The sequence below is a fragment of the Paracoccus sediminilitoris genome (genome assembly GCF_003259195.1).
GTDB classification, from domain to species: domain Bacteria; phylum Pseudomonadota; class Alphaproteobacteria; order Rhodobacterales; family Rhodobacteraceae; genus Paracoccus; species Paracoccus sediminilitoris.
Window position 1 is genome coordinate 1 of sequence record NZ_QJPK01000015.1, and the last position, 57,290, is coordinate 57,290.

Consider the following 57,290-nt stretch of genomic DNA (forward strand, 5'->3'; position numbering starts at 1 on the left):
CCGTCAATTCGCAGTTGCCGCCCTTTTCGGCGGCCAGATCGACGATGACGCTGCCGGGCTTCATCGCCGCAACCATGTCGGCCGTCCACAGTACCGGGGCATCGCGGCCCGGGATCAGCGCCGTGGTGATGACGATGTCCATCTGGGGCGCCAGTTCGCGGAACTTGGCCAGCTGCTTTTCACGGAATTCAGGGCTGGAGGGGGCCGCATAGCCGCCCGTCGCGGCACCGTCTTCGGTCGGCTGGTCGAACTCCAGAAAGACGAACTCGGCGCCCATCGATTCGATCTGTTCCGACACTTCGGGGCGCACGTCGAAGGCATGGACCTGCGCGCCAAGGCTGGTCGCCGTACCGATGGCGGCAAGACCCGCCACGCCAGCACCCACGACCAGAACCTTTGCAGGGGGAACCTTGCCCGCCGCCGTCACCTGCCCGGTAAAGAAACGCCCGAAATTGTTCGCGGCCTCGATCACGGCGCGATAGCCCGCGATATTGGCCATGGATGACAGCGCATCCATCTTCTGGGCGCGACTGATGCGGGGAACCATGTCCATCGCGATCGCCGTGACGCCCTTCTCCTTGGCCCTGGCCAGCAGTTCGGAGTTCTGCGCGGGATAGAAGAACGAGATGACCGTCTGCCCCTCGCGCATCTGGTTCAGCTCGGCCTCGGTGGGTTGGCGGACCTTGGTCACCACGTCGACGGCGCCGATCAGTTCGGATGCCGATTGGCAAATGGTCACGTCGGCCTTGCCATAATCATCGTCGGAAAAGCCCGCGCCCGTTCCGGCACCCGTCTGGACAAAGACCTCGTGGCCCAGCTTGGCCAGATGCCCGGCCGAAGCCGGGGTGATCGCCACCCTCGCTTCTCCGGGATGGTTTTCTTTCAGTGCGCCAATCTTCATGGCTTGCTCAGCCCCCCGCCTTGTTGGTTTCGCAGTCGCAGAATTAATAGCATCACGAAATTATATTTCACAAGTCCGTGCCCCTGCGAAGATAGTTGTACTTGAAATGCCCGTCGCAGGGCGAAAACCGATCAATTGCCCGTTTCGTCACGTTAGACATGAAAAAGCCCGGACGGTAAACGTCCGGGCCTGTCATCAGACCTGCGAAGGTCTCAGTTCGCGGGTGCGGTTGTGGTGTCGGCCTCGACATCCGCTTCCGGCGTGACGGCAGGCTCTTCCTCGACGGTGATCGCATCGTCAAGCGCGTCGGCTGCATCCTGAGCGGCCTCGGCAGCTTCGTTTGCAGCGTTGGCAGCAGTCTCACCTGCGCTATCCACCGCGTTGTCGACGGCGTTGCCGGTTGCTTCGGCAGATGCCTCGGCGGCGTCGGCTGCGCTCTCGGCGGCGGATTCAGCAGCTGCAGCAGCATCCTCGGTAGCCGTCTCGGCGGCAGCGCCTGCATCTTCAGCAGCGTCGTCTGCTGCTGCGGCGGCGTCGTCGGCAGCAGCTTCGGCATCGGCTGCGGCCTGATCGGCCTCGGCTTCCGCCTCGGTCTCCACGGCGGCGGCATCAGACTCGGGCTCTGCCACGGGCTCGGTCACAACGGCGGGTGCCTCGGGCTCGGTCGGGTCGGCGTTTTCAGTCGTGGTGACAGTTGTGGTGTCGCCCTCGACGGTCACCGTGTCATCGGTCATGAAGCGCTGCAGAACGAAATAGGCCAGTGCCAATGCCAGAAGCACACCGATGATCAGCGGCAGCGCCGAAGACTTGCGCTCGACCGGCTCGACATAGGTTTCCTTGTGATCCGGGGTGCCGGGTTTCGGGCGGTTCGGATCGTTGGGATCATAGCTCATGGTGGCCTCCAAATTAATGCTGTCAAATGACAGGTTTAGGTCGCAGTTATGTGCGGCGGCATCCTGCGCAAGTCAATCTTGCAATCCCAGCACCCGGCTTGCGACCCGGCTTTCAGGCGATTAACACCGGCTCAGGGCAAGGGTTCCGCCCATGCTACATTTTTCAGAAAGGTCGCCCCAGATGTCCTTGACCAAAAGCCAGCCGGTTCAGCTGTTGTCCGACTATGCCCCCTACCCGTTCGTCCTGTCGCAAACGCGGCTTGATTTCACGTTGGCGGCGCAGGGAACGCGGGTGATCGCGCAGCTTGACCTGGCCCCGCGCGACGCAGATGCGGTGCAGGATCTGGTCCTGGATGGTGGCAAGGATGTGACACTTTTGTCACTGACGATCGACGGGGCGGCCATCGACGCCACCCATGTCACCCATGACGACGAACGGCTGATGATCGCGGCTGCCGCCCTGCCCCGCCAGCCCTTCACCTTGGCGTCCGAGGTGTCGATCGACCCCGCCAGCAACACGGCCTTCGAAGGCCTTTACCAGTCGGGCGGCATCTTCTGCACCCAATGCGAGGCCGAGGGCTTTCGCCACATCACCTTCTATCCCGACCGCCCCGATGTCATGACGACCTTCCATGTGACGGTGCGCGGCGACCTGCCGGTGCTGCTGTCGAACGGCAATCCGGTCAGCACCGAAGATGGCGTGGCCGTCTGGCACGATCCCTGGCCCAAGCCCGCCTATCTGTTCGCGCTGGTCGCGGGCGATCTGAAAGCCGTCAGCGACAGCTTTACCACCATGTCGGGCCGCAAGGTCGATCTGAATGTCTGGGTCCGTCCCGGCGATCAGGACCGCGCGGGCTTTGCCATGGAATCGCTCATCAAGTCGATGAAATGGGACGAGGACGTCTATGGCCGTGAATACGACCTTGATGTCTTCAACATCGTGGCCGTCGATGATTTCAACATGGGCGCCATGGAAAACAAGGGGTTGAACATCTTCAACTCGAAACTGGTGCTGGCCAGCCCGGAAACCGCGACCGACACCGATTACGAACGGATCGAGGCGGTCATCGCACATGAATATTTTCACAACTGGACCGGCAACCGCATCACCTGCCGCGACTGGTTCCAGCTGTGCCTCAAGGAAGGGCTGACCGTCTTCCGCGATCAGAGCTTCACCAGCGACCTGCGCAGCGCGGCCGTCAAGCGGATCGAGGATGTCCGTGCCCTGCGCGCCCGCCAGTTCCGCGAAGATCAGGGCCCGCTGGCGCATCCCCCGCGCCCCGACCGCTATGAGGAAATCAACAATTTCTACACGGCGACCGTCTATGAAAAGGGCGCCGAGGTGATCGGCATGCTGAAGCGCCTTGTCGGTGACGCCGATTACGCCAAGGCACTGGACCTGTATTTCGACCGCCATGACGGCGACGCCGCGACGATCGAGGACTGGCTGAAGGTCTTCGAGGACGCCACAGGGCGCGACCTGACCCAGTTCAAGCGCTGGTACACCGATGCGGGCACCCCCACCGTCACCCTGTCCGAGGAATGGCAGGACGGCACCATGACCCTGACCCTGTCGCAATCGACCCCTCCGACACCCGGTCAGGATCAAAAGCCCCCCCGCGTCATCCCGGTCGCCGTAGGCCTTCTGGGCCCGAACGGGCAGGAAGTGCAGACCACCCGCGTCCTGGAACTGACCAGAGAGCGTGACAGCTTTACCTTCGAAGGGCTTTCGGCCCGCCCGGTCGTGTCGGCCCTGCGCGGGTTTTCGGCACCGGTGATCCTGCAGCGGCAGATGGACGACGCCACGCGCGCCTTTCTGTTCGCCCATGACACCGATCCCTTCGCCCGGTGGGAAGCCGGTCGCGAACTGGCGCTGTCGGCGCTGATTGCCTTGGCGCGGGGACAACAGGCCGGTGCGGATTACGTCCAGGCCATCGGCGCACTGGCCGGCGATCACGCCGCCGATCCGGCCTTCCGCGCCTTGTGCCTGAACCTGCCCGGAGAGGATGAGATCGCGACCCGACTGACCGCCCTTGGGGACGTGCCCGATCCCGACGCCATCCATGCGGCGCGCGGTGATCTGGCGCGCAGGGTGGCCGAAACCCATCGCGACCTGCTGGCCCAAATCTATGACGCGATGCAGGTTACTGGCCCCTATTCGCCCGATGCGATTTCGGCGGCGAAACGGTCGCTGCGTATCGCGGCGCTTGGCCTTCTGGGGCGCATCGAAGGGTCCGACCGTGCGCAGGCGCTGTTCGACACCGCCACCAACATGACCGAGCGGATGGCCGCGCTGGCCGTGCTGCTGCGCCTTGGCCAAGGCGAGGCGGCGTTGCATACCTTACACCGGGAATTCGCCGATAACCGTCTGGTGATGGACAAATGGTTCAGCATCCAGCCCATGGCTGCCCCGCCTGCCGATGCGGTGCACATCGCGCGGGACCTGGCCCAACGCGATGATTTCGACTGGAAGAACCCCAACCGTTTCCGCGCGCTTCTGGGCGGTCTGGCGGCCAATCATGCGGGGTTCCACGCGGCTGACGGATCGGGCTATGATTTCACGGCGGATTGGCTGATCCGCATGGATGCGGCCAATCCGCAGATCGCCGCGCGCATGTCGACCGCGTTCGAGACCTGGCCGCGCTATGACGAAAACCGCAAGGCACTTGCGCTGGCCACCTTGGAACGTATTGCAGCCGTTACGGGTTTGAGCCGTAATACGCGCGAAATGGTCTCGCGGATGATCGGGGCGGGCCGCTGAGGCGGCGCGCCCGCGAGGGGGGGGAAGGATGGCAAGGACCATGACTGCAAACGATGACGCCCGCGCCGAAATGCATGCGCGGATCGACCCCCTGATCGCCGAACGCGCGCCATGGCTCTATTCGGGCAAGCTGCACCATCGGCTGATCCGTCTTGGGATGATGGGTCTTCTGCATTATCCCAAGACCGTCACACTTGGCGTGGAATTCCGCGACCTGCCCGCAGCCGAGATCATGCGCCGCATGTCGGACCTGATCGTCCACGATCTTCAGGTCGAGGGGTTGGAGAATCTTCCCGCAACCGGTCCCGCCCTGATCGTGGCCAATCACCCGACAGGCATTGCTGACGGGATATTCCTGCATGCGATGATATCGCAGTTGCGCGATGACCTGTTCATCTATGCCAACCATGATATGATCCGGGTTTTGCCACAGACAGTCGAAATGATCGCCCCTGTGGAATGGCGCGTTGAAAAGCGCAGCCACGCCAAGACTCGCGCTACGATGGATTACACCCGCGACGCCCTTGGTGCGGGGCGCATGGGCCTGATCTTCCCTTCGGGGCGTCTGGCCAAGCGTCAGGGTCTGACCCTGCATGAGCGTCCCTGGATGGCCAGCGCGGCGATGATCGCGCGCAAGTTCGACGTGCCAATCATCCCGCTACGGATCAGGGCGCGCAACTCGGCCCTGTTCTATCTGCTGGATGCCATCCATCCGACGCTACGCGACGTGACCTTGTTCAACGAGGTCCTGAACAAGACCCGCCACCCCTATCGCGTCACGGTGGGCCGCCCGGTGGATCCCGCCGATCTGCCACGCAACAGCGAAGAGGCGATCGCACTGTTGCGAGACAAGGTCCTCAGCCTGCCCGCACCCGCTCCGGGATGCGCCAAGCTGACCCGGGAACGCGGCATCACGCGGTTCCGGCGCGCCGTCAGCCCCGTCAGGGGCTGACAAAAGCGGCTCAGACCGCCATGTCGTCGCGGTGAATTAACGCCGCGCGACCCGAATATCCAAGGATATCCGCAATCTTGGCCGATTGATGACCCGCAATCTGCGCGGCTTCGATGGCAGTGTATCGTGTCAGGCCGATCGCCAGACGTTCACCCGCCGGACCGTCGATCTGCACCGGATCACCACGGCCGAAATCGCCCATCACACGCGTCACCCCTGCGGGCAGCAGCGACTTTCCGCGCGACAGGGCCTGCGCCGCGCCGTCATCGATGATCAGCGTGCCACGGGGTTTCATGGCCGCGATCCAGCGTTTGCGTGCCAGTTGGGGATCGGCCTCGGGCAGGAACCAACTGCTGCGCGCACCATCCGCCACCGCCGACAACGGATGCAGGACCGAGCCCTCCGCAATGGCCATGGCGCAACCGCCCGCCACGGCGGTTCGCGCGGCCATCAGCTTGGTCTTCATGCCACCCTTGGACAGGCCCGACACCGGATCGCCGCCCATCGCCTCGATCGCCGGGGTGATCGCCTCGATCACCGGCAGGTGGCGCGCGGTCGAATCCGTCTTGGGGTTCGCGGTGTAGAGCCCGTCGACGTCCGATAACAGCAAAAGCTGGTCCGCCCCGCAGGTGACCGCGATCTGTGCCGCAAGGCGGTCGTTGTCGCCAAAGCGGATCTCATCGGTGGCGACGGTGTCGTTTTCGTTGACGATCGGCACCACCCCAAGCGACAGAAGCGTCTGCATGGTGGCGCGGCTGTTCAGATAGCGGCGGCGGTCGGCGCTGTCCTCAAGGGTCAGCAGGACTTGCGCGGTCGTCACCCCATGCGGCGCCAGCGCCTGTTCATAGGCGCGCGCCAGCCGGATCTGTCCGACCGCCGCGGCCGCCTGCGCCTGTTCCAGCGCCAACGGTCCGTCGGGCAGACCCAGCACCCGGCGACCAAGCGCGATGGACCCCGACGAGACCAGCACCACATCGCATCCCATGCCGCGCCATTTCGCGACATCGTCGCACAGCGCACCCAGCCATTCGTCCCGCAACCCGTCCGGGCCGACCAGCAGGGCCGACCCGATCTTGACGACCAGCCGCCGGGCCGCCTGCAGTCGCGGCGCCGTCACGGCTTCGCTCAGGGCTGCCACGGCGTATCTTCCGCGTCCCGATCCGCCTTCGGCGCACGCGAGGGCGCAATTTCGGTCCAAAGTGCCCGCAGCACCTCGGTCACGCCTTCGCGCGACACGCCAGACATCAGCATGACCGGCATGCCCAGCTCGGCCTCGACCGCGGCCCGGCGTTCGGCCAGCAGATCCTCGTCGATGGCGTCGATCTTGTTCAGGACCGTGACGCGCGGCTTTTCCATCAGCACCGACGAATAGGCGGCCAGTTCGTTCAGGATGGTGCGGGCATCGCCTGCCGGATCCTCCGACGTGCCGTCGATCAGATGCAGCAGGACCGAACAGCGTTCGATATGTCCCAGGAACCGGTCACCGATGCCGCGACCTTCATGCGCGCCTTCGATCAGGCCCGGAATGTCGGCCATGACGAATTCGCGCCCGTCAATGCCCACGACGCCCAGGTTCGGGTGCAGCGTGGTGAAGGGATAATCGGCGATCTTGGGCCGCGCGTTCGACACGGCCGCCAGGAAGGTCGACTTGCCGGCATTGGGCAGACCCACCAGCCCGCCATCCGCAATCAGTTTCAGTCGCAGCCAGATGGTGCGTTCCACCCCCGGCAGACCCGGATTGGCGGTGCGCGGCGACCGGTTGGTCGAGGTCTTGAAATGCAGGTTGCCCCAGCCCCCGTTGCCGCCCTTGGCCAGAACGACCCGCTGACCGGGTTCGGTCATGTCGGCGATGACGGTTTCCTCGTCCTCGTCCAGGATCTCGGTGCCGACGGGGACGCGCAGGATGACATCGTCGCCCGAACGGCCGGTCATCTGGCTGCCCATGCCGTGCTGGCCGGACTTGGCAAAGAAGTGCTGCTGATAGCGGAAATCTATCAGGGTGTTCAGGCCTTCGACGGTTTCGACGATCACGTCGCCGCCACGGCCGCCATCACCCCCATCGGGTCCGCCATATTCGACAAATTTTTCGCGCCGGAACGACGCGCAGCCCGCACCGCCGCCGCCCGAACGGATATAGACTTTCGCAAGGTCAAGAAATTTCATGGACACGGCTCCTTTTGCGGACTGCCGATACGCTTTTGTGGGCATTCGCGCAAGGGCGGCGGGCTGGCAATGCGGATGATGCACCTTATGTAACGGTCAAAGGAGACCGCCATGATCCGTTTCGACAACAGCTATGCCCGCATGCCCGACGGCTTTTTTGCGCGGGTCCGCCCCACGCCCGTCAGCGCGCCCGCATTGCTGGCGCTGAACGACGCGCTGGCCGAACGGCTGGGATTGACGCCCGCGCTACTGCGCAGCGCCGAGGGCGTGTCGGTCCTGGCGGGCAACGCCATCCCGCGCGGTGCCGAACCCATCGCCCAGGCCTATGCCGGCCATCAGTTCGGCGGCTTTGTGCCCCAGCTGGGCGACGGGCGTGCCGTTCTGCTGGGCGAGGTGATGGCCCCCGACGGAGCCCGCTTCGACCTGCAGCTGAAGGGCAGTGGCCCGACGCCATTTTCGCGCCGGGGCGACGGCCGGGCCTGGATGGGACCGGTGCTGCGGGAATATCTGGTCAGCGAATTCATGGCCGCGATGGGTGTCCCCACGACCCGCGCGCTGGCTGCGGTCGGCACCGGCGACATGGTCTGGCGTGAAGAGGGCGGCCTGCCTGGAGCCGTGCTGACCCGCGTCGCCGCCAGCCATATCCGCGTCGGCACCTTCCAGTATTTCGCCGTGCGCGACCGCCGCGATGCCTTGGCGGCGCTGACCGATCACGTGATCGAACGCCATTATCCCGATGCCACCGGCCCGCTGGACCTGCTGAACAAGGTGGTGGCCCGGCAGGCGCAGACCATTGCCGACTGGATGTCGCTTGGCTTCATCCACGGCGTAATGAACACCGACAATATGGCGATTTCGGGCGAGACGATCGACTACGGGCCCTGCGCCTTCATGGATGTCTATCACCCTGACACGGTCTTTTCCTCGATCGACCGGAACGGGCGCTATGCCTGGGCGCAACAGCCGCAGGTCGCCGTCTGGAACCTGGCACAGTTCGCCACCTGCCTGATCCCGCTAATGGGCGATGAAGAACAAGCCGTCGAGGATGCCACCAAGGCTGTCCACAGCTTTGGCCCGCTTTATCAGACCGCATGGCAGCAGCGCTTTGGCGACAAGCTGGGCATCGAAGGGGCGCCGAACCAGCAGCTGATCGAACGCCTGCTGACGCTGATGGCCCAGCAACGGGCCGATTTCACCCGCGTCTTCACCGGCCTTGCCGCGGGAACCGCGCGCGACGAATTCACCGACCGCGCGGCTTTCGACGCATGGGCGCGTGACTGGCAGGCCCTGTCGCCCGACATGGCGACGATGCGCCGTGTCAACCCGGTCCGCATTCCGCGCAACCACCGGATCGAAGAGGCGATCGCCGCGGCCGTGGCGGGCGACATGGCCCCTTTCGACCGGCTGTTCGACGCCGTCACCCATCCCCGCGACCCGCGTCCGGAATGGGACGACCTGTCCCGCGTCCCGTTGCAATCCGAGGTGGTTCAGGCGACGTTCTGCGGAACCTGACGGACATCGCGCGACATGCTGAAACTGGCCAGCTACAACCTGCATAAATGTCGGGGTCTGACGGGACCGCACGCGCCGGAACGCAATCTGGCCGTCATCCGCGCGCTGGACCCCGACATCATCGCCCTGCAAGAAGTCGATTTCCGCCTTGGCCCCCGGATCGAGGCCTTGCCCCGCAAGCTGATCCTGTCGGAGACCGGGCTGGTACCCGCCGATATCTTCGGCACCTCGGAAAGCAGCCTTGGCTGGCACGGCCAGACGATCCTGATGCGCCCCCACCTGGCTGCACAGGCGACCCTGCGCCGCCTGCCCCTGCCGGGGTTGGAGCCGCGCGGCGCCGTCGCCCTGCGCCTGCCGCATCTGACCATCATCGGGATCCACCTTGGGCTGGCGCGGTCGTCGCGCCGGGCGCAGCTGGCCCGCTTGACGGCACAGGCCGCCCGCATCGGGTCCGATCACGTGGTGATGATGGGGGATTTCAACGAATGGCGCGATGATCGCGGGCTGGAATCGCTGGCGGGGTTCCGCGTCGTCGCGCCTGGTCCGTCCTATCCCGCGCCCATGCCGCAACTGCGGTTCGACCGGATCGCCATGTCGCGCGACCTGACCCTGCTGGAGGCGGGGGTCTTTCACGGGGCGGGTGCGCGCGATGCATCCGACCATCTGCCGATCTGGGCGCGGATCGCGCTTCCGTGAAAATTGCGACTTTCCGATAAGGCCCCGCGCTTGTATGTAAGCGCTAACGCAGATCAACGGAGGGTCCTCATGACTGCCATTATCGACATCTATGCCCGTGAAATCCTTGACAGCCGTGGCAACCCCACGGTCGAGGTCGACGTGACGCTGGAAGACGGCACGATGGGCCGCGCCGCCGTCCCCTCGGGCGCATCGACCGGCGCGCATGAGGCCGTCGAGAAGCGCGATGGCGACAAGTCGCGTTACATGGGCAAGGGCGTTCTGGAGGCCGTCGCCGCCGTCAACGGCGAGATCGCCGAAGCCCTGATCGGCGAAGACGCGACCGAACAGCGTGCCATCGATGCCATGATGATCGAACTGGACGGCACCCCCAACAAGGGCCGCCTTGGCGCGAACGCGATCCTGGGCGTGTCCATGGCCGTGGCCAAGGCCGCCGCCGAGGCGACGTCGCAGCCGCTGTTTCGCTATATCGGCGGCACCTCCGCCCATGTCCTGCCCGTTCCGATGATGAACATCATCAACGGTGGCGAACATGCCGACAACCCGATCGACATCCAGGAATTCATGATCATGCCGGTCAGCGCGGAAAACATCCGCGAAGCCGTCCGCATGGGTTCGGAAATCTTCCACACGCTGAAAAAGGAACTGTCCGCGGCGGGCCTGTCCACGGGCATCGGCGACGAGGGCGGCTTTGCGCCGAACCTGTCATCCACCCGCGACGCGCTGGACTTCATCCTGAAGGCCATCGAGAAGGCCGGCTACAAGCCCGGCGACGACATCATGCTGGCGCTGGACTGTGCCTCGACCGAATATTTCAGGGACGGCAAGTACGAGATGAAGGGCGAGGGCAAGTCCCTGACACCCGCCGAGAACGTCGACTATCTGGCCGCGCTGTGTGACGACTATCCGATCCTGTCGATCGAGGATGGCTGTGCCGAGGATGACTGGGACGGCTGGAAACTGCTGACCGACCGCCTTGGCGACAAGGTCCAACTGGTCGGCGACGATCTGTTCGTGACCAACCCCACCCGCCTTGCCGATGGCATCGAAAAGGGCTGTGCCAACAGCCTGCTGGTCAAGGTCAACCAGATTGGCACCCTGTCGGAAACGCTGGACGCCGTCCGCATGGCCGACCGCGCAGGCTTCACCAGCGTCATGTCGCACCGTTCGGGCGAAACCGAGGATGCGACAATCGCCGACCTGGCCGTCGCCACCAATTGCGGTCAGATCAAGACCGGTTCGCTGGCCCGTTCGGACCGGTTGGCCAAATACAACCAGCTGATCCGCATCGAGGAAATGCTGGGTGCCACGGCGGTCTATGCTGGCCGCAGCATCCTGCGCTGATCCTCTCAGTCGGGGCCGTTCGTCGGCCCCGACCTTGCCAGATCCGCCAGCGTGCCAAGCGCCGCTGCTAGGATCTGCGGCTCCATCCGACAATTCAACGCAATGCGGACCCCCTGCGGCATCCGCGCGGTCACCGTGCCATCCGTCATGAAATCCGTGGCGGGACGCACAATGATGCCTGCGGCGGCAGCCCGGATCACGAAGTCCTCGGACCGCCAAGGGGTGGGCAGCTCCAGCCAGATCATCGGCACGCCGGGCCTGCTGGCGATCTTCAGACCGCTCAGCGTCTCCTGCGCCATGTGGCGGCGTTCCTCGACCCGCTTGTGGACATCGGCGGCGATGCGGCGCGCGTCACCGGACCCGATCAGGCGCGTCACCAGCCCCGTGATCGGCAAGGACAGGCCCATATGGCTGTGCTGAGCCCCGATGCGCCCGGCCTGCCCCATGCCCGGCGGGCACAGAAGGATGCCAAAACGCAACCCCGCCGCGATGATCTTGGACAGACTGGTCACGTACCAGACGCGTTCGGGCGCCAGCGCGCGCAGGCTTTGCGGGGCGTCAGGATCAGGGCCGGTGGAATAGCACTCATCCTCGATCACCTGCAGGTCGTGCCGCCTTGCGATCCGCATCAGATCTGCCCGCCGTTCAGGCCCCATTCCCGCCATTGTCGGGTTCTGCGCCGAAGGCGTCAGGCAGACCAGCCGCGCGCCGCTTTCACGCGCGACGCGGTCCAGATCATCGGGCAGCATCCCCTGTTCGTCCATCATCACAGGCAGCGTCTCGGCCCGCATCAGACGCGCGGCATGGGTGATGCCGGGATAGGTCAGCGCCTCGGTCATCACCTTGGCGGGCTGATCGGCCAGGCACAGGGCCATGACCAGCATGATGGCGTTCTGCCCGCCATGGGTCAGGACCAGATCCTGGGCCGAAACCTCGCCCAAGGGGCGCACCGACATCCAGCGCAGTAGGGATTCGCGACAGTGCAGATCACGGCTAAGCGGCGTGTAATCCAGAATATCGGCCCCCAGCTCGGCGCCGATATCGGCCAGATGGCGGCCAATGATGCGGGCCTGGTCGCAATCGGGCAGCTGGGGGATGCGCAGATCCGCCGGACCGTCCGCGTTCAGGGGCCGGTCCAGGCTTTCATAAAGTAGCGGTTCCGGCACCGGCCTGCGCGGCTTGGGGGCGGCGATGAAGCTGCCGCGTCCGACATGGCTCTCGATGACGCCTTCGGTCGCGGCCAGCTGATAGGCGCGCGCGACGGTGCCCGTGGTCACCTTCAGCCGCCATGCCAGATCGCGCATCGGCGGCAGGCGGGTGCCGGGCGCCAGTTCCCCCGAACGGGCCGCCTGACGCAGCGCATTGGCCAGCGCCCGGAACTTGGGACCCTTATGCAGGGTCAGGTCCGGTTGCCAATCTTCGATCCGCATCTGGGCCCCCTTCATCTGCACGAAGCTCAAGGTAATACGCGAAAAAGGCGGGCACAATCATCGCTTTGGCCCATATCGCCCCCTTGCGCACCCCAACCCGCATTTTTTAGTTCCGAATAGGGGTCTGCATACTCGACACATGGGGAACTGCGGCTAAACTGCCTTCCATGCAGGGCGGGTTTACGATGGACCGAAGAGTCCACCCGACCCGAGCGGAGGAGAAAGCATGAAAGATTCCAAGACGTTGGACCGCCGGTCCTTTCTGACCCGTGCCTCGGTCGGTGGTGCCGCCGCGGCCGCGGGCGGGGTGCTGGCAGCACCCGCCATCGCCCAAGACAGCCAGAAGGTAACGTGGCGCCTGGCCTCGTCCTTCCCCAAATCGCTGGACACGATCTTCGGCGGCGCCGAGGAACTGTCCCAACGCCTGTCCGAGGCGACGGATGGCCGCTTCACCATCCAGGTCTTTTCGGCCGGTGAAATCGTGCCGGGGCTGGACGCGATCAATGCCACGACCGAGGGCACCGTCGAATGTTCGCATTCGGTCGGCTATTACAACTGGGGCAAGGACCCGGCATTCGCCTGCGGCGCCGACCTGCCCTTCACCTTCTCGGCTCGATCCAAGGCGGCTTACAACTATCACGGCGGCGGCATCGACAACTACAACGAATTCCTGCAGCAGTATAATCTGGTGGCCTATCCCGGCGGCAATACCGGCACCCAGATGGGCGGCTGGTACCGCAAGGAGGTCAACACCCTTGACGACATGAAGGGCCTCAAGCTGCGCATCGCGGGCCTTGCTGGTCGCGTGATGGAACGTCTGGGCGTGGTGCCCCAGCAGATCGCCGGTGGCGACATCTATCCCTCGCTGGAGCGCGGCACGATCGACGCGGCCGAATGGGTCGGCCCCTATGACGATGCCAAGCTGGGCTTCCAGAAGGTCGCGCCCTATTACTACTATCCCGGTTTCTGGGAAGGCGGTCCGACGGTCAGCTTCTTCGTCAACCAGTCGGCATGGGAGGCGCTGTCGGAATCAGACAAGGCGCTGTTCCGCACCTGCTGTCAGGCGGTCGATCAGAACATGCTTGCCAAATACGACATGAAGAACCCGACCGCCCTGAAGGAACTGGTCGGATCGGGCGCGCAGCTGCGTTCCTTCAGCGAAGAAATCCTGACCGCCGCCTTCAATGCGTCGCAGGAGGTTTATGCCGAACTCAGCGCGGAAAACGCGGCCTTCAAGAAGATGTACGAGGCGATGCTGGCCTATCGCGACGACTGGTACCTGTATCAGCAGACCGCAGAATACACCTTCGACACCTTCATGATGATCCAGCAGCGCAGCGGCGGCCTGGCCACCGAAGGCTGATCGCCGGACGTCACGACCATGAAAAAGGGCCGGATAATCCGGCCCTTTTTTGCATCCTAGTTTCCGCCAAGCCCCGGCGGGGGACCGCCAAAGCCAAGTCCCATCCCGCCCGACGGCGCGGCCTCTGACTCGGGTTCGGGCTCGGTCTCGGCCGGGGTTTCGGCACCGGGCTGGGGCGGATCGGCCGCCGGCTGGCCGCCGAAGGGCGATCCGCCCAACCCGCCAAGCGAACCGAAGCCAGATCCGCCCTGATTGCCGCCGCCCATGCCCCCCATCGGGATCTGGACCTTGATCGTCGACGTATCCACCACCGGACCCTTGTAGTGCATGACCATGCCCGGGAAGATGATCACCGCCGCGATCATCAGGATCTGCAGCCCCACGAAGGGCACCGCGCCGCGATAGATGTCGAGCGTGCTGACCTCGGTCATGGTCTTTCCGGTCACGTGATCCTTGTAGGGTTTTCGCGGCGCCACCGATCGCAGGTAGAACAACGCGAAGCCCACGGGCGGCGTCAGGAACGATGTCTGCATGGTCACCGCCAGAATGACCCCGAACCAGACCAGGTCAATCTCCAGCGCGTTGGCCGCGGGGATCAGCAGCGGCACGATCACGAAGGCCAGTTCGAAGAAATCCAAGAAGAAGGCTAGGAAGAAGATGATGATGCAGACAGCGGCCAGAAAGCCGTATTCCCCGCCCGGCAGCGCCGTCAGCAGGTCCTTGACCCAGATATGCCCGTTGATCGAGTAATAGGTCAGCGAAAAGACCGTCGCCCCGATCAGGATGAACATGACGAAGGCAGACAGCCGCACCGTCGCCAGCAGGGCCTGATTCACCACGTTGAAATCCAGGCGGCGCTTGAAGGCCGCCAGGATCAGCGCGCCGGTGGCCCCCATGGCGCCACCCTCGGTCGGGGTGGCGATGCCAAGGAAAATCGTGCCCAGCACCAGAAAGACCAGCGCTAGCGGCGGGATCATCACGATGATCACCTGGCGCGTCATGGGCGACATGATCCCGGTGCGCAGCTTTTCATCCGCCAAGGCCAGCACCAGCATGATCAGCACCGTCAGCGCCGCAGCCCAGATCTGGCTGTCATCGCCCAGATAATCGCCCATCAGCCGCACCGACAGGACATAGATCGCGACCGAGGCCAGAATCGCCCCCAGCAGCGACCAGCCGCCGCTGCCCAGGCTGCGCGCCTCGGGCGGCAGGGCCGGCATCAAAGACGGGCGCAGGATCGACATCACCATGACATAGACCAGATAGACCCCGGTCAGTGCCAGGGCGGGGATCATCGCCGCCTTGTACATGTCACCCACCGAACGGCCCAGCTGGTCGGCCAGCACGATCAGCACCAGCGAGGGCGGGATGATCTGCGCCAGAGTGCCCGACGCCGTGATGACGCCGCTGGCCAGACGCTTGTCATAGCCATAGCGCATCATGATCGGCAGAGAGATCAGCCCCATGGAGATGACCGACGCCGCCACGACGCCGGTCGTCGCCGCCAGCAGCGCGCCGACCAGGATGACCGCATAGGCAAGACCGCCCCGGATCGGGCCGAACAGCTGGCCGATCGTGTCCAGCAGTTCCTCGGCCATGCGGGACCGTTCCAGCACGATGCCCATGAAGGTGAAGAAGGGAATGGCCAGCAGCGTGTCGTTGCGCATGACGCCAAAGACCCGGTCGCCAAGCGCCCCCAGCAGGTTCCAGCCCAGGTTGATCTGGTCCGACAGCGGGGTCAGGAAGACGCCGAAGAAGAAGAACAGCAGGCCGTTCGCGGCCAGCGCGAAAGCGATGGGGTATCCGAACAGCAGAAAGCCCACCATCGAGAAGAACATGATGGGGGCAAGGTTATGGGCGATTATGTCAATTGCCGGAGCGGCAAAGGCCCCAAAGTTGCTAATGAACAGCGATAGGTTATCTGAGATTGTTTCGATCACTGGCGGTTCCTCGGGTCGGCAGAGGCGGCGTCGGCCTGATCCTTTTCAAGACCGACTGTCATGATGGCGGCCTCTTTCAGGACCGAGTCGTGGCTGCTGGCATGGGGGCTGGGATCGGGGATGATGCCGCGCATGACGGCGATCTTCTTGATCAACTCGGAGATGCCCTGGATGAACAGCAGCACGAAGCCCGCGACCAGAATCGCCTTGGCGGGCCAGATCAGCAGCCCGCCCGCATTCATCGAAATCTCGTTCGTGCGCCAGCTGATCAGAAAGGACGGATAAAGCAGCCAGATCATGATCGCCGTGAAGGGCAGCAGGAACAGGATCGTGCCGATCAGGTCGATCCAGTGCTGCACCCGGCGCGACCAGCGGCCATAGATCACGTCGATGCGGATATGTTCGTTTTCCAGCAGCGTATAGGCCGAGGCCAGCATGAATGCGCCCCCGAACAGATACCATTGCAGTTCCAGCCAGGCATTGGACGAAACGCTGAAGACCTTGCGCACGATCGCGTTGATCGCGCTGACCAGAATGGCCAGCAGGATCAGCCACGCGACGCTGCGCCCGATCGCGGTGGTGGCGCGGTCGATGCCGCGCGACAGGGCCAGTAGGCCGCCCATGGATTCCCCTCCCTCATGGATCATGCCTTGTTGGGCCGGCATGAGTTCCCATCTGCAGGGATATGCGGCATGGGGGCGGTGCGGGTCAAGCGCGACGGCGGATCACGCCGTCATGGCAAGCGTCGCCAGCACCGCAATTTCGGTGACAAGAACGACTGCGCCCAGCACATCCCCGGTCTGCCCACCGACAAGACGCAAGGCGCGCCTGGCCCCCATCCAAGCGACCACAGGCACGATCAGCATGGCCGCCAAGACCCCGGTGATGCCGGTCGCCAGCATGACGACAAGGGCGGCCAACCCTGCGGCGACGGCGCAGGCCGCGCGTCCCGGACGCCCCGCACCCTGGCCCAGACCGTCACTGCGCGCGGGCGGCATGGTCTGCATCAACAGGACGGGCGCCAGTCGTCCGGCGGTGGCCGCCGCAATCAGCGCCATCGGCCCCAGTTCCGACAGCGCCGCCACGCGGATCAGCATCGCGCAGACCAACGCCGCCGCGCCAAAGCTGCCGATGGTCGAATCGCGCATGATCCGCAGCCGGTCGGCCCTGTCGTGTCCCCCACCCGCATCGGCGAAATCGGCCAGCGCGTCTTCGTGCAGCGCGCCGGTCAGCCAGACGGACAGCGTCACGGCCAGCGCCGCGGGCAGCAGCCCGTGGCCCAGCCACAGGGGGATGCCCGCGATGGCCCCGACGATCGCCCCCGCGACCGGAAAGGCCCAGGCCGCGCCCGCCAGCGGCAGCACCTTGGGCGGCAGAAAGCGCCCCAAAGGCATCCGCGTCAGGAAGACCAGTGCCAGGATCAGGTGTTGCAGCCTAGCCAATGCCGGCCTCGGCAAAGGTGGCCATGCCGTTATGACACGCCAGCGCTGCGCGCAGCACCAGCAGGGCGACCCCGGCCCCCGACCCCTCCCCAAGACGCATGTCCAGCGACAGGATGGGTTGCTTGCCAAGGGCGGCGATCAGCTGCCTGTGGCCCGGCTCGGCGCTGACATGGCCGATCATGCAGTGATCCAGCGCCTGCGGATCGTCGCGGGTCAGCACGGCGGCAGCGGCACAGCAGATGAAGCCGTCCAGCATCACCGGAATGCGCAATTCGCGCGCCTTCAGAATGGCACCGCAGATGGCGGCCTGTTCGCGACCCCCGAAAGCGGCCAGCGTTTCCACGGCGGTCCGCGGCGCATGCAGGGCAAGCCCCTCGGCCACGGCGGCGATCTTGGCCTGCAGCATCGCGCCCTGCGCGCCGGTGCCGGGACCGACCCAATCTTCGGCACGCCCGCCCAGCACCGATGCGGCCAGCGCCGCAGCGACGGTCGAATTGCCGATGCCCATTTCGCCCAGCATCACAACATCGGCGGTGCGGTCGACGGCATCCGCACCTGCGGCCATTGCTTGCCGGACCTCGGCACCGGTCATGGCGGGACCTGCGGTGAAATCGGCGGTCGGGCGGTCAAGGTCCAGGGTGACGACCTGCAATTCGGCCCCCGCGACCCTACAGATCTGGTTGATGGCCGCACCGTCATTGCGAAAATTCCGGACCATCGCCTCGGTCACGGCGGGGGGAAAGGGCGTGATGCCGCGCGCGACGACGCCATGATTGCCCGCAAAGACGATCGCCTGTGCATGATCCATGACGGGCCGCGACGTGCCGCGCCAGCCTGCCATGAAAATCGCCAGTTCCTCCAGCCGCCCAAGCGAGCCTTGCGGCTTGGTCAGATTATCCTGCCAGACTTGGGCGGCGTCGGCGGCTTCCTGGTCAAAGTTGGTCATGCATTCCCTCGGGCATGGGTTTCAGTCGCAGGGGCTGGCCGCAGACGGCCATCCAGACCTGGTCGGCCAAATCGCCAATGGTCTGGTTCATCCAGCCGTGTTCATCGCGGAACCGGCGCGCAAGGGCGTTGTCGGGCACAATGCCTTGCCCCAGTTCATTGGTTACAAGAACGACAGGACAGGATTGCTGACGTAACGTCACCGCCAATGCGCTGATATCCGCCTGTCCCATCATGTTCGACATCCATAGCGTCAGGCAATCGACCAGCCGGACGCCTTGGCCATCGGTCGCGCGCAACGCGCCGCAAAGGTCATAGGGCTCTTCGACGGTTTTCCAGTTTCCACCGCGACCTGCCTGATGTCGCTGGATTCTTTCGCGCATTTCCCCGTCACGCGCTTCGGCCGTGGCGATATAGATGCGCGGCAGGGCGTGGCGCGCCACAAGCCGTTCGGCCAAAGCCGACTTGCCCGACCGGGCGCCGCCCGTCACCAGCGTGATATGTCCGTGATGCGTCATGCCGGCATCTGTTCCACATGGCGGGACGGTTGAAAAGCGGCAAAGCCCGCTTGCTCATCGCGCAAGTTTGCGTAACGTCGCGCCATTCGGGCGCAGAAGACGCCCACATGCAACAAGGAGGAGCTGGCCATGACCAGACTTTTCACCACCACCGCGCTTCTGGCAGCGCTGGCCCTGCCCGCCTATGCCGTCCAGCCCGCCGAGGGCGAGACGCTGGCCGACAGCCAGACCTATACCTATTGGCTGCTGGACGCGATCAAGTCGCTGGACCCGGCCAAGAACACCGATGTCGAAGGCTCGGACGTGCTGCGTTCGCTGTTCGAAGGGCTGATGAACGAAAACGCCAAGGGCGAGATGATCCCCGGCGTCGCCGAAAGCCACGAGGTCAGCGACGACCAGCTGACCTATACCTTCAAGCTGCGCGACGCCAAGTGGTCGAACGGCGAACCCGTCACGGCGCAGGATTTCGTCTTTGCTTGGCAGCGCGTCGTCAATCCTGAAACCGCGTCGGAATACGCGTGGTACATGGAGTTGATGAACGTCAAGAACGCGACCGAGATCGTCGCGGGCGAAGCCAAGCCCGAAGAACTGGGCATCAAGGCCATCGACGACAAGACGCTGGAAGTCACGCTGACCACGCCGACCCCCTATTTCGTCAGCACCCTGTCGCATGCCACGACCTATCCCGTGCCGCAGGCCGTGGTCGAGGAATTCGGCGACCAATGGACCCAGCCCGACCACTTGGTCGGCAACGGCGCCTTCACGCTGGCCAGCCACAACTTGGGCGTCGAGATCGTGATGGAGAAGAACCCGGAATATTGGGATGCGGAAAACGTCCTGATGGAAACGGTCCGCGGCGTCACCGTGAACGACAACAACGTCGCCCTGACCCGTTACCAGGCCGGCGAGTTGGACCGCGTCCAGATCCCGGCAGGCCAGTATCCGCGCCTGTCCGAGGAATTCCCCAACCAGGCGGTTTCGGTGCCTTACGGCTGTTCCTATGCCTATGTGATGAACCTGTCCGACAAGGGCCCCGAGGCGCTGAAGGACGTGCGCGTCCGCCAGGCAATGGCGCTTGGCCTGAACCGCGAGGTGATTGTCGATCAGGTCCTGCAGGGCGGCCAGAAGCCCGCCTATACCTGGACCCATTGGGCCATCAACGGCTTTACCCCGCCCGAAGGCGGCATGGCCGACATGTCCATGGAAGACCGGATGGCCAAGGCCAAGGAACTGCTGACCGAGGCCGGATACGGTCCCGACAACCCGGTCAAGGTGTCGCTGCAGTACAACACCGATGACAGCCACCGCCTGCTGGCTATCGCCGCCCAGCAGTTCTGGCGCCCCCTGGGCATCGAGGTCGAGCTGAACAACGTCGAATGGAAGGTCCATACCGACCGCCTGCAGTCGCAGGATTTCGACGTCGCCCGCTATGCCTGGTGCGCCGATTACAACGAAGCCTCGACCTTCCTCGACTGGTTCCGCACCGACGGCTACAACAGCGGCAAATGGTCGAACGAGGAATATGACCAGTTGCTGGTCGATGCCCGCACCGCCGAGGATACCACGCCGCTTTACCAGCGCGCCGAGGAGATCCTGGCCGAGGAAATGCCCGCGGTCTTCGTCTATCACTATGCCAAGGTCGACATGATCAATCCGGCCATCAAAGGCCTTCCGCGTGAAAACCTGTTGAACACGTGGTATGCCAAGGACCTGTATCGCGTCGCCGAATAAGGCAACCGACCTTTCATGATCGGGCCGGGACGGGTTTTGACCCGTCCCGGCCCTCGGCTTTCAATCATCCCGCAGGGAGCCCAACGCGATGATCGCATTCATCCTGCGACGGCTGGCGGTGGCGATACCCACGCTGCTGCTGCTGATCGTCTTTTCTTTCATCCTGATGCACATGGCACCGGGCGGTCCCTTCACCGCCGAACGCGCCCTGCCACCCCAGGTGATCGCCAACCTCGAGGCGCAATACGGGCTGAACGACCCGCTGTGGCTGCAGATCTGGAATTATCTCTACAACATCGTGGTGCATTTCGACTTCGGTCCCAGCTTCGTCTATCCCGACCGGACGGTGAACCAGCTGATCGCCGCGGGCTTTCCCGTGACGCTGACCTATGGCGTGCTGTCCTTTGTGTCGGCCATCGTGCTGGGCGTGTCCTTGGGCGTGATCGCCGCCATCTGGCACAATTCCTGGATCGATTACATCGCGGTGGGGATTTCGATCGGCGCGCAGGTGCTGCCGAACTTCGTGATGGCACCGCTGTTGGTGCTGGTCCTGACGCTGTGGTACGGCCTGCTGCCCGGCGGCGGCTGGAGCTTCAGCGACCCCAGTTTCTGGATCATGCCGGTGATTGCGCTCGCGACCAGCTATATGGCATCGATCGCGCGGATCACCCGGTCATCCATGCTGGAGGTGCTGGGCAGCAACCATATCCGCACGGCCCGCGCCAAGGGGATGCCGGAATACCGGGTCATCATCCGCCACGCGCTGAAGCCTGCGATGCTGCCGGTGATCAGCTATCTGGGGCCGGTCTTCGTGTCGATGATCACCGGGTCGGTGGTGATCGACATGTATTTCTCGACCGGCGGGATCGGCAAGGCCTTCGTGGATTCGGCGCTGAACCGGGACTATGCGGTGATGATGGGCGTGACCATTCTGGTGGGGGCGCTGACCATCCTGTTCAACCTTATCGTCGACGTGCTCTATGCATGGATCGACCCCAAGATCAGGTACTGAGCCATGGTCATTGACGAACAAAAGATGAAATCCCTGTCCGAGCGGCTGGTGCAGGACGAGGTTCGCGGTCGCAGCCCCTGGGCGGATGCCCGCAAGCGGTTCCTGAACAACAAGGGCGCGATGCTGGGACTGATCATCCTGATCCTGGTCTCGGTCTTCGCGATGGTCGGCGGCCAATTCGCCGTCTGGTCGAACGAGGAGCTGGACTTCAGCGTCATGGGACAGGTTGCCCAGATGGGCCAGCCCTCGCTGGAAAACGGCCATTACTTCGGCACCGACAACCTGGGCCGCGACCTGTTCGCGCGGGTCGTCCAAGGCACGCAGATCAGCCTGATGGTCGGTGTCGTGGGCGCGGGCATCGCCGTCATCGTCGGCACGCTTTACGGCGCGACGGCCGGATATGTCGGCGGGCGCACCGACCAGATCATGATGCGGACCGTCGATATCCTGATGTCGATCCCCTATATGTTCGTGCTGATCCTGCTGCTGGTGATGTTCGGGCGGTCGATGTCGATGCTGTTCCTGGGCATCGGGCTGATCAGCTGGCTGGACATGTCGCGCATCGTACGCGGCCAGACCCTGTCGCTGAAGAACCGCGAATTCATCGAGGCCGCCCGTGCCACCGGCGTTCCCGCCTGGAAGATCATCATCCGCCACATCGTCCCGAACCTTTTGGGCGTGGTCGCGGTCTATGCGACGCTGCTGGTGCCGCTGATGATCCTGACCGAAAGCTTCATCAGCTTCCTTGGCCTTGGGGTTCAGGAACCGCTGACCAGCTGGGGCGCGTTGATTTCCGAAGGGGCGGGAACGATGAACTATGGCACCTTGTGGCAGCTGGCCTTCCCGCTGTTCTTCTTTGTCATCACGCTGTTCGGCTTCTTCTTCGTGGGCGACGGCCTGCGTGACGCCCTCGACCCGAAGGAGCGCTGAACATGAGCCTTCTAGACATCCGGAACCTTTCGGTTCGCTTCCAGACCAACGATGCCGAGGTCTGTGCCGTCAACAATGTCAACCTGTCGGTCGAGGCCGGACAGACCCTTGGTATCGTCGGTGAATCGGGCAGCGGCAAATCGCAGCTGTCCTTCGCCATGATGGGCCTTTTGGCGCGCAATGGTCGCGCGACGGGGTCGGTCATGTTCGACGGCCAGGAAATTCTGAACGCCCGGCCCAAGGTCCTGAACAGCATCCGGGCCGAGAAGATGGCGATGATCTTTCAGGACCCAATGACCTCGCTGAACCCCTATATGCGGGTGGCCGACCAGATGGCCGAGGTGCTGACCCTGCACAAGGGCATCGGCAAGCGTGAGGCCGTGGCGCAGGCCGTCGAGATGCTGGACGCCGTCAAGATCCCCGACGCCAAGGGTCGCGTGCGGCTCTATCCGCATGAATTCAGCGGCGGCATGCGCCAGCGCGTGATGATTGCCATGGCGCTTCTGTGCAAGCCCAAGCTGCTGATCGCGGATGAACCGACCACCGCGCTGGACGTGACCGTGCAGGCGCAGATTATGCAGCTGCTGAAGGAATTGCAGCGCGATTTCGGCATGGCGATGATCCTGATCACCCATGATCTGGGCGTTGTGGCGGGGTCCTGCGAACGCGTGGCGGTCATGTATGGCGGGCGCATCCGGGAAACCGGGCCGGTCCGCCCGATCTTTGCCGCGCCGACGCATCCCTATACCCAAGGGCTGCTGGACGCGATCCCGCGCGTTGATCAGCAGGACGAGGAATTGCGCGCCATCCCCGGCCAACCCCCGAACATGAGCCGACCCCCCAGTGGCTGCGCGTTTTCCCCGCGCTGCCCCTATGCGCGCGAGGGCTGCGACACGATCGATCCGCCGCTGGAAGGTTTTGCCCCCGAACAGGCCCGCGCCTGTCATGCCCCCGTGGCCGAGGTCATCGCCCGCCAGAACCGCATCACCATCGACGACGACCAGCCCGCAGCCGATCCCGGTGCCGGACCCGTGCAGGCCATCCCGCGCGGAGCCGTGGCAGGCGCTGGTGCCGCCGGAACCCCCAGCACGGTGGAGGGACAGCAATGAACCCGCTTCTTGATGTGCGCGACCTGCGCGTGACCTTCCAGATCCGCCGCGAGGGCGATCTGCCTTGGGCCAAGCCCCGGCCCCTGCATGCCGTCGCAGGCGTCGATTTCACCCTGAACCCCGGTGAGACCTTGGGCGTCGTGGGCGAATCCGGTTGCGGGAAATCCACCTTGGCCCGCGCGCTCATCGGGCTTGTCCCCGCCGAGGGTCAGGCAGAATGGATCGACGGCAAGGACCTGCTGGCCATGTCGCCGCGCCAGATGATGAAATATCGCAGCGACATCCAGATGGTCTTTCAGGACCCGCTGGCCAGCCTGAACCCGCGCATGACCGTGGGTCAGATCATCGCCGAACCCCTGACGACGCACCGCCCCGACCTTGGCCGCGCCGAGGTCCGCGACCGCGTCAAGGCGATGATGGAACGGGTGGGCCTGCTGCCGAACCAGATCAACCGCTATCCGCATGAATTCAGCGGCGGGCAGTGCCAGCGCATCGGCATCGCCCGCGCGCTGATCGTGGAACCCAAGCTGATCATCTGCGACGAACCGGTTTCGGCGCTGGACGTGTCGATCCAGGCGCAGGTGATCAATCTGCTGATCCGATTGCAGAAGGATCTGGGACTGGCGCTGGTCTTTATTGCCCACGACCTGTCGGTGGTCAAACATATCAGCGACCGGGTGATGGTGCTCTATCTGGGCAAGGTGATGGAGGTGGCGTCCTCGGCCGATCTCTATGGCGATCCGCAGCACCCCTATACGCAGGCGCTGCTTTCCGCGGTCCCGGTGCCCGACCCCACGATCGAGACGGCCAAGACCATCGTGCCGCTGGCGGGCGACCTGCCCTCGCCGATGAACCCGCCCTCGGGCTGCGTCTTCCGGACGCGCTGCCCGCGTGCGCAGGCCCGCTGCGCCGAGGAGGTGCCCCAGCCAATAGGCGGCGATCACAAGATCGCCTGCCATTTCCCCGGCCCCCTGACCGAGGCCGAGATCGCCCACGCCCGCCGACACGAGGCCGCGTAACATGCCGCCGTCCGACCCGACTGCAACCACATTTGCGGCGCGTTGGGCGGCGCTGAAGAACATCCCGCCCTTCCTGGCGATGGTCTGGCAGGCCAGCCGGACGCTGACCCTGGCGATGATCATCCTGCGGCTGCTGCGGGCGTTGATGCCCGTCGCGATGCTGTGGGTGGGCAAGCTGATCATCGATCAAGTGGTGGGCCTGTCATCCCTGCCCGGCCATCCCGAAACCCTGTCGGGCTGGTGGGACAGCGGGCTGGCGACAGGTCTGATCGCGCTGGTCGTGGCCGAACTGGCGCTGGCGCTGACCCAGGACATCCTGGGGCGGCTGGTCAGCTATACCGACAGCCTGCTGCAGGAAAAGCTGGTGATCGACATCTCGATCCGGCTGATGGACCACGCGGGCGACCTGGACCTTGCCAACTTTGAAGACCCCGCCTTTCAGGACCGGCTGGACCGCGCGCGACGCCAGACGATGGGGCGCATCCCGCTGGTCAACCAGGTCATGCAACAGCTGCAGGATCTGGTCACCGTGGGCAGTTTCGCGGTCGGGCTGCTGGTCTATAACCCGTGGCTGGTCCTGCTGCTGGCCGTGGCGCTGATCCCGTCGCTGTTCGGAGAGATGCATTTCAACGCCCAGACCTATGCGCTGAACCACCGCCGCGCGCCCGACCGGCGCGAACGCGACTATCTGCGCATGATCGGGGCCAGCGCCGAAACCGCGAAAGAGGTCAAGATCTTTGGCCTGTCGCCCTTCCTGCGCGACCGCTATTTGACGCTGGCGCGGCGGTTCTACCTGGAAAACCGTGCAATCCAGCGGCGCCAGCTGACGGCGATGGCGGCACTGACGGCCATGGGGACGCTGGCCTATTACGGCGCCTTCCTGTGGATCATCGCCAATGCCCTGACCGGCGATCTGACGCTTGGCGACCTGACCTTCCTGTCGGGCAGCTTTCTGCGGCTGCGCGGGCTGCTGGAGGGGCTGCTCAGCAGTTTCTCCAGCATGGCGGGACAGGCCATGTATCTGGACGACCTGTTCGAGTTCTTCACCTCGACCCCCGCCATCGCGTCTCGACCCGATGCGCTGCCGGTCCCCACGCCGATCCGCCAGGGTTTCCGGTTCGAAAACGTGGGCTTCCGCTATGCCGGGCGCGATGATTGGGCCATCCGCGGCATGAGCTTTGACCTGCATGCAGGGGAAACCGTCGCGCTGGTGGGGGAAAACGGCGCGGGCAAGACCACCATCGTCAAGCTGCTGGCGCGGCTTTACGACCCCGACGAAGGGCGCATCCTGCTGGATGGCCGTGACCTGCGCGACTATGACCTGGACCAGCTGCGCGGCGCCGTGGGCGTCATCTTCCAAGATTTTGTCCGCTATGCCGTCACTGCGTCGGAAAATATCGCCATCGGGCGAATCGAGGAACGCGACGACGGTCCCCGCATCATCGCCGCCGCCGAACGGTCCCTGGCCGATCAGGTCATCGCCAAGCTGCCGCGGGGATATGACCAGATGGTCGGCAAGCGTTTCAGCAAGGGTTTGGACCTCTCGGGTGGCGAATGGCAGAAGCTGGCCATCGCGCGTGCCTATATGCGCGACGCACAGCTGTTGATCCTGGACGAACCCACCGCTGCCCTGGACGCACGCGCCGAGTACGAGGTGTTTCAGCGCTTCAAGGAACTGACGCATGGACGCACGGCGCTGCTGATCTCACACCGCTTCTCCAGCGTGCGGATGGCCGACCGGATCATCGTGCTGGAAAAGGGTCGGGTCGATGCACAGGGCAGCCATGACGAATTGCTGGCGCAGAACGGCCGCTATCGCGAGCTGTTCGAGCTGCAGGCCCAAGGGTATCGGTGATTATCTGGATGGGGGGTGGTGGTACCGCCTACCCGTCTCGAACGGGTGACCTCTAGATCCACAATCTAGCGCTCTAACCAACTGAGCTAAGGCGGCACTGGGCGGTTCAATAGCCCCAGTGCGCGGCGGTTGCAACCCTCGCTTGCCGTGAAATTGCGTCCGCGTTACAGAAAGTTTCTCAGCTGAAAGGACAGACCATGGGTATCAACAGCGAAAGCGATGTCACGGCCAATCTTCAGATCGGCCCAACCGATCAGGGAATGGTCCGCATCTACATTCAGGGCGACGGCATCGACCTGCCGATGGATTTCGACGCCGAAGAAGCGACCGAGATCGCCGAAGAACTGATGGCAGCCGCCGAGGCCGTCCGCAGCACGTCTAAAAAGCCCCGGCGCTGAGCCCTTCCGGGTCGCACAGCCCCTGCAGGCGCAGGGCCGCGGCCCTGGCAAAGTCGCGTTGCACCTTGGTGCGGCGCGCGGGCGCAAGGCGGGTTTCGGGCGCCATGCGGACAATATCGGCGCCATAGGCATCGGCCATGATCAGGCCGGTGTCCTGGGGTAGCAGGTCGATGGGGAAATCACCGTCGACCGCCCAAAAATAGCGGTCGCACCATTCCAGATATCCCTGCCACTTGCGGTCGGACTGGAAATCGGCGCGGCTGCTTTTGCATTCGACGATCCACAATTCGCCCTTCGGACCAAGGCTGATCAGGTCGACGCGCAACCCGCGCGACGGCACGAATTCGGTCAGCACGGCATGATCCAGCGACCGCAGCATCCGCCCGGTGCCCCGCGCAAGCCGTTGCCCCGGCTTGCCGGGAAGGCAGGTCTGTTCAATTGCGTCCATGCGCCGAAACTAGAACGAAGCAGAAACAATCTCAACCCGCCTTGCCGCTGGCTGACGCGGCGTATAGCGTCTGGCAAAACGCGAATTGCCGAAGCCGCCTGAAAGGACTGCATGTTCGATATCGCCCTGCTTTTCCTTGCCGGGCTGGTCGGCGGCATCCTGAATGCCGTGGCGGGCGGGGGCACCTTCATCACCTTTCCGGCGCTGGTCTTCGTGGGCGTGCCCCCGGTGATCGCCAATGCCACGGCGACCGTGGCCGCGCTGCCCGGCTATCTTGCCGCGACCTATGGCTTCCGCCGCGATCTGGCCGCGATGGAGGGTGTCAGGATGCGGCACCTGACGCTGTGGACCATGGCGGGCGGCGTGATCGGGGCCGGGCTGCTGCTGGTCAGTTCGAATCAGGCATTCTCGGCGCTGGTCCCCTTTCTTCTGCTGATCGCGACGGTCATCTTCATCTGGGCGCAGCAGGTCCGGGCATGGGCGGCGCGCTATGCGCGGGTCGTGACGCCCTTCGGGCTGGGAACGCTGCTGCCGGTGGCGGTCTATGGCGGGTATTTCAACGGCGGGCTGGGGATCATCCTGCTGGCCCTGTTCGCGATGTGGGGTCTGCGCGACATCCACCAGATGAACGGGCTGAAAAGCTGGCTCAGCGTCGCGTTGTCGCTGATCGCCTGCGTGATCTTCGCCCTTGGCGGATCGATCGCATGGGGCCCCGGCGCGCTGATGGCGCTCGGCACCGTTCTGGGCGGGTTTATCGGCCCGTCGGTCGCGCGGCGCATCCCCATGCCGACCCTGCGCGCGCTGATCGCCTGCATCGGCTTCGGCACCACCGCAATCTTTTTCTGGCGTCTCATTCAAGGAGCATCAACATGAGCGACATCACCCGTATCGAAACCGGAACCCGCATGAGCCGCGCGGTCATCGCCAACGGTTTCGTCTTTCTGGCAGGCCAGGTCGGCGAACCGGGCAGTTCGGTCGCCGATCAGACCCGCGAATGCCTGGCGCAGATCGAGGATCTGCTGGCAAAAGCCGGAACCGACAAGACGCGCATCGTCTCGGCCCAGATCTGGATGGCCGACATGGCCGATTTTGCGGAAATGAACGCGGTCTGGGACGCCTGGGTGCCCGAAGGTCATGCCCCCGCCCGTGCCACCGGCGAATCCGCGCTGGCAACCCCCGACTACAAGGTCGAGATCATCGTCACCGCGATCCTGTGATCGCCTGAATGACCGAGCGCGCCGCGCGATGGCCCGGCGCCTCACCGCCCTTTCCAAGGCGGTCCATGGTCAGATCCATGGCCTGCAGCTGCGCGGCGCGCGAGGTAGGATCCTCAAGCGCCGCCTGCAGCGCCAGCGAAATGGGGCCGGGCTGGCAATTGCGGCCCAGATATTCCGGCACCGCGCGCGTATCGCTGACCAGGTTGACCAGCGTCACCGTGTCGGTCTTCAGCAACGCGCCCAGGATCCAGCGGCTGATGGGCGCCATGTCATAGCCGATGACCATCGGAATGCGGTTCGCGGCCAGTTCCAGGCTGACCGTCCCCGATGCCGCCAGCGCCAGATCGGCGGCGGCGAAGGCGGCACGTTTCTCATCCGCCTCCTCGATGACGATGGGGGCGGTAGGCCAGCGGCGGGTCATGTCGCGCACCATGCCGGCAACGCCGGGAACGGTGGGCAGGACGACGCGAATTTCCGGGACGCGGTCGCGCAGCCGCATCAACGCCTCGTCAAAGCGGGGGCCAAGGCGCGACACCTCGGACCGGCGCGATCCCGGCAGGCAGAGGACGATCGGCGCATCACGCGCGATCCCGTGCGCATTGCGGAACAGGGTGGCATCGTTGCGACCGGCCACACCCGCCGTGGCGACCGGATGGCCCACGAAATCGCAGGTCATGCCCGCGGCCTGCATCAGCGGCGGCTCGAACGGCAGGATCGCCAAGACATGGTCGATAACCTTGGCCATCTTGACCGCCCGCCCCGGCCGCCAAGCCCAGACCGACGGCGCGACGTAATGCACCGTCCGAAGTTCGGGGCGCGCGGCACGCACGATCTTGGCCACGCGCAGACAGAAATCGGGGCTGTCGATCGTCACCAAGACATCGGCCCCCGATTGAAGCACGGCCTGGGCGGTTTCCGCGATGCGACGCTTCAGATGGCGATATTTGGGCAGCACTTCCCAAATTCCCATGAGGCTCAGTTCATCCATGGGAAACAAGCTGTCCAGCCCATGCAACTGCATGCCATGCCCGCCGATGCCGATGAATTCGGCGGCAGGGTCGAAATGCGTCAGCCCCGCCATCAGGGCGGCGCCAAGCTGATCACCTGAGGGTTCGCCTGCGATCAGGAAATACTTCATGCCGGTTCACCTTGCTGCTGTCTGGCCATAGGTATTGGCCTGCAGGCCAAGAAGCCAGCGCTTCCTGACGACTACCCTAGGCTTCGGCGTCTACTGCCCACAGGAACAGACCGGCTGCCTCTGCCCGACGCAGGGTTTCGGTGCGGTCCAGCAGGATCGTGCCGCCCGCCTCCCACGCGATGCCCGCAAGCCCTGCGCGCGCTGCCTGATCGACGGTATCGGGACCGATGGTCGGCAGGTCGATGCGGCGGTCCTGTCCGGGCTTGGGCGCCTTGTAGAGAATCCCTTTCGCGCCGTCGGGATTGGGACGCATGTCCGCATGCAGCGCCGCAAATTGCAGCATCGCCTCGGTGCCCGGCAGGGTTTCCAGCGACAGGCAGAGACCTTGTGCCACGACCGCGCCCTGACCGATATCCAAGCCACCCGTGCCGGCAAGGATCTGCGCGGCACGCTGGACGTCGCGTTTGTCAGCCGCCGAAGGTGCCCCGGCAAGAACGCCCGCATCCGGAACCATGTCGGGACAAATTTCTTTGACCGAACAAATGCTCAGATCATTTTCCTCGAAGATATCGAGGACCGTTCGCAGGGCCGCGTCATCGCCCGATTGCATCGCCATCAGGATGCGCGGGACAATTTGCGCAGTGCGGGGATCGAATGCCTCGGGGTCCAATCGGGGACGGCGGATGGCCCCGGCAAAGATCACCTGTGTGATGCCCTGGTCAATCAGATCGTCGATGAAGGGCAGCAAGCGTTCCAAGCGGAATGTCTTGTGGTCCAGGCCTTCGGGCGCAAAGCCGTCCAGCGCATAGACGGCAGGGTCCGTCAGGGCGCGCGCTATGGCGGGGGCAAGATGGCCCTTGCCTGCGATCACTGCGATGCGTGTCATCTGTTCTGCCTTGTTGCGCGAATTATCAGGTGCTGCGCGGCGTCAGGAAACTGCGATCGGACGGTCCCAGGATGAATTCCAGAACATCACGCTCCATCGCGGACACCTCGGTCTCGGCGCGGCTGCGCGCGGTGTCGCGGAACGATCCCTGCGCCAGGGCGGCCAGCATTTCCCGCAGCGCCAAGATATCGGTACGGGTTGCCCCACGCCGCTTCAGACCCACCAAGTTCAAACCGTCCAGATGGCCGCGCGGCCCCTGCACCAGACCATAGGGAATAACATCGGCCGTGACCATCGTGACCGCGCCGATCATTGCCCCGCGCCCGATACGCACCCATTGATGCACACCCGACAACCCGCCGATGATGACGTCATCCTCCAAGTGGCAATGCCCCGCGACCGAGGCGTTGTTCACCAGGATGACCCGGTCGCCGATGTGGCAATCATGCGCGACGTGTGCGCCCGACATGAACAGCCCGTCGTCGCCAACGATGGTGATGCCGCCACCGCCTTCGGTTCCGGGGTTCATGGTGACATATTCGCGGACGCGGTTGCGGGCACCGATGCGCAGGCTGACATCCTCGCCCCGGAACTTCAGGTCCTGCGGGACCTCGCCGATGCAAGCGAAGGGAAAGACGACCGTGTCCTGCCCGATGCTGGTATCGCCAGCCACGACGACGTGGGACTTCAGAACCACCCCCTGCGCCAGCTTGACCTTGGCACCGACGACGCAGAAAGGCCCGACGGTGACGCCATCGGCAATCTGGGCGCCCGGTTCGATGACGGCCGAAGGGTGGATCAGGGTTTCAGGCATCGGCTTTCCGCGCCATCATGGCCGTGAATTCGGCTGAAGCGCAAAGCTGGCCGTCGACCATGGCCTTGCCTTCGAACTTCCAGATCTTGCCGCCGCCGCGGATCGCCTTGACATGCAGTTCGACCACGTCGCCGGGAACCACCATGCGGCGGAACTTGCATTTGTCGATCCCCATGAAATAGGTCAGCATTTCCTCGTCCACGACGTTGATGCTGATGCCCACCACGATGGCGGCGGTCTGGGCCATCGCCTCGATGATGGTAACGCCCGGCATGACCGGCTGCTCGGGGAAGTGGCCCTGAAAATGAGGTTCGTTGGCGGTGACGTTCTTGATGCCGACGGCGCTTTCGAACGGCACGATGTCGCGCACCTTGTCGATGAACAGGAAAGGGTAACGGTGCGGAATGATCCGCTTGATCAGCGACAGGTCTGCCTCGGTATAGGGGGCGGGATTGCGCGCGTCGTCGGCCATTTTCGTTCCTTCAGGCGGTTTTCAACGGGTTACCAACCGGATGGACGGTTGGCAAGCATGCAGGGTGGCCACAGGCGATCATGCGCCGCGGCCACGTCGGCCCTCGGCCAGCCAGCCAGTCAGAGCAAGCCCCGCGATGATCGCCAGCCACAGCCAACCCGGCATGACGGGGCGGCGCTCAAGTCCGGTGACGGTGGCGGCATCGCGTGGGGTGACCCCGATCCAGGGGCCGCCGACGCCGCTGCCGGTGGCGCGTCCGGGTCGCGTCTGGCGGACATCCGGCACGCCCTCTGACAGGGCCAGAACCGCGCCTCCGGATGCCGTCACCAGCGGTTCCAGCAGTGCCGCATCCGCCACCGTCTGTTCGAATTCGCGCGGTGCTGCGGGCCCAAGCGCCAGGACCCGGCTTTCGTTGCCGTTCTGCAGACGATAAAGGCCCGGCGCTTCCGCCGTCCAATTGGCGACAAAGCGCCCCGGCCCGTCCGGCTCCAGCGGCAGCGACCGCGTCGTCCCATCGGGCGTGATCACCACCAGCGGGCCGATCCGATCCTCCATCGAGCGACGGGTCACCCGAACGTCCAGTCCGTTGGTCACCTCGGCCAGCAGGGCTTCCTCCTCCAGCTCGGGCTCCTTCATCGACCAATGCGCGATGCGGCGCAGCAGCTCCAGCTGCGGACCACCGCCTTCGAAACCGCGCCCCCACAACCATGCCTGGTCCGAGGTCAGCAAGGCCACCCGACCTTCCCCCACCCGGTTCAGGATCAGCAGCGGATCGTCGTCCACACCGGTCATCGCGACCTGGGCATCAGGGTTCGGGGTCACCTGCGCCATGCGTAACCAGCGGCCCCAATCGGGATCGCCTTCGGCCGCGACGCCGGGCAGATCGGCGGTCACGGGGTGGCGGCGACCTTCCGCCGTCAGACGCGGCAGGAACGGTTCCTCGATCACGCGGCCGGTCGGACGGGCGGGCAGGATCTGGCCCATCGGTGACAGGTTCAGGCTTTCGACCGATGCCATCTCGGGGCCCGCCGCCACCAGAACCGCCCCCCCGTCGCGCACATAGCGGACGATGTTCTGATAATATTCGGGCGGCAGGATGCCCCGCACCCGATAGCGGTCAAAGATGATCAGGTCGAAATCGTCGATCCGTTCCAGGAACAATTCGCGCGTCGGAAAGGCGATCAGGGCCAGTTCGCTGATCGGCACGCCGTCCATCTTGTTGGGCGGACGCAGGATGTTGAAATGGATCAGATCGACGGATGCATCCGATTTCAGAAGGTTGCGCCATGTTCTTTCACCGGCGTGCGGCTCTCCGGAGATCAACAGAACGCGCAACCTGTCGCGGACCCCATTGATGCTGATGGCGGCGGAATTGTTGCGATCGGTCAGTTCGCCTTCGATCTGGGGCAGGATGATCTGCACGACGTTCTGCCCCGCATGGCTCAGCGTGACCGGCAGCGACAGCGTGGTGTTCAGAGGAACCGCGAAAGTCTGTTCATCCTTGCCGTCCAGGGACAGGCGCAACGTGGCGCTGCCCTGACCAAGACCGGGTGGAACGGCGCCCTGGTCTTCGACACGCAGTCGGATCGTGACCTCTTGGTCGATCAGGCCAAAGGCCGGGGCCTGTTCGATGACCAGGCGGCGGTCCCAATCCTGCGGCTGGCCCGTCAGCAGCACATGCAGCGGCGCGGGCAGACCCGTCGGCACCATCTGCGGGTCATGCAGGCGGCCGTCGGTCAACGCGATGACCCCGGCCAGGCGGGCATCGGGTTCGGCGGCGACTGCCCGGGTGATCGCCGTGCCAAGCATCGTGCCATCCTCGTCATCGCCCACCGTGACGCGGCGCAGTTCGGTGTTCGGAAGCGCGCCGATCGCATCGCTCAACTGCGCGACCGCGCGATCGACCTGTTCGCGCCGTCCCGGCAGATCCTGGCTGGCCGATCGGTCGTACAGCAGGATCACGATATCGGACAGGCCGGCGCGCGTGCCGATCTCGAAGGCGGGACCGGCAAGGGCGATGGCCGCGGCCATCAGCGCCAATCCGCGCCACGCCCAACCGCGCAACCCGCGCCACAGCGCAAATCCCGCGACCAGCAGCGCCAGCGCCGCCAGTCCGGCGATGGCCCACCAGGGCAAGGCGGGGTCGAAACGCAGCGCGGTCATCGGGTCAGGGCCTCTTCGGTTCTCAGGCGGTCCAGCAGGGCAGGCACGTGGACCTGATCGGACTTGTAGTTGCCGGTCAGCACATAGGTGATCAGGTTCACGCCGAAGCGCAGTGCCATTTCACGCTGTTCCTCGCCCTCCCAGCCCGATCCGATGGGAAAGACGGGATAGCCGTCATCGTCGATGGCCCAAGCCTCGGCCCAGCTGTTCCCGCCGATGATGACCGGGCTGACGCCGTCGTTCAGCTGGCGGAAGGGGTTGCCTTCGGCGGCCTGCGCGCCCACCGGCGGGGCCTCGACCCAGACCGGGTTGCCGCGCCATCTGCCGGGAAAATCGTCAAGCAGATAGAAGGTGCGGGTCAGGACGTGATCCTGGGGAATGGGGGCCAACGGAGGAATGTCCAAGGGGGCGGCCAGGGCCTGAAGGGTATCACTCATGTCGGGGCCGCCGACGCCCGCCACATCGCCGTCGCGGGTGTCGAACATGATGACCCCGCCCGACCGCAGGAAGGCGTTCAGCCGCATATAGGCGCGCGGCGAAGGCGCCGGTTGATCCGGGGTGATCGGCCAATAAAGGAATGTCAGCAGGGACAGGTCGTCGCTGTCCAGATCCACGCCGATCGGGGCGCCCGGCTCGACCGAGCTGCGCTGCCGCAGCGTTGCCGACAATCCGCGCAGTCCCTGCTCGGATGCGGTATCGATCCGCTCGTCGCCCGTCACGACATAGGCCAGGGCAACCTCGTTGGCGGCGCGGATTAGGTCGGGGTCAAGGTCCTGCGCCATCGCGGCCGGTCTCGGAAGCAGCGCCAAGGCCAGCATCACCGCCGCGACCCGTCCGCCACGCCCCAGCCAGGCCGAGCCGACGGCATCCAGCGCCAGCAGCACCGCCGCGCAAGCCAGCAACAACCCCATCAGGTCGCGCCCCGTCGTCGCATCGGGACGTGCGACGCTGGCCTCGGGCCAGTCGGCAAGGGTGATCGGACCGCCGGCATTCAGCGCCTGCTGGCGTTCGCCCGCAACATAGATGCCCGCGGGACGGTCGGCGCCCGGACCCTGCGCCATCTGGGCTGCCGGGACCGGGGCCAACCCTTCGACCGCAGCCGCGTTGCCGAAACCGTCCAGCACCTCGACCGGCGTCCAGAAGGGCAGCTGTCGGTCGTCGGCGCCACCGTTGCGGGCCGCGGCGCCCGCAGTGGCCACAAGGCGCTGCATCATCTGGACGAACAGCTCGGACAGGGGCAGCGACGACCATTCCGCATTGGCGGTGACATGCACCAGAACGACCTGTCCCTGCCCCAGGCGGTCGCGGGTCATCAGCGGCGTGTCATCGGTCAGCGCGGCGATGGTCTTGCCCGCCAGGTCCGGCGCGGGCTGCGCCATCAGCTGGGCCCGCACCGTCACGTCATCGGGAATGCGCAACCCCGCAAAGGGTCCGTCCTGATCGAAGGGCTTGATCCCCCGCGGTTCCCCCCAGCTGAGCGCCCCGCCGATATCGCGCCCCCCTTGCCGCAGATCGACCGGCAGCAACGGTTCCTGGTCCAGCCGGTCGTAACCGGCCATTCGGGGCCCCCCGAACCGGACCAGCAACCCACCCTGTTCCACCCATTCGGCCAGCTCTCCGATCTCGGCAAGTTGGACTTGGTCAGCCAGAATGATGACATCGGGCGCGGCATCCAGAACATCGCCCAGGCTCCCTTCGATCAGGTCCGATGTCGGGGCCAGCGCCTGTCGCAGATAATGAACCTGCGACAGCAGTTCCTGGGCCTCGGATTGTTCGGCAGGATCACCGACCAGCGCCACCTTGCGCCGCTTGACCCGATCATCGGCCAGGACGACCGCACCGGCATGGGTGTCGCCCTGGATGCGAAAGCTGGTGATGCGGTTGCGCAGTTCGGGCGGCAGATCGATGGCGACACGGCGCGTGGTGATGCCGGCGCTTGTCTCCGGGGCATCCGGCGTCAACTGCGCCAGCGCCCGGGGAATGCCCTGCGGGTCGGGGCCGATCGCCTCGACCTGCGAGGCGGCGTCAGTGGTCCCGCGCAGGATCAGGGTGGGCATCTGTCCGTCCTGCAGGGCCAACGTCCGCAATGCGCCGGTCGGCGGGATGACGGTCACCGGACCCATTCCAGTCAGCTGCCCCAACCAATCGGCGCGTCCCGGGTAATCCGTGCCATCGGCCAGCCACAGCGTGGAAAGTCTGCCCTGAGGCGCGTCAGCCAATGAAGTGGATGCACCGGAGACCAGCCCCGATTGCCATGCAACCGGCCTTGCCGCCCGCAGCGCTGCGATCAGGCTGTCGGCTGGCTGAAAGGCGATGGACCCCGCGATGGGGCGCGCATCGGCCATCACCAATGCGGCAGGACGACCGGCAGTTGCGGCATCGGCCAAGGCCGCCTCGGCGCGCGCTTGTCTGGCGGCCCATTCAGGTGCGGCGGCCCATCCGGTATCCATGACGACCAGCAGCGGGCCGGTGGCATCGTCACGGGGCGCGGGTTTCCAGACCGGTCCGGCGAATGCCAGGATCAGCGCAGCCACCGCCAACAGGCGCAGCAACAGCAGCCACCATGGCGTGCGACGGGCGACGGGGCTTTTGTCGGTCAGACCCTGCAACAGCGCCACACCGGGAAAGACGATGCGCTTCGGTGCTGGCGGCATGGCGCGCAGGATCACCCACAGAACCGGCAGCGCCACCAGCGCGCCCAGCACCCAAGGTGCGGCAAATCCCAACGGCCCAAGGATCAGCATCAATGCACCCCCTTGGGGCCCAGAACCGCCCAGATCCGGCCCAAAATTTGCGCCGGATCGTCTGATGTCACGTGGTGGTCGAACTGCCAGCCGGCCTGCGCGCACCGTTCGCGCAGCCAGTCGCGTCGCGCGGCAAGGCGGGCCAAATATGCATCGCGAAGGCCCTGCGCGTCGCGGCTGTCATGGCGGGTTGCAGCCGCAGGGGCGCGGAATTCGACGGCACCTTCAAAGGGGAAATTTTCTTCATCCGGGTCAAGGATTTGCACAGCAATCCCTCGAACTCCAAGACCGGCCGCACGTTGCAGGGCCTGGGCGATCCAACCGGGGTCGGACAGAAAATCCGACAGGATCAGCACGTGGCGATCCGGGCGCAGTTCGGTCAGTGGAAAGTCCGCCGGTGCGGGCCTGCACAGGGCTTCGGCCAGGCGATCGGCCTGAAGCCGCCCCGTCCCTGCCGCCTGCCCCAGCAATCCCACCTTTTCGCCGCCGCGCAGCAACAGCATTCCCAAGGCCAGCGCCAGGACGCGGCCCCGTTCGGCCTTGGTGGGGCGATCCGGGCCGCCGGAAAAATCCATGTCCGGGGATGGCGACAGCCAGATCTGCGCGGTCTGGGCGCTTTGCGCCTCGCGGTCGCGGACGAACTCCGTGTCCGAACGGGCCGAGCGTCGCCAATCGATGCTGCGCGCGCCGTCGCCGACACCTGCGGGGCGATACTGCCAGAAATCCTCGCCGGGACCGGCGCGGCGCAGACCATGCGCCCCCGGCGCGATCATGGCCGCCAGCCGTTCCGAGGCCAGCATAAGGGCGGGCAGATGGGCGCTGGCCGCATCGGCCCGGGTACGAAGGTCGGACGGTTTCCCGATCATGCCGCGCGACGGCCGCCGATCCGGTCATCCAGCAGGCGGTTCACAAGCGCGTCGATGCCCTGCCCCTGCGCCCGCGCCGCAAAGGACAGCGCCATGCGATGGCGCAGGACGGGCGCGGCCATCGCCGCCACATCGTCCAGCGTCGGCGCATAGCGCCCGTTCAGGACCGCCCGGGCCCGCGTCACCAGCATCAGCGCCTGCGCCGCGCGCGGCCCCGGTCCCCAGATCAGCGCATCGCGGATGAAGGCCGGTGCCTCGGGGGTCGACGGACGGCAGGCGCGGACCAGATCCAGAATCGCCTCGACCACCGTTTCGCCGACGGGCATTTGGCGGATCAGGCGCTGCGCGGCGATCAGGTCATCGGCCGCGAAGGCGGCATGGGGCGCACCCTCCAGCAAGCCGGTGGTGGCCAACAGGATGTCGCGTTCGGTGTCGCGGTCGGGATAATCGACGTCGATCTGCAGCAGGAACCGGTCCAGCTGCGCCTCGGGCAGCGGATAGGTGCCTTCCTGTTCGATCGGGTTCTGGGTCGCCAGCACGTGGAAGGGACGGCCAAGGGGGCGGTGCTGGCCGCTGACCGTCACCTCGCGTTCCTGCATGGCCTGCAGCAGGGCCGACTGGGTGCGCGGGCTGGCGCGGTTGATCTCATCGGCCATCAGCAGCTGGGTGAAGACCGGACCTTCGATGAACCGAAACGCGCGGCTGCCGTCGGGCAGCGCGTCCAGCACCTCGGACCCAAGGATGTCGGCGGGCATCAGGTCGGGCGTGAACTGGATGCGCTGGCTGTCCAGCCCCATCACGGTGGCCAGCGTGTCCACCAGCATCGTCTTGCCCAGACCGGGCTGTCCAACCAGCAGCGCATGCCCGCCGGCCAGGATCGCCGCCAGTACCTGCTCGACCACCTCATGCTGGCCGACGAAACGCTTTTCCACGCTCAGCCGTGCTTCGGACAGGCGCGCCGCAAGGGCCTGAACCTCTTGCACCAGAATTTCGTCCGACGTCATGACAATGCCCTTCTGCTGCTTTAGACAGAAGCATATGCAGTTGGGGTGGAGGCGACCAGATCGAATGGCGGAAAACAGTGACAAAGCCGTGAGCGCCGAGGGCTTGGCCCAGATTGCAAGCAAGGCGGCCAAGGGTGGCCTGCCACCCGTGCATCTGTGGAACCCGCCCTATTGCGGGGAAATGGACCTGGTGATCCGTGCGGACGGCACCTGGATCCATGACGGCACGCCCATCGGGCGACAGGCGATGGTACGGCTTTTTTCGACGATCCTGAAGCGTGAGGGCGACAAGTTCTTTCTGGTCACGCCGGTCGAAAAGCTGGGCATTACCGTCGAGGACGCCCCCTTCATCGCCACGGATGCCGATGTCGATCCCGACCGGATCACCTTCACCACCAATATGGGCGACCAGGTCGTGGCGGGGCCGGACCACGCCATCATCATGCGCGGCGACGTGCATGAACCGCGCCCCTATGTCCATGTCCGCGCGGGCCTCGAGGCGCTGATCGACCGCAAGACCTTCTATCGGCTGGCTGCCGCGGCCGATCCCGGCCCCGACGGGCGCGTCGGCGTCACGTCGCAGGGTGCCTTTTTCGCATTGGAGCCCTGATGCCGCGCTTTGCCGCCAACCTGACACGGATGTTCACCGAGTTGCAGATGTTCGACCGTTTCGCGACGGCGGCCGAGGCGGGCTTTACCGGGGTCGAGATCCTGTTTCCCTATGACCTTGCTGCCCCGCAGATGTACCGTGCCGCCGTCAAGGCTGGGGTCGAGATCGTGCTGATCAACGCCCCGCCCCCGAACTGGGCGGGTGGTCCGCGGGGATTTGCGGCGATTCCGGGCAATGAAACGCGGTTCCGCCACGATTTCGAACGCAGCCTGCGCGTCGCCGAGGCGTTGCGTGCGCGCCATGTCCACATCATGGCCGGCAAGGCCACAGGCGCCTTGGCCATGCAGACCTATGTCGAAAACCTGAAATGGGCAGCCCAACGCGCGCCCCATACCAGCCTGACGATCGAGCCGCTGAACCAGACCGACCATCCGGGCTATTTCCTGTCGGGCTATGACATGGCGGCGGATGTGATCGACCGGGTGGGGGCGCCCAATGTCGGACTGCAACTGGACACCTATCATGCGCAGATCATCACCGGCGACATGCAGGGCGTCTGGTCGAAACACGCATCCCTGGTGCGGCACATCCAGATCGCCGGCCATCCCGGACGGCACGAGCCCGATATCGGCACGCTGGACCACAGCGGATTCTTCCGCGACCTGGATGCCAGAGGCTATCGTGGCTGGGTCAGCGCCGAATACGAACCCGCCCGGACGACAGTCGCGGGCCTTGACTGGCTGCGGCGTGCAGGTCAGCCTTGACAGTGCGCGTGATAATTTCCAACGATCAGGGGAACTTGCACAAAGGCTGCGCCGTTCATTGATCGACGCGCCGATATGCAGGGACAAAATCAGGCACTCGGCGCCTGTAACAAGGGGAACACCATGAATTCGATCATCTATATTGTCGGCCTTATTGTCGTCGTCCTGTTCATCCTGTCCTTCCTGGGCCTGCGCTGATACATCCTTGAACGACGCGGGGCAGCCGTTTCGACTGCGGTCCTGACGCCACGAAAGCGGAACCTCTGCCCCTTGGGCGGGGGTTTCGATCATTTGCGGGCTAGCCTTTGGACGCCGCATCGGGTAGGGCAGCCGCGAACGTTAAAGAAGGCCGCCATGGATATCCGCAACATCGCCATCATCGCCCACGTCGACCACGGCAAGACCACGCTGGTGGACCAGCTGCTGCGGCAGTCCGGCTCTTTCCGCGAAAACCAGGCCGTTGCCGAACGGGCAATGGACAGCAACGACATCGAACGTGAACGCGGCATCACCATTCTTGCGAAGGCAACTTCGGTCGAATGGAAGGGAACCCGCATCAACATCGTCGATACCCCCGGCCACGCCGATTTCGGCGGAGAGGTCGAACGCATCCTCTCGATGGTGGACGGTGTCTGCCTGCTGGTCGATGCCGCCGAAGGTCCGATGCCGCAGACGAAATTCGTCACATCGAAGGCTTTGGCCCTTGGCCTGCGCCCTATCGTGGTACTGAACAAGGTCGACAAGCCCGCCGCAGAGCCCGAAGACGCACTGAACGACGTGTTCGACCTGTTCGCCAACCTTGGCGCCAATGACGAACAGCTGGACTTCCCGCATGTCTATGCCTCGGGCATCGGCGGCTGGGCCGATACCACGCTGGACGGCGATCGCCAGAACATGGACGCGCTGTTCGACCTGATCCTCAAGCATGTCGATCCCCCCAAGCAGATCAGCCGCGCGGAAGAGCCCTTCCAGATGCTGGCGACCACGCTTGGCGCCGACAACTTCCTGGGCCGCCTGCTGACCGGCCGCGTCGAGGCCGGCACCGCCCGCGCCGGCGACACGCTGAAGGCGCTGTCGCGCGACGGCGAACGGATCGAACAGTTCCGCATCAGCAAGATCCTGGCCTTCCGCGGCCTGACCCAGACCCCGATCGACCTGGCCGAGGCCGGCGACATCGTCACCATCGCGGGCATGGCCAAGGCGACCGTCGCCGACACGCTCTGCGCCCCCGAGGTCGATACCGCCCTGCCCGCGCAGCCGATCGATCCCCCGACCATCAGCGTCACCTTCGGTATCAACGACAGCCCCCTTGCCGGCAAGGAAGGCAAGAAGGTCCAGTCGCGCGTCATCCGTGAACGCCTGATGAAGGAAGCCGAGGTCAACGTCGCGATCAAGGTCGAAGACACGCCCGGTGGCGATGCCTTCGTCGTTTCGGGTCGTGGCGAATTGCAGATGGGCGTTCTGATCGAGAATATGCGCCGCGAAGGCTTCGAGCTGTCGATCAGCCGTCCGCGCGTCATCTTCCGCGAGGAAGACGGCGTCCGCCTGGAGCCGATCGAGGAAGCCATCATCGATGTCGACGACGAATATACCGGCGTCGTGATCGAAAAGCTGACCGGCGAACGCCGTGGCGACCTGGTCGAGATGCGCCCCGCAGGCGTCGGCAAGACCCGCATCGTGGCCCATGTGCCCTCTCGCGGTCTGATCGGCTATCAGGGCGAATTCATGACCGACACGCGCGGCAACGGCGTGCTGAACCGCATCTTCCACAGCTGGGCCCCCCATAAGGGTTCGATTCAGGGTCGCCGTCAAGGCGTGCTGATCAGCATGGAAAACGGCGTTTCGGTGTCTTATGCGCTGTGGAAGCTGGAAGATCGTGGCAAGTTCTTCATCGGCGCCCAGGAAGAACTGTACCAAGGCATGATCATCGGCGAACACAGCCGTGACAACGACCTGGAAGTGAACCCGCTGAAGGGCAAGCAGCTGACCAACGTCCGCGCCTCGGGCACGGACGAGGCCGTCCGCCTGACTCCCCCGGTCCGCCTGTCGCTGGAAGAGGCCATCGCCTATATCAACGACGACGAACTGGTCGAAGTCACGCCCAAGAACGTCCGTCTGCGCAAGCGTCACCTGGATCCCCACGAGCGCAAGCGCGCGTCACGCTCGGACGCTTGATCACCAAAACAAAGTGCTGAGAGTTCCCGGAGCAAAACTTCGGGAACTTTTTTTATTGGGCTGGCTTGTTTGAAAAACATGCACAGGCTTGCTGAAACTGTGACATTGTTGAAGCGGTCTTCTCCCGATCTGAATGAAAGCACGACAAAGCAAAATGTTCAGTTGCCAATTTGCTTCCATTTGGGTCAGATATGCGGGTACCCGTTTCGCACGCTGTTTTCGTATCGTCTTTTGACCTAGCAATCAGTCAGACCGGATGCATTTCGATGAAAGAAGCGATGTCCAATCCCGATAACACCCGAGTGCACGAACGCGCGGTCACCGCGATCCTGAACCTGGTCGAGCATTCGCAATCGAGGGTACCGGCTCTGCAAGAGGTCGCCGATGCCATGGACATCCCGCTGGATCATTTGCGCTCGATCTATCCCGATGAGACCGTCCTGCTGACATCGGTGGTCGAACAGGCCTACATGGTTTTGATCGACCGCTGCACCCGTGCGGTGGTACGCGTCGATCCCGATGATCCGATGGAACAATGCAATGCGCTGATCTATGCGTATTTGTGCTGGGTCGTCGAATATCCTGCGCAGTTCCGCGTCATGGCCGATCAGCGCCTGTTGGACATGAAGGATCATCCCAACCTGCGCCGATATCAGGAATCGATCAACGACTTGGCGCTGCGGATGCTGCGGCGTGCGCTTGACAAGGGGCAGCTGCATCCCAAGGAAGACATCGTCGCCTTGATCCTGACGGGCCGATGCTTTGTCTATGGGACGGCCAGGATGATCGTGGACGGACGCCTCTGGCAGGAGTCGCCGGACGAGGATCCTCTGAAGATCGCGCAAGGTATTGTTGCCGATTATGTCCGGCGCATTGCTCGTGGTTCTCAGCCCCGCACCGGTCGGGTTGGTTGACGTGACAGTTTAACCCCTTTCGAACAACCGGACCATGCGGTATCCCCAAGGCAACCTGGGAATGACGAAAGACACGACGTGACCGATTACATCATCAAAGATATCGCGCTGGCCGATTACGGCCGCAAGGAACTGGACATCGCCGAAATCGAGATGCCGGGCCTGATGGCCCTGCTTGAGGAATATGGCGACAGCAAGCCATTGAAGGGCGCCCGCATTGTGGGCAGCCTTCACATGACCATCCAGACTGCCGTGCTGATCGAGACGCTGGTCGGACTTGGCGCCGATGTGCGTTGGGCGTCGTGCAACATCTATTCGACCCAGGATCACGCGGCCGCCGCCATCGCCGCTGCGGGCATCCCGGTCTTTGCGATCAAGGGCCAGAGCCTGGAAGAGCATTGGGATTACCTGGACCGGTCCTTCCAGTTCCCGGAAGGCCCGAACCTGATCCTGGACGATGGCGGTGACGCGACGCTTTACGTGCTGCTGGGCGCTCGGGCCGAAGCCGGCGAGGACATCATTCCCGTCCCGCAGTCGGATGAGGAAGCCGTCATCAAGGCCCAGATCGCCAAGCGGATGGAACAATCGCCGGGCTGGTTCACCAAGACCCGCGACCAGATCCTGGGCGTGTCCGAGGAAACGACGACCGGCGTTCACCGTCTTTACGATCTGCAGAAGAAGGGCCAGCTGCCCTTCCCCGCGATCAACGTGAATGACAGCGTCACCAAGTCGAAATTCGACAACAAATACGGCTGCAAGGAATCGCTGGTCGACGGCATTCGTCGCGCCACCGACGTGATGATGGCCGGCAAGGTCGCCGTCGTCTGCGGTTACGGCGATGTCGGCAAGGGCTGCGCCGCCAGCCTGGTCGGGGCCGGTGCCCGCGTGAAGGTGACCGAAGTCGATCCGATCTGCGCCCTGCAGGCCGCCATGGACGGGTTCGAGGTCGTGACGCTGGAAGACGTGGCCGACAGCGCCGACATCTTCGTCACCACCACCGGCAACCGCGACGTGATCCGGCTTGAGCATATGCGCGTCATGAAGAACATGGCGATCGTCGGCAATATCGGCCATTTCGACAACGAAATTCAGGTCGCCAGCCTGCGCAACCACAAATGGACCAACATCAAGGACCAAGTGGACATGATCGAGATGCCCTCGGGCAATCGCATCATCCTTCTGAGCCAGGGCCGCCTTTTGAACCTTGGCAATGCCACTGGCCACCCGTCCTTCGTGATGTCGGCCAGCTTCACCAACCAGGTTCTGGCGCAGATCGAGCTGTGGACCAAGGGCGACGAATATCAGCCGGGCGTCTATATCCTGCCCAAGGCGCTGGATGAAAAGGTGGCGCGGCTGCATCTTGAAAAGGTGGGCGCAAAGCTTTCGACGCTTTCGAAGGAACAGGCCGATTACATCGGCGTGACGCCTGAAGGCCCGTTCAAATCCGACCATTACCGGTATTGATCCCATGACAGAATATTCGCTGTTTACCTCCGAGTCCGTCTCGGAGGGGCATCCCGACAAGATCGCTGACCAGATTTCGGACGCCATCTTGGATGCCATCCTGACCGAAGACGCACGCGCCCGCGTTGCCTGCGAGACGATGGTGAAGACCGGCGTCGCGATCATTTCGGGTGAAATCACCACCAGCGCCTGGGTGGATCTGGAATCGATCGTGCGGGGCGTCATCAACGATATCGGGTACAATTCATCTGATGTCGGCTTTGACGGCGCGACCTGCTCGGTCATCAACATCATCGGCAAGCAATCGCCCGAGATCAACCAAGGCGTCGATCGCGCCAGCCTGGAAGAACAGGGCGCGGGCGATCAGGGCCTGATGTTCGGCTATGCCAGTGACGAAACCGATGTGCTGATGCCGGCGCCTATCACCTATGCGCACCGCTTGGTGGAACGTCAGTCCAAGGTCCGCCGCGACGGGTCGCTGTCTTGGCTGCGCCCCGATGCGAAGTCTCAGGTTACACTGCGCTATGGCGCCGACGGCCGCCCCAAGGGCATCGACGCGGTCGTGCTGTCCACGCAGCACAACCCCGAGATCAGCCTGGCCGATCTGCGCGAGGCCGTGATCGAGGAGATCATCAAGCCGGTCCTGCCCGCCGAATGGCTGTCGGGGGATACCAAGTACTTCATCAACCCGACGGGCAAATTCGTCATCGGCGGTCCCGTCGGTGATTGCGGCCTGACGGGGCGCAAGATCATCGTGGACAGCTATGGCGGCATGGCGCGTCACGGCGGCGGGGCGTTTTCCGGCAAGGACCCGTCCAAGGTCGACCGTTCGGCGGCCTATGCGGGTCGTTGGGTCGCCAAGAACATCGTGGCTGCCGGATTTGCCAAGCGGTGCGAGATCCAGGTCAGCTATGCCATCGGCGTGGCAGAACCGACCTCGATCAGTATCAACTGCTTTGGGACGGAAACGGTGCCGGCCGACAAGATCGTCGCAGCGGTGCGCGAGGTTTTCGACCTGCGGCCCTTTGCGATCATCCGCGAACTGGACCTACTGCACCCGATCTATCGCCCGACGGCCAGCTATGGCCATTTCGGTCGCGATCCCTATGCGCTGGCAGGCGCGACCGCGTTCAGCTGGGAGCGGACCGACCGCGCCGAGGCCCTGAAGGCCGCGCTGACCTGATACCAAAAAGGCCGCCCAACCGGGCGGCCTTTTCAGTCGGCATACCTAGTAGGCCATTACGCCCCAGTATTTTGTGCCGGTGATCGGCTTGTCGTCATTGGCCAGCAGAAATCCCGACACCACGCGGATCAGTCCCCAGACGGCCAGAAAAGCCCAGACCAGAAAACCGATCCCGATCATCATGGTTACCATCCCGATCACCGCCAGCAGCAGGCTGATCCAGAAGGTGCGGATCTGGAACTGCAGATGTGTGTCTAGGACTGCGTTCTGACCGCGCGACAGATAGGCATAGACGACCCCAGCCAGCGTCGTCAGCGCCACCAGATACCCCACCGCGTAAAGGCCATAGATGATCTTGGCGGGCGTCAGATCATTGGTGGTGCGTGTGTCTGGCGTCATGTCGAAGCCCCTTGATCAGGAATACAGCTTGCGCGCCCGATCTTCGAAGGCGCGGATGATGCGCGACATCGCTTCGTTGAAGACGACACCGATCAGTCTTTGCAGGATGGCGTTCTTGAACTCGAAATCCACGAAAAATTCTACATGGCAGCCGCCTTCGGGGCGATCCTTGAATGTCCAGCCGCTGCGCATGTACTTGAACGGTCCGTCCAGATATTCAGTGTCGATTTTCAAGACGCCGTTTTCATCCGCGGGCCACAGCACGACTCGGCTGCCAAAGCGTTCGCGAAACACTTTGAAACTGATGACCAGGTCCGCCGTGATCTCCTCGGCCCCGTCGGGGCGGGTGTCGCGCGTACGGATGCGCGCGGCGCTGTTCCAAGGCAGAAACTGGGGATAGGATTCAACATCGGCGACCAGATCGTACATCTGGCGGGCACTGTAAGGCAGATCTCGGCTGTCATGAGTTTTCGGCAAGGTATCGCTCTTGAGTTTCGTCGCGGCGTCTGTTTCGATTCGGAACAGGCATTAACAGGCAGGGCCCGCGATGAACAACATGATCTGGCTGATGCGCGCCACGAAATGGGCACGAAGGCCGCCAAGCGGCAAGATGGTCAAGCTGGTCTTTGCCATCATCGCTGCCGGCCTTGCCATGCTGCTGCTGGAAAAGATGGGCATGTGGCCCGAATGGGCCACAATGGATCAGGGTCGCGGCACGCGGATCCCGCGTTAATCCTTGCGGAGTGGAACAGGTTCCTGGCGCGGTGCGCCCAGCTTCAGCGTGATCGCGAAGGCGGTCAGCAGACCCATGGCCATAAAGATCATCGTCATCCCGTTTTCCTTTCGTCCGGCCATTCAAGCCTAATCACAGATCGGTGGCACTGAAAGTGTCACATTGTCCCATATCGCCACTTTCGAAGCCGCGCTGCAGCCATGTTTGGCGCTGCTGGGCCGAACCGTGGGTAAAACTGTCGGGCATCGGGTTCCGCCCGGCATTGGACTGGATGACATCGTCACCCACGGCCTCGGCTGCCTGCATCGCCTCTTGCATATCCCCAACTTCCAGCGTGCCAAATCGTTCCTGCGCCTGACGCGCCCAGATGCCGGCATAGCAGTCGGCCTGCAGCTCGGTCATCACCGACAGGCGGTTCGAGTCCGTCTCCGAGACGCGGCCCCGTTCGCGGTTCACCGCGCCAAGCGTGCCGGTCAGGTTCTGGACGTGGTGGCCAATCTCATGCGCGATGACATAGGCGGCGGCGAAATCACCGCCCGCGCCCATGCGTTCGGCCATCATGTCGAAGAAATCGGTGTCCAGATAGACCTTCTGATCGCCCGGGCAATAGAACGGCCCCATGGCCGATGACGCGCCCCCGCAGGCCGATTGCACGACGCCACGGAACATCACCAGCGTCGGTTCGACATAGGCGATGTCGGCCTGGTCGCGCAGGACGGGGGTCCAGACCTCCTCGGTATCGGCCAGCACCACGGACACGAACTGACCCATCTGTTCGTCACGTTCGCTCAGTTCGGTTTGCTGGGTGCCGCCATCCATGCCTTGCACCAGCGGAGTGACGTCGATGCCGAAGAAATACCCCACGGCAAGAACCACCAGCGTTCCCGCGATGCCGATGCCCCCTGCCCGGCCCATGCCACGACGATCCTCGATGTTGCTGCTGCCCCGCCGTCCACGCCATTTCATTCGCTGTCTTCCCTGTGCTGGGGGTTGTTTCGCAGGCAACGCGCAGGGCGGCGTCGGGTTTCACGCGGCCATCACAGGCCTGCGAACGCTCTCCAAGATGCTTGACCTTTCGCGCCGCCAAGGGGATGGACAGGCCAGACAGGGAAAAGGGAACGCGATGCTGCGCAAGCTATATGACTGGACGATGGGGCTGGCGGCGCACCGGCATGCCTCGGGCTGGCTTTTCGGGATCAGCTTCATCGAAAGCAGCTTCTTTCCCATCCCGCCCGATGTGCTGATGATCCCGATGGTGCTGGCGCGGCGTGCGCGCGCATGGGCCATCGCCGCGATCGCCACCCTGGGGTCGGTCCTGGGCGCACTGCTTGGATACTGGATCGGGGCCGCGCTGATGGATTCGGTCGGCCAATGGGTGCTGACCCTTTATGGCAAAGAGGCCGCCTATGACCATCTGGCCCAGCAATTTGCGTCCTATGGGGGCTGGGCGGTGCTGTTTGCGGCACTGACGCCCTTTCCCTTCAAGGTCATCACCATCTTTTCCGGCGCCGTGGGCATGTCCCTGCCGCTTTTCATCCTGACGACCATCATCGGACGTGCCGCGCGCTTCTTCATCGTGGCGGGGCTGCTGTGGCGTTTCGGACCGCCGATCCGCGATTTCATCGAAAAGCGGCTTGGCCTTGTCTTCACCGTCTTCATGGTCTGCCTGATCGGCGGATTCGTCGCTTTGAGGTATCTATGACTGGTCGCGAACTTTCCTATCTGGCGGGCGCGGGTTCCGCCGCCCTGCTGATCGCAGCCCTTGGGTTCCAGGCCGCAGGCTATGCCCCGTGCGAGTTGTGCATCCTGCAGCGCTGGCCGCATGTTGCGGCGGTCATCATCGCCGCCTTGGTCTGGCTGACCGGCTGGACGCGGGCGCTGGCCGTTCTGGGGATGATCGCTGCCGGGATGGCCATGGGTTTCGCCATCTATCACGTCGGCGTCGAGATGACCTGGTGGAAGGGCCCCGCGCATTGTTCGGGCGGGGTGGCTGATTTCGCCCGCATGTCGGCCAGCGACCTGATGACCAAGCTGCAGGGCACCCCCGTCACCCGCTGCGACGAGGTCGCCTGGCGCTTCCTTGGGGTGTCGATGGCGGGGTGGAACGCGATCTGTTCGGCGGTTCTGGCCGTCATCTGGGGCATGGCTGCGCGAAAGGCAGGAAATGCGGCCTGAACGGGCGTTTTCCTGACCCGGCAGGCGGGGGCGCGATTGCCCCCTGCACCTGCCTCGGCTATACCGGAACTCGACAAGATGTTGAGGAATACCCGTGGCCGACACCCCAGAAGACGATCTGCCCCAATCCCCCGAAAATGGTGACGACAACAGCACCGAAGCGCGCGTGGTGATGCACCATGACGGACCGGTCATCGACATCAGCGACGAGATGCGGACTTCGTATCTGGACTATGCCATGTCGGTCATCGTCAGCCGTGCGATCCCCGATTTGCGCGACGGGCTGAAGCCGGTTCACCGCCGCATCCTCTATGCGATGGATGAAAGCGGGAACACCCCGGACAAATCCTATCGCAAATCGGCCCGCCCGGTCGGCGACGTGATGGGTAAGTACCACCCGCATGGTGACAGCGCGATCTATGACGCGCTTGTCCGTCTGGCGCAGGACTTTTCCATGTCGCTGCCGCTGCTGGACGGCCAGGGCAATTTCGGCAGCATGGACGGCGACAGCGCGGCGGCCATGCGCTATACCGAAGTCCGCATGGACAAGCCCGCCAGCTATCTGCTGATGGATATCGACAAGGACACCGTCGATTTCCAGGACAACTATGACGGCAAGGACCGTGAACCGACCGTCCTGCCCGCCCGCTTCCCCAACATGCTGGTCAACGGCGCGGGCGGCATCGCCGTCGGCATGGCCACCAACATTCCGCCCCACAACCTGGGCGAGGTGATCGACGCCACGCTGGAGTTGATCGCAGACCCCGATCTGCCGACCGAGCGCCTGCTTGAGATCATCCCCGGCCCCGATTTTCCGACCGGCGCGACAATCCTGGGCCGGTCCGGGGCGCGCAAGGCCTATCTGGAAGGGCGCGGCAGCGTCATCATCCGCGCCAAGACCCATATCGAGGAACCGCGCAAGGACCGCTATGCCATCGTCGTGGACGAGATCCCCTATCAGGTGAACAAAGCCAGCCTGATCGAAAAGATCGCCGAACTGGCCAAGGAAAAGCGCGTCGAGGGCATTTTCAGCGTTCAGGACGAATCCGACCGCCAGGGCGTCCGCGTCGTGGTCGAACTGAAGCGCGATGCCACCCCCGAGGTCGTTCTTAACCAGCTGTTCCGCTTTACCCAGTTGCAGACCACCTTCGGCTGCAACATGTTGGCGCTGAATGGCGGCAAGCCGGAACAGCTGAAGCTGCGCGAATTCCTGTCCTATTTCATCAGCTTCCGCGAGGAAGTTGTCGCACGCCGCACCGCCTATGAGCTGCGCAAGGCCCGCGAACGCAGCCACGTGTTGTGCGGTCTGGCCGTCGCCGTCAGCAATGTCGACGAGGTCGTGGCCACGATCCGGTCGTCGGCCGACGCCGCCGAGGCGCGCGAACGTCTGATGGAACGCCGCTGGCCTGCCCATGACATCGTCGAATACCTGCGCCTGATCGACGATCCGCTGCATCCGGTCAACGAAGACGGCACCTACAACCTGTCCGAAACCCAGGCCCGCGCCATTCTGGACCTGCGCCTGCAGCGCCTGACCCAGATCGGCGTCAAGGAGGTCACGGACGAACTGCAGTCGCTGGCCGACAGCATCCGCGATTTCCTGGCGATCCTGGCATCGCGCGAACGCATCATGGAAATCATCAGCGACGAGCTGCGCGAGATCCGGGGGCTGTTCGCCGTTCCCCGCCGCACCGAGATCGTCGACTGGTCCGGCGACATGATGGACGAGGATCTGATCGAGCGTGAGGACATGGTCGTGACCATCACTTCGGGCGGCTATATCAAGCGCACCGCACTGGCCGAATTCCGCGCGCAGCGCCGCGGCGGCAAGGGTCTGTCGGGCATGGCCACCAAGGAAGACGACGTGGTGACCACGCTGTTCGTGGCCAACACCCATACCGAATTGCTGTTCTTCACAACCGACGGGATGGTCTATCGTCTCAAGACCTGGCGCCTGCCGCTTGGCGGGCGCACCTCCAAGGGCAAGGCGATCGTTAATATCCTGCCGATTGAACCGGGCGTCTCCATCGCGGCACTGCTGCCGATGGACGCCCCGGAAACCGAGTGGGAGAACTATCAGGTCATCTTCGCGACCGACCAGGGCGACGTGCGCCGCAACGCGCTATCGGATTTCACCAACATCATGCGAAATGGCAAGATCGCGATGAAGCTGCCCGAGGGCGTGACCCTGATCGGTGCCCGTTTGGCCACCGAACAGGATGACGTGATGATGTTCACCTCGTCCGGGCGGGCCATCCGCTTTCCGACCACCGCGGTGCGGGTCTTCCAGAGCCGCGCCTCGACCGGGGTGCGCGGCGTCCGGCTTGGCAAGGATGACAGCGTCGTCAGCATGTCGATCATCCGCCACTTCGAGGCTGACCCGGCGGAACGTGCCGCCTATCTGAAGATGCGCCGTGCCGTCGCCGGTGCGCTGGATGACGGTGCCGAGGCCGACGAGGACGAGGAAGCCGTGGCCGAGGGTAATATCACCCAGGAACGCTATGCCCAGATGTCCGCAGCCGAGGATCTGATCCTGACCATCACCGCGAACGGCGCAGGCAAGATCAGCTCCAGCCACGATTATCCGGTGCGGGGTCGCGGGGGCCAGGGCGTGATGGCCATGGACCGTGCGATGCGCGGCGGTGCCATCGTGGCCAGCTTCCCGGTTGAGCTTGACGACCAGATCATGCTGGCCACATCGACCGGCCAGTCGATCCGCGTTCCGGTTGAGGGCATCAGCTTCCGGTCGCGATCAGCGGGCGGTGTACGGGTCTTCAACACCAGCAGCGACGAAGTCGTCGTCTCGGTCGCCCGCATCGCCGAACAGGCCGATGCCGAAGCCCTGCCCGACGACACCCAGGACTGAACACAACGCGCCCGCCCCCGACGGGGCGGGCTTTTTTCAAACGGGCGGGAATGGCCTTGGATCAATCGAACGACTCGGTCTTGCGCGAACGCCTTCAAACCGGCTTTCTGGGGATCATCGCGTTTTCCCTTTTGCTGTTCATGCTGGTGCAGGCGCGCTTCATCCTCATCTCACTGGCCATCGCGATCATCCTGTTCTCGCTGACCTCGGATGCGATCCACGCCATTTCGTCGCGGCTGAAAGTGCCGAACTGGCTGGCGACGACGCTGGCCCTGATCGGCATCGCGCTAGGGCTGTTGTGGATTTCGACCACCATCGTGGCGCAGGTGAACGAGATCGTCTTCCTGTCCATCAGCTATGCCGAACGGGCGCAGGCCGCCATTCCCGCGCTGACCGAACGCCTTGGCCCCGAGGCGCAGGAACGCATCATCACCGCCTTGACCAATTTCAACATCACCGGCTGGATCAGGTCGCTGGCCGGCCAGGCATCGGGCATCCTGTCGGGCAGCGTGCTGGTCATCCTGTTCGTGGGCTTCATGTTCGCCGAACAGGTCTGGTTCCCCCAGAAGGTCGAGCGTCTGTCCGAAGATGCCGACCAGGCGCGCCAGGTGCGCCGGATCATCACCTCGATCATGCACCGGGTGAACCGCTATCTGGTCGTCAAGACCGGCGTCAGCCTGGTCACGGCGACGCTGGTATGGCTGATCTTCAACGGTTTCGGGCTGGAGCTGGCAACCGCGGTGGCGATCCTGACCTTCGTGCTGAACTTCATCCCCTCGGTCGGGTCGATCGTGGCGACCATGGTGGCGGCGCTGCTGGTCTTCGTGCTGACAGGCGACATGACTACGACGCTGATCGTCGGCGCGCTCTGCACGCTGGTTCAATTCGTGATCGGCAATGTCATCGACCCGATGCTGCTGGGTCAGACCCTGCGTCTGTCCAGCTTCGGCATCATCCTGTCGCTGGCCTTCTGGGGGGCGGTCTGGGGCGTGCCAGGAATGTTCCTGGCGGTGCCGATCATGGTGGCGCTGATGATCGTCTGCGCGCATATCCCCTGGCTGCGGCCGGTGGCGGTAATGCTGTCGCGCGAAGGGCTGCCCGATGACGGGACCAGCGATCGAGAAGACAGCCCCCAGCCGGCCTGACCAAGGCATCCGTAACCTATAGAAAGGGGCGCCCCCGGATGACTGGGGCGCCCTTCTTTCGTTTTCAGTCCCTGAGCTGCCGGGAGTGACCGCCTTAACGGTCGCCGTCACCCGCGTCGGCATCGCCGTCGAAGATCAGGGCGGGATCGTGCTTCTGTGGGGCGGAAGGGGCCTCTCGCGTCGGTTTCTTGGCACCGGTCAGGGCTTCGGGGTTGCGCAACCAGATATCGCGCTGTGCGAAGGGCACTTCGATATCCTCTTCCTCGAAACGGCGCACGATCTCGTGCAGGACGTCCGAGGTCACGCCCAGGCCAGCACCCACATCGGCCAGGATGGCCCGGATCTCGAAATCAAGCGAATCCGCGCCAAGACCACGGAACAGCACCGCGGGGGGCGGGTCGATGGCCACCATGGGCTGATCCTCGATGATCTCGCGCAGGATACGTTCGACCTTGCGTGTGTCGCTGCCATAGGCCACGCCGACGGGCACGATGATCCGTCCCACCTTGTTGTGCCGGGTCCAGTTCGTCACCGGCTGGCTGATCAGGTCGCTGTTCGGAACGATGACCTCGGTCTTGTCGAAAGTCTCGACCTGGGTCGAGCGGACCGAGATGCGCTTGACGATCCCCTGCTGTCCGCCGGCGCTGATCCAGTCACCGACACTGACCGGTCGTTCGATCAATAGAATGATGCCGGACACGAAGTTCGAAACGATGTTCTGCAGACCGAAACCGATACCGACCGACAGCGCACCGGCCACGATGGCCAGCGAACTGAGGTCAATGCCGGCCGAAGTGATGGCCATCATGGCCGCCAGCACGATGCCCACATAGCCCAATCCCGACACGACGGCGTTCTGACCGCCAGCATCCAGCTTGGTCTTCGGCAGGATCGAATTGCGGAAGGCACCCTGAATGGTCCGCGTCACGAAATAGCCGATGACGAAGACGATCAGGAAGGTGATGATCGCACCCGGCGACAATGTGATGCCGCCAAGACTGACGCCAGTGCGGAAGCGGACCCAGTATTCACCCAGCTCCTGCGCCGAGGCCCCCCAGATGACCATGAAGACGGGAACAGACAGGATGACCAGCGCAAAGCCGATCAGCAACGGAGCCAAGCCTTCGCGGGCACCTTCGGCGCCCCGCTGAAGCATGTTGAAGACATCGGCAATGAAGTCCTGCAGCAGGATCAGCAGGCCCACCAGCCCAAGCGACAGCAGCCACGGCCAAACCAGCAGGTTGCCCAGGTTGATGTAGCCCGCCGCCATCGCGACCAGTGCCAGAATGGGTACGATCCGCGTCAGCTGTCCGGCCCAAGCCACGATCCAGTGGCGATAGGACAGATCCTGGGTGACAGCATCGCGCGTCAAGCGGCGCAGAGTGTTGCCCAGCTTGACCATTGCCAAGCCTGCCAGCACCACCATGACGACGTGCCAGACCCCCGCAGCGGCGTCGCTGAACTGCAGCGGTACGCGACCAACCTGAGCATCGCCCTGTTCGTAAAGGCCCGAGAGCGGCAGCACCGCGCGGCTCAGGATGTGATGCAGCGACAAAAGCGCGGCCAGCGTCTTGACCATACGACCCGCAGAGACACGCGCGTCCTCACCCATCTGCAGTGAGGTGTAGGCGATCGCCTCGCGCGGGAACAGCGCGCGTGCCAGCCAAATGCCGCCGAACAGGATCACCGCCGCCACGGGCAGCGCCTCGAGGAAAGGCGTCGTCCAAGGGCCGGGCAGTCCCGTCGCCTGGATCGCTCGGATCGCCAGGCTGACACCCACCATCGGCACGGCGATCTGCCCAAGCGACACGACGAAGGCCATGACGGCCCTGCTGTAGGAGGATGCACGCGCCGAAAGCCGGGACGGCAGATTGTCGATCCAGCGACGCCCGAAGGTCAGCAGCAACAGTGCTGCCAACAGATAGGCCCCCGCGATCGGCAGACGCGGGCGGACTTCCGCCAGCACGTCGGGTGAAGTGTTCTGGACCGATACCTCGGAGGCGACCCCTTCGATCAGGCCGAACCCGTCTGACACGGCGGCGGCCCAACTGGTCGGCAGCAAAGGCGACGGGGTCTGGCGGGCCAACGCCAGCGCCTGGCGCTCGCGAATGACCTCGTCGATCTGCGAAATGATGGAATTGGCACGGCTGACGGCCTCGGTCGCGGCCAACCGGGGCGCCTGCGCGGTGGACAGCTGCGCGTTCAGTTCCTCGCGGCGGGTGGCAACATCCGCATCTTCCGTGGCACCCTCGGCGGGCGCCGGGCCAAGCGCCTCGATCTGGTTGCGCAGGGTGGCGATGCGGTCGGCATTGACGTCTTGGCCCTGTTCCAGCCGCCCTCGCCACTCGACGATCGTCTCGCGCGCGTCGTCCAAGGCGGCTTCGGAGGCCTGGGGATCGACGGACAGCGCCTCGACCTTCTCGGCGGTCCGTTCCCATTGTTCATAGTTCAGGGTCTGACCGTTCTGGGCCAGAAGGGGCGTTGCCGTGATGGCCAGAAAGGCCACCGTCAGCATTGCTAGGAAATGTCGCATGTAGTGCTTCAACCTTCAAAGACTTCGGGCAGGTCTGGTGCGGGTCGGGTCAGCCATTCGGGAACCGGCAATCCCTTGGCGCGCAGGAACTCGGGGTTGAACAGCTTGGTCTGGTAACGGTTCCCGTAGTCGCACAGGATCGTGACGATGGTGTGCCCCGGACCCATTTCACGCGCCATGCGGATGGCGCCGGCGATGTTGATCCCCGACGATCCGCCAAGACAAAGACCCTCGTCCTTCAGCAGGTCGAAGACGAGGGGCAGCGCTTCTTCATCGGGGATACGCCAGCTGAAATCAGGCGTGAAGCCCTTCAGGTTCTCGGTGATGCGACCCTGCCCGATGCCTTCGGTGATCGAACTGCCGGGGCTGTCGAATTCGCCCGTGGTATAGAAAGAATGCAGCGCCGCCCCTTCCGGATCGGCCAGGCCGATCTTGACGCCCTTGTGCTGCAACGCATCCGCCACACCTGCCAGCGTTCCGCCCGACCCGACGGCGCAGACAAAGCCGTCGACCTTGCCGCCGGTCTGTTCCCAGATCTCGGGGCCGGTGGTTTCGACATGGGCTTGGCGGTTGGCGGTGTTGTCGAACTGGTTGGCCCAGATGGCGCCATTGGGTTCGGTGCGCGCCAGCGCCTCGGCCAAGCGGCCGGAATAGCGAACATAGTTGTTGGGGTTCTTGTAGGGGGCGGCGGGGACCTCGACCAGGGTGGCACCGGCAAGGCGCAGCATGTCCTTCTTTTCCTGGCTTTGGGTTTCGGGGATGACGATCACCGCCTTGAACCCCATCGAGGCACCGACCAGCGCCAGACCGATGCCGGTATTGCCCGCGGTCCCTTCGACGATGGTGCCGCCGGGGCGCAATTCGCCGCGCGCCACCGCATCCTTGATGATATAGAGCGCCGCGCGGTCCTTGACCGACTGGCCGGGGTTCATGAATTCGGCCTTGCCGAGGATCTCGCAGCCGGTTTCCTCGCTTGCGCGGTTCAGACGGATCAACGGCGTATTGCCGATCGCGTCGGCCAGATCAGAACAGATTCGCATGGCGATCGACCTTCTTTTCCAGTGGGTTCAATATGATGATTACCTACACATGCAGGTGGCAAAGGGGCAACCCCGCCCCACGGTGCCGTGACCCGCAGGGAACGAGCCTATCGCCCGGCCAGTTCCGCCCGCAGCCGATCCACACGCGCATCCAGCCACAGCGAAAGGGTCGCCAGCGGCCCATTCACGATCTGCCCGCGATCCACCAGATCCGACAGTCGCGTCCGGTCCATGACATGGCTGCGGATATCCTCGGCCTCGGTGTCCAGGCCGTGCACGCCCGCCACCTGATCGGGAAGGTCGGCGATGCCCACGAACTGGTACAGGAATTCGCAGACCGCCCCCGGACTGGGATAGCAGTTGAAACAGGGCAACAAGGTTTCGATCTGCAACGCCGCTTCCTCGCGCGCCTCGCGCAGGATCGCGGCTTCGACCGTTTCGCCCGCATCGACCCGGCCCGCGATGGGTTCCAACTGCCAAGGCTGGCGGTCGCCCCGCAGATAGGGCGCAAAGCGGAACTGCTCGATGATCAGGACGCGGTCGCGAACCGGGTCCCAGGGCAGCATCACCACCGCATCACCCATCAGGAACCCCTCGCGCGTCATGCGGGTCGATGTACCGCC

Annotated in this window: 52 protein-coding genes and 1 tRNA gene (1 of these 53 running past the window's edge); 27 read left to right on the forward strand and 26 right to left on the reverse strand. The window is 64.3% G+C overall.

The window, feature by feature from the left end:
- The coding region (locus DKT70_RS11790) for a Re/Si-specific NAD(P)(+) transhydrogenase subunit alpha (protein WP_111559392.1) at positions 1-901 on the reverse strand (901 nt) is incomplete at its 3' end.
- A gap of 212 nt (positions 902-1,113) precedes the next feature.
- Positions 1,114-1,806 (reverse strand): hypothetical protein, encoded by a 693-nt coding sequence (locus DKT70_RS11795; RefSeq protein WP_233490546.1) that lies wholly within the window; start codon positions 1,804-1,806, stop codon positions 1,114-1,116.
- 169 nt (positions 1,807-1,975) lie between these two features.
- Here DKT70_RS11795 and pepN point away from each other — a divergent pair, with 169 nt between their 5' ends.
- On the forward strand, positions 1,976-4,555 hold the full coding sequence (gene pepN, locus DKT70_RS11800) for an aminopeptidase N (RefSeq protein WP_111559326.1): 2,580 nt from the start codon (positions 1,976-1,978) through the stop codon (positions 4,553-4,555).
- Between the two features lie 40 nt (positions 4,556-4,595).
- Positions 4,596-5,507: a 1-acyl-sn-glycerol-3-phosphate acyltransferase gene (locus DKT70_RS11805; RefSeq protein ID WP_072296227.1), complete on the forward strand. Its 912-nt coding sequence runs from the start codon at positions 4,596-4,598 to the stop codon at positions 5,505-5,507.
- 10 nt (positions 5,508-5,517) lie between these two features.
- Here DKT70_RS11805 and proB read toward each other — a convergent pair whose 3' ends face one another.
- Positions 5,518-6,636 carry a glutamate 5-kinase gene (gene proB, locus DKT70_RS11810; protein WP_407672210.1) on the reverse strand — a complete coding sequence of 373 codons (1,119 nt, stop codon included), beginning with the start codon at positions 6,634-6,636 and terminating at the stop codon, positions 5,518-5,520.
- A complete protein-coding gene (gene obgE / locus DKT70_RS11815) occupies positions 6,633-7,670 on the reverse strand; it encodes a GTPase ObgE (RefSeq protein ID WP_111559327.1) in 1,038 nt (345 codons plus the stop codon). Before obgE ends, proB begins: the two co-directional genes overlap by 4 nt.
- Positions 7,671-7,781: 111 nt before the next feature.
- Here obgE and DKT70_RS11820 point away from each other — a divergent pair, with 111 nt between their 5' ends.
- From DKT70_RS11820 to eno, 3 genes are all read left to right on the forward strand, one after another.
- Positions 7,782-9,182 carry a protein adenylyltransferase SelO gene (locus DKT70_RS11820; RefSeq protein ID WP_111559328.1) on the forward strand — a complete coding sequence of 467 codons (1,401 nt, stop codon included), beginning with the start codon at positions 7,782-7,784 and terminating at the stop codon, positions 9,180-9,182.
- A gap of 15 nt (positions 9,183-9,197) precedes the next feature.
- On the forward strand, positions 9,198-9,878 hold the full coding sequence (locus tag DKT70_RS11825) for an endonuclease/exonuclease/phosphatase family protein (protein ID WP_111559329.1): 681 nt from the start codon (positions 9,198-9,200) through the stop codon (positions 9,876-9,878).
- Positions 9,879-9,947: 69 nt separating this feature from the next.
- Complete coding sequence (gene eno / locus DKT70_RS11830; RefSeq protein ID WP_111559330.1) at positions 9,948-11,222, forward strand: phosphopyruvate hydratase; 1,275 nt, start codon at positions 9,948-9,950, stop codon at positions 11,220-11,222.
- Positions 11,223-11,227: 5 nt separating this feature from the next.
- On the opposite strand, the gene DKT70_RS11835 is transcribed toward eno, so the two are convergent.
- On the reverse strand, positions 11,228-12,652 hold the full coding sequence (locus DKT70_RS11835) for an aminotransferase-like domain-containing protein (protein WP_158530037.1): 1,425 nt from the start codon (positions 12,650-12,652) through the stop codon (positions 11,228-11,230).
- A gap of 244 nt (positions 12,653-12,896) precedes the next feature.
- On the opposite strand from DKT70_RS11835, the gene DKT70_RS11840 reads away from it, so the two are divergent.
- Positions 12,897-14,015, forward strand: a complete 1,119-nt coding sequence (locus DKT70_RS11840; protein ID WP_111559394.1) for a TRAP transporter substrate-binding protein — start codon at positions 12,897-12,899, stop codon at positions 14,013-14,015.
- Positions 14,016-14,071: 56 nt separating this feature from the next.
- Here DKT70_RS11840 and DKT70_RS11845 read toward each other — a convergent pair whose 3' ends face one another.
- From DKT70_RS11845 to cobU, 5 genes are all read right to left on the reverse strand, one after another.
- Positions 14,072-15,853 (reverse strand): TRAP transporter large permease, encoded by a 1,782-nt coding sequence (locus DKT70_RS11845; protein ID WP_111559395.1) that lies wholly within the window; start codon positions 15,851-15,853, stop codon positions 14,072-14,074.
- A 98-nt stretch (positions 15,854-15,951) separates the two neighbouring features.
- Positions 15,952-16,578, reverse strand: a complete 627-nt coding sequence (locus tag DKT70_RS11850; RefSeq protein ID WP_111559396.1) for a TRAP transporter small permease subunit — start codon at positions 16,576-16,578, stop codon at positions 15,952-15,954.
- 102 nt (positions 16,579-16,680) lie between these two features.
- Entirely contained in the window at positions 16,681-17,397 is a 717-nt protein-coding gene (locus tag DKT70_RS11855; RefSeq protein WP_233490548.1) for an adenosylcobinamide-GDP ribazoletransferase, read from the reverse strand.
- A complete protein-coding gene (cobT, locus tag DKT70_RS11860; protein WP_111559332.1) occupies positions 17,390-18,343 on the reverse strand; it encodes a nicotinate-nucleotide--dimethylbenzimidazole phosphoribosyltransferase in 954 nt (317 codons plus the stop codon). Before cobT ends, DKT70_RS11855 begins: the two co-directional genes overlap by 8 nt.
- Positions 18,330-18,860: a bifunctional adenosylcobinamide kinase/adenosylcobinamide-phosphate guanylyltransferase gene (gene cobU, locus DKT70_RS11865; protein ID WP_111559333.1), complete on the reverse strand. Its 531-nt coding sequence runs from the start codon at positions 18,858-18,860 to the stop codon at positions 18,330-18,332. The genes cobT and cobU overlap by 14 nt, the downstream gene beginning before the upstream one ends.
- A 129-nt stretch (positions 18,861-18,989) precedes the next feature.
- On the opposite strand from cobU, the gene DKT70_RS11870 reads away from it, so the two are divergent.
- The 6 genes from DKT70_RS11870 to DKT70_RS11895 all read left to right on the forward strand — a co-directional run bounded on the left by DKT70_RS11870 (position 18,990) and on the right by DKT70_RS11895 (position 26,516).
- A complete protein-coding gene (locus tag DKT70_RS11870; protein ID WP_111559334.1) occupies positions 18,990-20,591 on the forward strand; it encodes a peptide ABC transporter substrate-binding protein in 1,602 nt (533 codons plus the stop codon).
- 88 nt (positions 20,592-20,679) lie between these two features.
- A complete protein-coding gene (oppB, locus tag DKT70_RS11875; RefSeq protein ID WP_111559335.1) occupies positions 20,680-21,603 on the forward strand; it encodes an oligopeptide ABC transporter permease OppB in 924 nt (307 codons plus the stop codon).
- Positions 21,604-21,606: 3 nt separating this feature from the next.
- On the forward strand, positions 21,607-22,533 hold the full coding sequence (locus DKT70_RS11880; protein WP_407672209.1) for an ABC transporter permease subunit: 927 nt from the start codon (positions 21,607-21,609) through the stop codon (positions 22,531-22,533).
- 2 nt (positions 22,534-22,535) lie between these two features.
- Complete coding sequence (locus DKT70_RS11885; RefSeq protein ID WP_111559336.1) at positions 22,536-23,642, forward strand: oligopeptide/dipeptide ABC transporter ATP-binding protein; 1,107 nt, start codon at positions 22,536-22,538, stop codon at positions 23,640-23,642.
- Positions 23,639-24,661: an oligopeptide/dipeptide ABC transporter ATP-binding protein gene (locus tag DKT70_RS11890; protein WP_111559337.1), complete on the forward strand. Its 1,023-nt coding sequence runs from the start codon at positions 23,639-23,641 to the stop codon at positions 24,659-24,661. The genes DKT70_RS11885 and DKT70_RS11890 overlap by 4 nt, the downstream gene beginning before the upstream one ends.
- Before the next feature lies 1 nt (position 24,662).
- Positions 24,663-26,516 carry an ABC transporter ATP-binding protein gene (locus DKT70_RS11895; protein WP_199559583.1) on the forward strand — a complete coding sequence of 618 codons (1,854 nt, stop codon included), beginning with the start codon at positions 24,663-24,665 and terminating at the stop codon, positions 26,514-26,516.
- Positions 26,517-26,535: 19 nt separating this feature from the next.
- On the opposite strand, the gene DKT70_RS11900 is transcribed toward DKT70_RS11895, so the two are convergent.
- Positions 26,536-26,612: transfer RNA gene (locus tag DKT70_RS11900), tRNA-His, on the reverse strand.
- Between the two features lie 101 nt (positions 26,613-26,713).
- Here DKT70_RS11900 and DKT70_RS11905 point away from each other — a divergent pair.
- Positions 26,714-26,914: a DUF6324 family protein gene (locus DKT70_RS11905; protein ID WP_111559338.1), complete on the forward strand. Its 201-nt coding sequence runs from the start codon at positions 26,714-26,716 to the stop codon at positions 26,912-26,914.
- Here DKT70_RS11905 and DKT70_RS11910 read toward each other — a convergent pair.
- Positions 26,895-27,362, reverse strand: a complete 468-nt coding sequence (locus DKT70_RS11910; protein WP_111559339.1) for an MmcB family DNA repair protein — start codon at positions 27,360-27,362, stop codon at positions 26,895-26,897. The two genes, DKT70_RS11905 and DKT70_RS11910, sit on opposite strands and share 20 nt — an antisense overlap.
- Before the next feature lie 111 nt (positions 27,363-27,473).
- Here DKT70_RS11910 and DKT70_RS11915 point away from each other — a divergent pair, with 111 nt between their 5' ends.
- Entirely contained in the window at positions 27,474-28,235 is a 762-nt protein-coding gene (locus tag DKT70_RS11915; RefSeq protein WP_111559340.1) for a sulfite exporter TauE/SafE family protein, read from the forward strand.
- The gene (locus tag DKT70_RS11920) at positions 28,232-28,579 is read left to right on the forward strand and encodes a RidA family protein (protein ID WP_111559341.1); all 348 of its coding nucleotides are present in this window, start codon (positions 28,232-28,234) and stop codon (positions 28,577-28,579) included. Before DKT70_RS11915 ends, DKT70_RS11920 begins: the two co-directional genes overlap by 4 nt.
- Here DKT70_RS11920 and lpxB read toward each other — a convergent pair.
- The 8 genes from lpxB to DKT70_RS11960 form a co-directional block, all read right to left on the reverse strand.
- Positions 28,563-29,717, reverse strand: coding sequence for a lipid-A-disaccharide synthase (gene lpxB / locus DKT70_RS11925; RefSeq protein WP_111559342.1), 1,155 nt, complete (start codon positions 29,715-29,717; stop codon positions 28,563-28,565). The genes DKT70_RS11920 and lpxB overlap by 17 nt on opposite strands.
- A gap of 76 nt (positions 29,718-29,793) precedes the next feature.
- On the reverse strand, positions 29,794-30,603 hold the full coding sequence (locus DKT70_RS11930) for an LpxI family protein (protein WP_111559343.1): 810 nt from the start codon (positions 30,601-30,603) through the stop codon (positions 29,794-29,796).
- A gap of 25 nt (positions 30,604-30,628) precedes the next feature.
- Entirely contained in the window at positions 30,629-31,417 is a 789-nt protein-coding gene (gene lpxA, locus DKT70_RS11935; RefSeq protein ID WP_111559344.1) for an acyl-ACP--UDP-N-acetylglucosamine O-acyltransferase, read from the reverse strand.
- Positions 31,410-31,889 (reverse strand): 3-hydroxyacyl-ACP dehydratase FabZ, encoded by a 480-nt coding sequence (fabZ, locus tag DKT70_RS11940; protein WP_111559345.1) that lies wholly within the window; start codon positions 31,887-31,889, stop codon positions 31,410-31,412. Before fabZ ends, lpxA begins: the two co-directional genes overlap by 8 nt.
- A gap of 78 nt (positions 31,890-31,967) precedes the next feature.
- Entirely contained in the window at positions 31,968-34,052 is a 2,085-nt protein-coding gene (locus DKT70_RS11945; RefSeq protein WP_111559346.1) for a hypothetical protein, read from the reverse strand.
- A complete protein-coding gene (locus tag DKT70_RS11950; RefSeq protein ID WP_111559347.1) occupies positions 34,049-36,796 on the reverse strand; it encodes a DUF4159 domain-containing protein in 2,748 nt (915 codons plus the stop codon). The genes DKT70_RS11945 and DKT70_RS11950 overlap by 4 nt, the downstream gene beginning before the upstream one ends.
- Positions 36,796-37,662, reverse strand: a complete 867-nt coding sequence (locus DKT70_RS11955; RefSeq protein WP_111559348.1) for a DUF58 domain-containing protein — start codon at positions 37,660-37,662, stop codon at positions 36,796-36,798. The genes DKT70_RS11950 and DKT70_RS11955 overlap by 1 nt, the downstream gene beginning before the upstream one ends.
- Positions 37,659-38,666 carry an AAA family ATPase gene (locus DKT70_RS11960; RefSeq protein ID WP_111559349.1) on the reverse strand — a complete coding sequence of 336 codons (1,008 nt, stop codon included), beginning with the start codon at positions 38,664-38,666 and terminating at the stop codon, positions 37,659-37,661. Before DKT70_RS11960 ends, DKT70_RS11955 begins: the two co-directional genes overlap by 4 nt.
- Before the next feature lie 64 nt (positions 38,667-38,730).
- Between DKT70_RS11960 and DKT70_RS11965 the strand changes: the two genes are divergently transcribed.
- The 7 genes from DKT70_RS11965 (at position 38,731) to metK (ending at position 45,776) form a co-directional block, all read left to right on the forward strand.
- Positions 38,731-39,276 (forward strand): DUF1285 domain-containing protein, encoded by a 546-nt coding sequence (locus DKT70_RS11965; protein WP_111559350.1) that lies wholly within the window; start codon positions 38,731-38,733, stop codon positions 39,274-39,276.
- The gene (locus tag DKT70_RS11970) at positions 39,276-40,040 is read left to right on the forward strand and encodes a hydroxypyruvate isomerase family protein (RefSeq protein ID WP_111559351.1); all 765 of its coding nucleotides are present in this window, start codon (positions 39,276-39,278) and stop codon (positions 40,038-40,040) included. The genes DKT70_RS11965 and DKT70_RS11970 overlap by 1 nt, the downstream gene beginning before the upstream one ends.
- Positions 40,041-40,115: 75 nt before the next feature.
- A complete protein-coding gene (locus DKT70_RS18660) occupies positions 40,116-40,238 on the forward strand; it encodes a hypothetical protein (RefSeq protein WP_256374802.1) in 123 nt (40 codons plus the stop codon).
- A 156-nt stretch (positions 40,239-40,394) separates the two neighbouring features.
- Positions 40,395-42,215, forward strand: coding sequence for a translational GTPase TypA (gene typA / locus DKT70_RS11975; RefSeq protein ID WP_111559352.1), 1,821 nt, complete (start codon positions 40,395-40,397; stop codon positions 42,213-42,215).
- Positions 42,216-42,385: 170 nt separating this feature from the next.
- Positions 42,386-43,129 (forward strand): WHG domain-containing protein, encoded by a 744-nt coding sequence (locus tag DKT70_RS11980; protein ID WP_146612628.1) that lies wholly within the window; start codon positions 42,386-42,388, stop codon positions 43,127-43,129.
- A gap of 78 nt (positions 43,130-43,207) precedes the next feature.
- Positions 43,208-44,593 carry an adenosylhomocysteinase gene (gene ahcY, locus DKT70_RS11985; protein ID WP_111559354.1) on the forward strand — a complete coding sequence of 462 codons (1,386 nt, stop codon included), beginning with the start codon at positions 43,208-43,210 and terminating at the stop codon, positions 44,591-44,593.
- Between the two features lie 4 nt (positions 44,594-44,597).
- Positions 44,598-45,776 (forward strand): methionine adenosyltransferase, encoded by a 1,179-nt coding sequence (gene metK, locus DKT70_RS11990; RefSeq protein WP_111559355.1) that lies wholly within the window; start codon positions 44,598-44,600, stop codon positions 45,774-45,776.
- A gap of 45 nt (positions 45,777-45,821) precedes the next feature.
- Here metK and DKT70_RS11995 read toward each other — a convergent pair whose 3' ends face one another.
- Both DKT70_RS11995 and DKT70_RS12000 read right to left on the reverse strand, forming a co-directional pair.
- Positions 45,822-46,175 carry a DUF4870 family protein gene (locus tag DKT70_RS11995; RefSeq protein WP_111559356.1) on the reverse strand — a complete coding sequence of 118 codons (354 nt, stop codon included), beginning with the start codon at positions 46,173-46,175 and terminating at the stop codon, positions 45,822-45,824.
- A gap of 15 nt (positions 46,176-46,190) precedes the next feature.
- Entirely contained in the window at positions 46,191-46,652 is a 462-nt protein-coding gene (locus tag DKT70_RS12000; RefSeq protein ID WP_111559357.1) for a type II toxin-antitoxin system RatA family toxin, read from the reverse strand.
- 70 nt (positions 46,653-46,722) lie between these two features.
- Between DKT70_RS12000 and DKT70_RS12005 the strand changes: the two genes are divergently transcribed.
- The gene (locus tag DKT70_RS12005; RefSeq protein WP_111559358.1) at positions 46,723-46,908 is read left to right on the forward strand and encodes a hypothetical protein; all 186 of its coding nucleotides are present in this window, start codon (positions 46,723-46,725) and stop codon (positions 46,906-46,908) included.
- 132 nt (positions 46,909-47,040) lie between these two features.
- Here the strand turns inward: DKT70_RS12005 and ypfJ are convergent, their stop codons facing one another.
- Positions 47,041-47,874, reverse strand: coding sequence for a KPN_02809 family neutral zinc metallopeptidase (gene ypfJ / locus DKT70_RS12010; protein WP_111559359.1), 834 nt, complete (start codon positions 47,872-47,874; stop codon positions 47,041-47,043).
- A gap of 157 nt (positions 47,875-48,031) precedes the next feature.
- Here ypfJ and DKT70_RS12015 point away from each other — a divergent pair, with 157 nt between their 5' ends.
- From DKT70_RS12015 to DKT70_RS12030, 4 genes are all read left to right on the forward strand, one after another.
- Positions 48,032-48,610 (forward strand): YqaA family protein, encoded by a 579-nt coding sequence (locus DKT70_RS12015; protein WP_111559360.1) that lies wholly within the window; start codon positions 48,032-48,034, stop codon positions 48,608-48,610.
- Complete coding sequence (locus DKT70_RS12020; RefSeq protein ID WP_111559361.1) at positions 48,607-49,083, forward strand: disulfide bond formation protein B; 477 nt, start codon at positions 48,607-48,609, stop codon at positions 49,081-49,083. Before DKT70_RS12015 ends, DKT70_RS12020 begins: the two co-directional genes overlap by 4 nt.
- A 94-nt stretch (positions 49,084-49,177) precedes the next feature.
- A complete protein-coding gene (gene gyrA / locus DKT70_RS12025) occupies positions 49,178-51,949 on the forward strand; it encodes a DNA gyrase subunit A (RefSeq protein ID WP_111559362.1) in 2,772 nt (923 codons plus the stop codon).
- A gap of 50 nt (positions 51,950-51,999) precedes the next feature.
- Complete coding sequence (locus DKT70_RS12030; RefSeq protein ID WP_111559363.1) at positions 52,000-53,094, forward strand: AI-2E family transporter; 1,095 nt, start codon at positions 52,000-52,002, stop codon at positions 53,092-53,094.
- A gap of 94 nt (positions 53,095-53,188) precedes the next feature.
- Here DKT70_RS12030 and DKT70_RS12035 read toward each other — a convergent pair whose 3' ends face one another.
- From DKT70_RS12035 to DKT70_RS12045, 3 genes are all read right to left on the reverse strand, one after another.
- Entirely contained in the window at positions 53,189-55,627 is a 2,439-nt protein-coding gene (locus DKT70_RS12035) for a DUF3772 domain-containing protein (RefSeq protein ID WP_111559364.1), read from the reverse strand.
- A gap of 8 nt (positions 55,628-55,635) precedes the next feature.
- Positions 55,636-56,667, reverse strand: coding sequence for a cysteine synthase A (locus tag DKT70_RS12040; protein ID WP_111559365.1), 1,032 nt, complete (start codon positions 56,665-56,667; stop codon positions 55,636-55,638).
- Positions 56,668-56,774: 107 nt separating this feature from the next.
- Positions 56,775-57,290, reverse strand: partial view of an NUDIX domain-containing protein gene (locus DKT70_RS12045; RefSeq protein ID WP_111559366.1) — the end only. Its footprint extends 564 nt past the window's final position; the window shows 516 of its 1,080 coding nt (coding positions 565-1,080); the start codon falls outside the window, past its right edge; it ends in the stop codon at positions 56,775-56,777.

What these genes read in the sequence shown, in the direction of transcription:
- DKT70_RS11890 (WP_111559337.1), top strand. Translation starts at nt 23,639, where the DNA reads ATGAACCCGCTTCTTGATGTGCGCGACCTGCGCGTGACCTTCCAGATC.
- cobU (WP_111559333.1), bottom strand. Translation starts at nt 18,860, where the DNA reads ATGACGCATCACGGACATATCACGCTGGTGACGGGCGGCGCCCGGTCG.
- DKT70_RS11955 (WP_111559348.1), bottom strand. Translation starts at nt 37,662, where the DNA reads ATGATCGGGAAACCGTCCGACCTTCGTACCCGGGCCGATGCGGCCAGC.
- DKT70_RS18660 (WP_256374802.1), top strand. Translation starts at nt 40,116, where the DNA reads ATGCAGGGACAAAATCAGGCACTCGGCGCCTGTAACAAGGGGAACACC.
- DKT70_RS11970 (WP_111559351.1), top strand. Translation starts at nt 39,276, where the DNA reads ATGCCGCGCTTTGCCGCCAACCTGACACGGATGTTCACCGAGTTGCAG.
- typA (WP_111559352.1), top strand. Translation starts at nt 40,395, where the DNA reads ATGGATATCCGCAACATCGCCATCATCGCCCACGTCGACCACGGCAAG.
- oppB (WP_111559335.1), top strand. Translation starts at nt 20,680, where the DNA reads ATGATCGCATTCATCCTGCGACGGCTGGCGGTGGCGATACCCACGCTG.
- DKT70_RS11930 (WP_111559343.1), bottom strand. Translation starts at nt 30,603, where the DNA reads ATGACACGCATCGCAGTGATCGCAGGCAAGGGCCATCTTGCCCCCGCC.
- DKT70_RS11950 (WP_111559347.1), bottom strand. Translation starts at nt 36,796, where the DNA reads ATGCTGATCCTTGGGCCGTTGGGATTTGCCGCACCTTGGGTGCTGGGC.
- DKT70_RS12005 (WP_111559358.1), top strand. Translation starts at nt 46,723, where the DNA reads ATGAACAACATGATCTGGCTGATGCGCGCCACGAAATGGGCACGAAGG.
- DKT70_RS11820 (WP_111559328.1), top strand. Translation starts at nt 7,782, where the DNA reads ATGATCCGTTTCGACAACAGCTATGCCCGCATGCCCGACGGCTTTTTT.
- DKT70_RS11825 (WP_111559329.1), top strand. Translation starts at nt 9,198, where the DNA reads ATGCTGAAACTGGCCAGCTACAACCTGCATAAATGTCGGGGTCTGACG.
- DKT70_RS11835 (WP_158530037.1), bottom strand. Translation starts at nt 12,652, where the DNA reads ATGCGGATCGAAGATTGGCAACCGGACCTGACCCTGCATAAGGGTCCC.
- DKT70_RS12020 (WP_111559361.1), top strand. Translation starts at nt 48,607, where the DNA reads ATGACTGGTCGCGAACTTTCCTATCTGGCGGGCGCGGGTTCCGCCGCC.
- obgE (WP_111559327.1), bottom strand. Translation starts at nt 7,670, where the DNA reads ATGAAATTTCTTGACCTTGCGAAAGTCTATATCCGTTCGGGCGGCGGC.
- DKT70_RS11880 (WP_407672209.1), top strand. Translation starts at nt 21,607, where the DNA reads ATGGTCATTGACGAACAAAAGATGAAATCCCTGTCCGAGCGGCTGGTG.
- DKT70_RS12040 (WP_111559365.1), bottom strand. Translation starts at nt 56,667, where the DNA reads ATGCGAATCTGTTCTGATCTGGCCGACGCGATCGGCAATACGCCGTTG.
- DKT70_RS11895 (WP_199559583.1), top strand. Translation starts at nt 24,663, where the DNA reads ATGCCGCCGTCCGACCCGACTGCAACCACATTTGCGGCGCGTTGGGCG.
- DKT70_RS12015 (WP_111559360.1), top strand. Translation starts at nt 48,032, where the DNA reads ATGCTGCGCAAGCTATATGACTGGACGATGGGGCTGGCGGCGCACCGG.
- ypfJ (WP_111559359.1), bottom strand. Translation starts at nt 47,874, where the DNA reads ATGAAATGGCGTGGACGGCGGGGCAGCAGCAACATCGAGGATCGTCGT.
- eno (WP_111559330.1), top strand. Translation starts at nt 9,948, where the DNA reads ATGACTGCCATTATCGACATCTATGCCCGTGAAATCCTTGACAGCCGT.
- DKT70_RS11915 (WP_111559340.1), top strand. Translation starts at nt 27,474, where the DNA reads ATGTTCGATATCGCCCTGCTTTTCCTTGCCGGGCTGGTCGGCGGCATC.
- DKT70_RS11850 (WP_111559396.1), bottom strand. Translation starts at nt 16,578, where the DNA reads ATGGGCGGCCTACTGGCCCTGTCGCGCGGCATCGACCGCGCCACCACC.
- DKT70_RS11905 (WP_111559338.1), top strand. Translation starts at nt 26,714, where the DNA reads ATGGGTATCAACAGCGAAAGCGATGTCACGGCCAATCTTCAGATCGGC.
- DKT70_RS11910 (WP_111559339.1), bottom strand. Translation starts at nt 27,362, where the DNA reads ATGGACGCAATTGAACAGACCTGCCTTCCCGGCAAGCCGGGGCAACGG.
- DKT70_RS11870 (WP_111559334.1), top strand. Translation starts at nt 18,990, where the DNA reads ATGACCAGACTTTTCACCACCACCGCGCTTCTGGCAGCGCTGGCCCTG.
- DKT70_RS11995 (WP_111559356.1), bottom strand. Translation starts at nt 46,175, where the DNA reads ATGACGCCAGACACACGCACCACCAATGATCTGACGCCCGCCAAGATC.
- DKT70_RS11805 (WP_072296227.1), top strand. Translation starts at nt 4,596, where the DNA reads ATGACTGCAAACGATGACGCCCGCGCCGAAATGCATGCGCGGATCGAC.
- DKT70_RS12030 (WP_111559363.1), top strand. Translation starts at nt 52,000, where the DNA reads ATGGCCTTGGATCAATCGAACGACTCGGTCTTGCGCGAACGCCTTCAA.
- pepN (WP_111559326.1), top strand. Translation starts at nt 1,976, where the DNA reads ATGTCCTTGACCAAAAGCCAGCCGGTTCAGCTGTTGTCCGACTATGCC.
- DKT70_RS11965 (WP_111559350.1), top strand. Translation starts at nt 38,731, where the DNA reads ATGGCGGAAAACAGTGACAAAGCCGTGAGCGCCGAGGGCTTGGCCCAG.
- lpxB (WP_111559342.1), bottom strand. Translation starts at nt 29,717, where the DNA reads ATGAAGTATTTCCTGATCGCAGGCGAACCCTCAGGTGATCAGCTTGGC.
- DKT70_RS11845 (WP_111559395.1), bottom strand. Translation starts at nt 15,853, where the DNA reads ATGTTCTTCTCGATGGTGGGCTTTCTGCTGTTCGGATACCCCATCGCT.
- DKT70_RS11885 (WP_111559336.1), top strand. Translation starts at nt 22,536, where the DNA reads ATGAGCCTTCTAGACATCCGGAACCTTTCGGTTCGCTTCCAGACCAAC.
- DKT70_RS11920 (WP_111559341.1), top strand. Translation starts at nt 28,232, where the DNA reads ATGAGCGACATCACCCGTATCGAAACCGGAACCCGCATGAGCCGCGCG.
- DKT70_RS12035 (WP_111559364.1), bottom strand. Translation starts at nt 55,627, where the DNA reads ATGCGACATTTCCTAGCAATGCTGACGGTGGCCTTTCTGGCCATCACG.
- DKT70_RS11960 (WP_111559349.1), bottom strand. Translation starts at nt 38,666, where the DNA reads ATGACGTCGGACGAAATTCTGGTGCAAGAGGTTCAGGCCCTTGCGGCG.
- cobT (WP_111559332.1), bottom strand. Translation starts at nt 18,343, where the DNA reads ATGACCAACTTTGACCAGGAAGCCGCCGACGCCGCCCAAGTCTGGCAG.
- fabZ (WP_111559345.1), bottom strand. Translation starts at nt 31,889, where the DNA reads ATGGCCGACGACGCGCGCAATCCCGCCCCCTATACCGAGGCAGACCTG.
- lpxA (WP_111559344.1), bottom strand. Translation starts at nt 31,417, where the DNA reads ATGCCTGAAACCCTGATCCACCCTTCGGCCGTCATCGAACCGGGCGCC.
- metK (WP_111559355.1), top strand. Translation starts at nt 44,598, where the DNA reads ATGACAGAATATTCGCTGTTTACCTCCGAGTCCGTCTCGGAGGGGCAT.
- DKT70_RS11945 (WP_111559346.1), bottom strand. Translation starts at nt 34,052, where the DNA reads ATGACCGCGCTGCGTTTCGACCCCGCCTTGCCCTGGTGGGCCATCGCC.